65 protein-coding genes, 1 tRNA gene and 1 pseudogene (2 of these 67 only partly in view) are annotated in these 57,553 nt (G+C 43.1%); 51 read left to right on the forward strand and 16 right to left on the reverse strand.

The genetic code is table 11. The annotated features are described in order from the left end of the window. The 5 genes from argB to M3193_RS00410 form a co-directional block, all read left to right on the forward strand. On the forward strand, positions 1-301 hold the end of the coding sequence (argB, locus tag M3193_RS00390) for an acetylglutamate kinase (RefSeq protein WP_251623631.1). 479 nt of this gene lie to the left of the window's left edge; the window shows 301 of its 780 coding nt (coding positions 480-780); the start codon falls outside the window, past its left edge; the stop codon is at positions 299-301. A gap of 2 nt (positions 302-303) precedes the next feature. After that, positions 304-1,443 carry an acetylornithine transaminase gene (locus tag M3193_RS00395; RefSeq protein ID WP_251627101.1) on the forward strand — a complete coding sequence of 380 codons (1,140 nt, stop codon included), beginning with the start codon at positions 304-306 and terminating at the stop codon, positions 1,441-1,443. A gap of 197 nt (positions 1,444-1,640) precedes the next feature. Then, a complete protein-coding gene (locus tag M3193_RS00400) occupies positions 1,641-2,864 on the forward strand; it encodes a CynX/NimT family MFS transporter (RefSeq protein ID WP_251623633.1) in 1,224 nt (407 codons plus the stop codon). 62 nt (positions 2,865-2,926) lie between these two features. After that, on the forward strand, positions 2,927-3,850 hold the full coding sequence (locus tag M3193_RS00405; protein ID WP_251623635.1) for a copper amine oxidase N-terminal domain-containing protein: 924 nt from the start codon (positions 2,927-2,929) through the stop codon (positions 3,848-3,850). Positions 3,851-4,007: 157 nt separating this feature from the next. Next, the gene (locus tag M3193_RS00410; RefSeq protein WP_251623636.1) at positions 4,008-4,307 is read left to right on the forward strand and encodes a hypothetical protein; all 300 of its coding nucleotides are present in this window, start codon (positions 4,008-4,010) and stop codon (positions 4,305-4,307) included. Positions 4,308-4,512: 205 nt separating this feature from the next. On the opposite strand, the gene nspC is transcribed toward M3193_RS00410, so the two are convergent. Genes nspC through speD form a run of 6 tightly spaced genes read right to left on the reverse strand, consistent with a single transcriptional unit; the run spans position 4,513 to position 10,865 of the window. After that, entirely contained in the window at positions 4,513-5,655 is a 1,143-nt protein-coding gene (nspC, locus tag M3193_RS00415; RefSeq protein WP_251623637.1) for a carboxynorspermidine decarboxylase, read from the reverse strand. 17 nt (positions 5,656-5,672) lie between these two features. Further along, on the reverse strand, positions 5,673-6,872 hold the full coding sequence (locus tag M3193_RS00420) for a saccharopine dehydrogenase family protein (RefSeq protein ID WP_251623638.1): 1,200 nt from the start codon (positions 6,870-6,872) through the stop codon (positions 5,673-5,675). Positions 6,873-6,886: 14 nt separating this feature from the next. After that, entirely contained in the window at positions 6,887-7,744 is an 858-nt protein-coding gene (gene speB / locus M3193_RS00425) for an agmatinase (protein ID WP_251623639.1), read from the reverse strand. Beyond that, a complete protein-coding gene (speE, locus tag M3193_RS00430; protein WP_251623640.1) occupies positions 7,734-8,585 on the reverse strand; it encodes a polyamine aminopropyltransferase in 852 nt (283 codons plus the stop codon). The genes speB and speE overlap by 11 nt, the downstream gene beginning before the upstream one ends. After that, positions 8,582-10,063, reverse strand: coding sequence for an aminotransferase class I/II-fold pyridoxal phosphate-dependent enzyme (locus M3193_RS00435; protein ID WP_251623641.1), 1,482 nt, complete (start codon positions 10,061-10,063; stop codon positions 8,582-8,584). The genes speE and M3193_RS00435 overlap by 4 nt, the downstream gene beginning before the upstream one ends. Then, positions 10,053-10,865, reverse strand: a complete 813-nt coding sequence (gene speD, locus M3193_RS00440) for an adenosylmethionine decarboxylase (protein WP_251623642.1) — start codon at positions 10,863-10,865, stop codon at positions 10,053-10,055. The genes M3193_RS00435 and speD overlap by 11 nt, the downstream gene beginning before the upstream one ends. Positions 10,866-11,085: 220 nt before the next feature. Between speD and M3193_RS00445 the strand changes: the two genes are divergently transcribed. The 12 genes from M3193_RS00445 (at position 11,086) to nadX (ending at position 21,755) form a co-directional block, all read left to right on the forward strand. Then, positions 11,086-11,508 carry a DUF1801 domain-containing protein gene (locus M3193_RS00445; RefSeq protein ID WP_251623643.1) on the forward strand — a complete coding sequence of 141 codons (423 nt, stop codon included), beginning with the start codon at positions 11,086-11,088 and terminating at the stop codon, positions 11,506-11,508. Positions 11,509-11,619: 111 nt separating this feature from the next. Next, positions 11,620-13,515 (forward strand): PrkA family serine protein kinase, encoded by a 1,896-nt coding sequence (locus M3193_RS00450; protein ID WP_251623645.1) that lies wholly within the window; start codon positions 11,620-11,622, stop codon positions 13,513-13,515. Positions 13,516-13,592: 77 nt separating this feature from the next. Beyond that, a complete protein-coding gene (gene yhbH / locus M3193_RS00455) occupies positions 13,593-14,750 on the forward strand; it encodes a sporulation protein YhbH (RefSeq protein WP_251623647.1) in 1,158 nt (385 codons plus the stop codon). Beyond that, complete coding sequence (locus M3193_RS00460; protein ID WP_285851777.1) at positions 14,747-16,150, forward strand: SpoVR family protein; 1,404 nt, start codon at positions 14,747-14,749, stop codon at positions 16,148-16,150. Before yhbH ends, M3193_RS00460 begins: the two co-directional genes overlap by 4 nt. A 302-nt stretch (positions 16,151-16,452) precedes the next feature. After that, positions 16,453-16,962, forward strand: a complete 510-nt coding sequence (locus M3193_RS00465; protein ID WP_251623649.1) for a GNAT family N-acetyltransferase — start codon at positions 16,453-16,455, stop codon at positions 16,960-16,962. 129 nt (positions 16,963-17,091) lie between these two features. Continuing rightward, positions 17,092-17,586 carry a GNAT family N-acetyltransferase gene (locus tag M3193_RS00470; RefSeq protein ID WP_251623651.1) on the forward strand — a complete coding sequence of 165 codons (495 nt, stop codon included), beginning with the start codon at positions 17,092-17,094 and terminating at the stop codon, positions 17,584-17,586. Positions 17,587-17,598: 12 nt separating this feature from the next. Then, a complete protein-coding gene (locus M3193_RS00475) occupies positions 17,599-18,513 on the forward strand; it encodes an aminoglycoside phosphotransferase family protein (RefSeq protein ID WP_251623652.1) in 915 nt (304 codons plus the stop codon). A 55-nt stretch (positions 18,514-18,568) separates the two neighbouring features. Beyond that, positions 18,569-18,787 (forward strand): spore coat associated protein CotJA, encoded by a 219-nt coding sequence (locus M3193_RS00480; protein WP_251623653.1) that lies wholly within the window; start codon positions 18,569-18,571, stop codon positions 18,785-18,787. After that, a complete protein-coding gene (locus tag M3193_RS00485) occupies positions 18,784-19,050 on the forward strand; it encodes a spore coat protein CotJB (RefSeq protein ID WP_251623654.1) in 267 nt (88 codons plus the stop codon). The genes M3193_RS00480 and M3193_RS00485 overlap by 4 nt, the downstream gene beginning before the upstream one ends. Before the next feature lie 14 nt (positions 19,051-19,064). Next, positions 19,065-19,634: a manganese catalase family protein gene (locus tag M3193_RS00490; protein WP_251623655.1), complete on the forward strand. Its 570-nt coding sequence runs from the start codon at positions 19,065-19,067 to the stop codon at positions 19,632-19,634. 237 nt (positions 19,635-19,871) lie between these two features. Continuing rightward, a complete protein-coding gene (locus tag M3193_RS00495) occupies positions 19,872-20,870 on the forward strand; it encodes a YcjF family protein (protein ID WP_251623656.1) in 999 nt (332 codons plus the stop codon). Between the two features lie 99 nt (positions 20,871-20,969). Next, a complete protein-coding gene (gene nadX / locus M3193_RS00500) occupies positions 20,970-21,755 on the forward strand; it encodes an aspartate dehydrogenase (RefSeq protein ID WP_353056389.1) in 786 nt (261 codons plus the stop codon). A gap of 8 nt (positions 21,756-21,763) precedes the next feature. On the opposite strand, the gene M3193_RS00505 is transcribed toward nadX, so the two are convergent. Then, positions 21,764-22,573, reverse strand: a complete 810-nt coding sequence (locus tag M3193_RS00505) for a DUF2935 domain-containing protein (RefSeq protein WP_251623657.1) — start codon at positions 22,571-22,573, stop codon at positions 21,764-21,766. Positions 22,574-22,738: 165 nt separating this feature from the next. Here M3193_RS00505 and M3193_RS00510 point away from each other — a divergent pair, with 165 nt between their 5' ends. Then, positions 22,739-23,650 carry a methyl-accepting chemotaxis protein gene (locus M3193_RS00510; RefSeq protein ID WP_251623659.1) on the forward strand — a complete coding sequence of 304 codons (912 nt, stop codon included), beginning with the start codon at positions 22,739-22,741 and terminating at the stop codon, positions 23,648-23,650. A gap of 88 nt (positions 23,651-23,738) precedes the next feature. Here M3193_RS00510 and ypfJ read toward each other — a convergent pair whose 3' ends face one another. Then, positions 23,739-24,575 carry a KPN_02809 family neutral zinc metallopeptidase gene (ypfJ, locus tag M3193_RS00515; protein ID WP_251623661.1) on the reverse strand — a complete coding sequence of 279 codons (837 nt, stop codon included), beginning with the start codon at positions 24,573-24,575 and terminating at the stop codon, positions 23,739-23,741. 127 nt (positions 24,576-24,702) lie between these two features. Beyond that, on the reverse strand, positions 24,703-25,125 hold the full coding sequence (locus tag M3193_RS00520; RefSeq protein WP_251623663.1) for a YusW family protein: 423 nt from the start codon (positions 25,123-25,125) through the stop codon (positions 24,703-24,705). 252 nt (positions 25,126-25,377) lie between these two features. Between M3193_RS00520 and cyoE the strand changes: the two genes are divergently transcribed. The 17 genes and pseudogenes from cyoE (at position 25,378) to M3193_RS00605 (ending at position 37,871) form a co-directional block, all read left to right on the forward strand. Next, positions 25,378-26,310 (forward strand): heme o synthase, encoded by a 933-nt coding sequence (cyoE, locus tag M3193_RS00525; RefSeq protein ID WP_251623665.1) that lies wholly within the window; start codon positions 25,378-25,380, stop codon positions 26,308-26,310. A 181-nt stretch (positions 26,311-26,491) separates the two neighbouring features. Beyond that, on the forward strand, positions 26,492-27,289 hold the full coding sequence (locus tag M3193_RS00530; RefSeq protein WP_251623666.1) for a basic amino acid ABC transporter substrate-binding protein: 798 nt from the start codon (positions 26,492-26,494) through the stop codon (positions 27,287-27,289). Between the two features lie 44 nt (positions 27,290-27,333). After that, entirely contained in the window at positions 27,334-28,068 is a 735-nt protein-coding gene (locus M3193_RS00535; RefSeq protein ID WP_251623667.1) for an amino acid ABC transporter permease, read from the forward strand. Then, on the forward strand, positions 28,065-28,787 hold the full coding sequence (locus M3193_RS00540) for an amino acid ABC transporter ATP-binding protein (protein WP_251623668.1): 723 nt from the start codon (positions 28,065-28,067) through the stop codon (positions 28,785-28,787). The genes M3193_RS00535 and M3193_RS00540 overlap by 4 nt, the downstream gene beginning before the upstream one ends. Positions 28,788-28,866: 79 nt before the next feature. Then, positions 28,867-29,517, forward strand: a complete 651-nt coding sequence (locus tag M3193_RS00545; RefSeq protein WP_251623669.1) for an SIMPL domain-containing protein — start codon at positions 28,867-28,869, stop codon at positions 29,515-29,517. A gap of 111 nt (positions 29,518-29,628) precedes the next feature. Beyond that, the gene (locus M3193_RS00550) at positions 29,629-30,078 is read left to right on the forward strand and encodes a GNAT family N-acetyltransferase (protein WP_251623670.1); all 450 of its coding nucleotides are present in this window, start codon (positions 29,629-29,631) and stop codon (positions 30,076-30,078) included. Between the two features lie 11 nt (positions 30,079-30,089). After that, a complete protein-coding gene (locus tag M3193_RS00555) occupies positions 30,090-30,284 on the forward strand; it encodes a hypothetical protein (RefSeq protein ID WP_251623671.1) in 195 nt (64 codons plus the stop codon). Beyond that, the gene (locus tag M3193_RS00560) at positions 30,256-30,813 is read left to right on the forward strand and encodes an NUDIX hydrolase (RefSeq protein WP_251623672.1); all 558 of its coding nucleotides are present in this window, start codon (positions 30,256-30,258) and stop codon (positions 30,811-30,813) included. Before M3193_RS00555 ends, M3193_RS00560 begins: the two co-directional genes overlap by 29 nt. A gap of 69 nt (positions 30,814-30,882) precedes the next feature. Further along, a complete protein-coding gene (locus tag M3193_RS00565) occupies positions 30,883-31,440 on the forward strand; it encodes a DUF402 domain-containing protein (protein ID WP_251623674.1) in 558 nt (185 codons plus the stop codon). After that, entirely contained in the window at positions 31,437-31,916 is a 480-nt protein-coding gene (locus M3193_RS00570; RefSeq protein WP_285851778.1) for a tetratricopeptide repeat protein, read from the forward strand. Before M3193_RS00565 ends, M3193_RS00570 begins: the two co-directional genes overlap by 4 nt. Before the next feature lie 33 nt (positions 31,917-31,949). Next, the gene (locus M3193_RS00575) at positions 31,950-32,258 is read left to right on the forward strand and encodes a DUF2087 domain-containing protein (RefSeq protein ID WP_251623675.1); all 309 of its coding nucleotides are present in this window, start codon (positions 31,950-31,952) and stop codon (positions 32,256-32,258) included. 22 nt (positions 32,259-32,280) lie between these two features. Then, the gene (locus M3193_RS00580) at positions 32,281-32,736 is read left to right on the forward strand and encodes an SRPBCC family protein (RefSeq protein ID WP_251623677.1); all 456 of its coding nucleotides are present in this window, start codon (positions 32,281-32,283) and stop codon (positions 32,734-32,736) included. After that, positions 32,736-33,182: pseudogene (locus M3193_RS00585) on the forward strand (ASCH domain-containing protein); the annotation flags it as partial. The gene M3193_RS00580 and the pseudogene M3193_RS00585, both read left to right, overlap by 1 nt. A 6-nt stretch (positions 33,183-33,188) precedes the next feature. Further along, complete coding sequence (locus M3193_RS00590) at positions 33,189-33,587, forward strand: VOC family protein (RefSeq protein ID WP_435372025.1); 399 nt, start codon at positions 33,189-33,191, stop codon at positions 33,585-33,587. 250 nt (positions 33,588-33,837) lie between these two features. Beyond that, positions 33,838-34,167, forward strand: coding sequence for an ArsR/SmtB family transcription factor (locus M3193_RS00595; protein WP_251623679.1), 330 nt, complete (start codon positions 33,838-33,840; stop codon positions 34,165-34,167). After that, the gene (locus M3193_RS00600; RefSeq protein ID WP_251623681.1) at positions 34,164-34,565 is read left to right on the forward strand and encodes an SRPBCC family protein; all 402 of its coding nucleotides are present in this window, start codon (positions 34,164-34,166) and stop codon (positions 34,563-34,565) included. Before M3193_RS00595 ends, M3193_RS00600 begins: the two co-directional genes overlap by 4 nt. Positions 34,566-34,700: 135 nt before the next feature. Continuing rightward, complete coding sequence (locus tag M3193_RS00605) at positions 34,701-37,871, forward strand: ATP-binding cassette domain-containing protein (protein ID WP_251623683.1); 3,171 nt, start codon at positions 34,701-34,703, stop codon at positions 37,869-37,871. A gap of 65 nt (positions 37,872-37,936) precedes the next feature. Here the strand turns inward: M3193_RS00605 and M3193_RS00610 are convergent, their stop codons facing one another. Beyond that, positions 37,937-38,095 (reverse strand): YfhD family protein, encoded by a 159-nt coding sequence (locus tag M3193_RS00610; RefSeq protein WP_251623685.1) that lies wholly within the window; start codon positions 38,093-38,095, stop codon positions 37,937-37,939. A gap of 172 nt (positions 38,096-38,267) precedes the next feature. Between M3193_RS00610 and M3193_RS00615 the strand changes: the two genes are divergently transcribed. The 3 genes from M3193_RS00615 to M3193_RS00625 all read left to right on the forward strand — a co-directional run bounded on the left by M3193_RS00615 (position 38,268) and on the right by M3193_RS00625 (position 40,377). After that, positions 38,268-39,062 (forward strand): VLRF1 family aeRF1-type release factor, encoded by a 795-nt coding sequence (locus tag M3193_RS00615; RefSeq protein WP_251623687.1) that lies wholly within the window; start codon positions 38,268-38,270, stop codon positions 39,060-39,062. A 99-nt stretch (positions 39,063-39,161) separates the two neighbouring features. Then, complete coding sequence (locus tag M3193_RS00620) at positions 39,162-39,872, forward strand: hypothetical protein (protein WP_251623689.1); 711 nt, start codon at positions 39,162-39,164, stop codon at positions 39,870-39,872. Positions 39,873-39,972: 100 nt separating this feature from the next. Beyond that, entirely contained in the window at positions 39,973-40,377 is a 405-nt protein-coding gene (locus M3193_RS00625; RefSeq protein ID WP_251623691.1) for a DUF4870 domain-containing protein, read from the forward strand. Between the two features lie 49 nt (positions 40,378-40,426). Here M3193_RS00625 and M3193_RS00630 read toward each other — a convergent pair whose 3' ends face one another. After that, positions 40,427-40,684: a DUF4190 domain-containing protein gene (locus M3193_RS00630; RefSeq protein WP_251623693.1), complete on the reverse strand. Its 258-nt coding sequence runs from the start codon at positions 40,682-40,684 to the stop codon at positions 40,427-40,429. 170 nt (positions 40,685-40,854) lie between these two features. Here M3193_RS00630 and M3193_RS00635 point away from each other — a divergent pair, with 170 nt between their 5' ends. Continuing rightward, the gene (locus tag M3193_RS00635; protein WP_251623695.1) at positions 40,855-42,645 is read left to right on the forward strand and encodes a S9 family peptidase; all 1,791 of its coding nucleotides are present in this window, start codon (positions 40,855-40,857) and stop codon (positions 42,643-42,645) included. Positions 42,646-42,703: 58 nt separating this feature from the next. On the opposite strand, the gene M3193_RS00640 is transcribed toward M3193_RS00635, so the two are convergent. Beyond that, on the reverse strand, positions 42,704-43,261 hold the full coding sequence (locus tag M3193_RS00640; RefSeq protein WP_251623697.1) for an SLOG family protein: 558 nt from the start codon (positions 43,259-43,261) through the stop codon (positions 42,704-42,706). A 224-nt stretch (positions 43,262-43,485) separates the two neighbouring features. Between M3193_RS00640 and M3193_RS00645 the strand changes: the two genes are divergently transcribed. The 10 genes from M3193_RS00645 (at position 43,486) to qoxD (ending at position 52,678) form a co-directional block, all read left to right on the forward strand. Continuing rightward, complete coding sequence (locus M3193_RS00645) at positions 43,486-43,899, forward strand: pyridoxamine 5'-phosphate oxidase family protein (protein ID WP_251623699.1); 414 nt, start codon at positions 43,486-43,488, stop codon at positions 43,897-43,899. Between the two features lie 210 nt (positions 43,900-44,109). Then, on the forward strand, positions 44,110-45,429 hold the full coding sequence (locus M3193_RS00650; protein WP_251623701.1) for a sodium-dependent transporter: 1,320 nt from the start codon (positions 44,110-44,112) through the stop codon (positions 45,427-45,429). Positions 45,430-45,641: 212 nt separating this feature from the next. Continuing rightward, positions 45,642-46,115 (forward strand): GyrI-like domain-containing protein, encoded by a 474-nt coding sequence (locus M3193_RS00655; RefSeq protein ID WP_251623703.1) that lies wholly within the window; start codon positions 45,642-45,644, stop codon positions 46,113-46,115. An 87-nt stretch (positions 46,116-46,202) separates the two neighbouring features. After that, positions 46,203-46,550, forward strand: coding sequence for an ArsR/SmtB family transcription factor (locus tag M3193_RS00660; RefSeq protein WP_251623705.1), 348 nt, complete (start codon positions 46,203-46,205; stop codon positions 46,548-46,550). Between the two features lie 17 nt (positions 46,551-46,567). Beyond that, entirely contained in the window at positions 46,568-47,863 is a 1,296-nt protein-coding gene (locus M3193_RS00665) for an arsenic transporter (RefSeq protein WP_251623706.1), read from the forward strand. Between the two features lie 24 nt (positions 47,864-47,887). Then, positions 47,888-48,307, forward strand: a complete 420-nt coding sequence (gene arsC / locus M3193_RS00670) for an arsenate reductase (thioredoxin) (RefSeq protein ID WP_251623707.1) — start codon at positions 47,888-47,890, stop codon at positions 48,305-48,307. Between the two features lie 562 nt (positions 48,308-48,869). Next, positions 48,870-49,781 (forward strand): cytochrome aa3 quinol oxidase subunit II, encoded by a 912-nt coding sequence (gene qoxA, locus M3193_RS00675; RefSeq protein ID WP_251623708.1) that lies wholly within the window; start codon positions 48,870-48,872, stop codon positions 49,779-49,781. A 72-nt stretch (positions 49,782-49,853) separates the two neighbouring features. Further along, complete coding sequence (gene qoxB, locus M3193_RS00680) at positions 49,854-51,812, forward strand: cytochrome aa3 quinol oxidase subunit I (RefSeq protein ID WP_251623709.1); 1,959 nt, start codon at positions 49,854-49,856, stop codon at positions 51,810-51,812. Then, positions 51,799-52,395: a cytochrome aa3 quinol oxidase subunit III gene (qoxC, locus tag M3193_RS00685; protein WP_251623710.1), complete on the forward strand. Its 597-nt coding sequence runs from the start codon at positions 51,799-51,801 to the stop codon at positions 52,393-52,395. Before qoxB ends, qoxC begins: the two co-directional genes overlap by 14 nt. Position 52,396: 1 nt before the next feature. Next, entirely contained in the window at positions 52,397-52,678 is a 282-nt protein-coding gene (gene qoxD, locus M3193_RS00690; protein ID WP_251623711.1) for a cytochrome aa3 quinol oxidase subunit IV, read from the forward strand. Between the two features lie 44 nt (positions 52,679-52,722). Here the strand turns inward: qoxD and M3193_RS00695 are convergent, their stop codons facing one another. Then, positions 52,723-52,956: a hypothetical protein gene (locus M3193_RS00695; RefSeq protein WP_251623713.1), complete on the reverse strand. Its 234-nt coding sequence runs from the start codon at positions 52,954-52,956 to the stop codon at positions 52,723-52,725. Between the two features lie 620 nt (positions 52,957-53,576). Then, positions 53,577-53,649: transfer RNA gene (locus M3193_RS00700), tRNA-Val, on the reverse strand. Positions 53,650-53,773: 124 nt separating this feature from the next. Here M3193_RS00700 and M3193_RS00705 point away from each other — a divergent pair. After that, complete coding sequence (locus M3193_RS00705) at positions 53,774-54,625, forward strand: DNA-3-methyladenine glycosylase family protein (RefSeq protein ID WP_251627107.1); 852 nt, start codon at positions 53,774-53,776, stop codon at positions 54,623-54,625. A 61-nt stretch (positions 54,626-54,686) separates the two neighbouring features. Here the strand turns inward: M3193_RS00705 and M3193_RS00710 are convergent, their stop codons facing one another. Further along, entirely contained in the window at positions 54,687-54,845 is a 159-nt protein-coding gene (locus tag M3193_RS00710; RefSeq protein WP_251623715.1) for a hypothetical protein, read from the reverse strand. 317 nt (positions 54,846-55,162) lie between these two features. Here M3193_RS00710 and M3193_RS00715 point away from each other — a divergent pair, with 317 nt between their 5' ends. Beyond that, on the forward strand, positions 55,163-56,548 hold the full coding sequence (locus tag M3193_RS00715) for an aldehyde dehydrogenase (protein WP_251623717.1): 1,386 nt from the start codon (positions 55,163-55,165) through the stop codon (positions 56,546-56,548). Positions 56,549-56,623: 75 nt separating this feature from the next. On the opposite strand, the gene M3193_RS00720 is transcribed toward M3193_RS00715, so the two are convergent. Next, positions 56,624-57,553: the 3' portion of a two-component system sensor histidine kinase NtrB gene (locus M3193_RS00720; protein ID WP_251623719.1), read on the reverse strand. 684 nt of this gene lie beyond the right edge of the window; 930 of the gene's 1,614 nt are visible here — the last part of the coding sequence; the start codon falls outside the window, past its right edge; it ends in the stop codon at positions 56,624-56,626.

Consider the following 57,553-nt stretch of genomic DNA (forward strand, 5'->3'; position numbering starts at 1 on the left):
ATGCGGTGAACCACTCAATATCAATGCGGATACAGTTGCTAGCAAAATTGCACTGGCGATTGGCGCTTCAAGCCTCCTGTTTGTGACGGACACACCAGGAATAAAGATTGGAAATGAAATTCAAACGGTAGTCTCGCCAGGTGAAATCGCGAACTGGATTGAGGCAGGGGATATATACGGTGGAATGATTCCGAAAGTGATTGCTGCAATCGCCTGCTTGGATGCCGGCGTGCCATCCGTGCAAATTGCAGATCAGCATTTGGCAGGCACAACAATCGGAGTTGAGGAGGTCATCATTTGAGTATGTTATTTAATAATTATGCACGGCGACCGGTGCATCTAGTTAAAGGCGAGGGGACTGTCGTAGAAGATGCAGATGGCAAGAATTACCTTGATTTTACTAGCGGCATAGCTGTCGTCAGTCTAGGTCACGCCCACCCTGCAATCGTCAATGCGATTCAAGTTCAAAGCGAAAAACTGTGGCATGTATCGAATTTATTCGAAAGCCCCGAGCAGGAAAAGCTTGCTGCTTCATTAATGAAAGATACACACTTCTCCCATGCTTTCTTCTGCAACAGCGGAGCGGAGGCGAATGAAGCAGCCATCAAACTTGCAAGAAAGCATACGGGCAAATCGACGATCATCACTTTCGGCCAATCGTTCCATGGACGTACATTCGGAGCGATGGCGGCGACTGGCCAGGAGAAGATCAAGCAAGGATTCGGACCGATGCTTGAAACGTTCAAGACGGTGCCGTTCAATGACCCGGCAGCTCTGGAAGCGGTTATGGATGATGATGTGGCGGCGATCATGCTTGAAGTGATCCAAGGGGAAGGTGGAATCCACGCAGTGACTCCCGAGTTCGCTGCTGTTATTTCCGACAATTGCAATTCGAAGGGGATTTTATGCATTGTGGATGAAGTACAGACCGGCATCGGAAGAACCGGCACGCGCTATGCCTACGAGCAGAATGGTTTAAAACCTGACATTATGACACTCGCCAAAGGATTGGGCGGGGGCTTCCCGATTGGGGCGATGCTCGGAACCGGTGAACTATTCGATACATTCGGACCGGGGACGCATGGCACCACATTCGGAGGGAACCCGCTCGCAGTCGCAGTTGCGCAGACAGTAGTGGATTTTGTTTTCGAGGAAGGGTTTTTGAAAGAAGTCAATGAAAAGTCAGCTGCTTTGATTCGGAAATTGAAAGAGAGCCTGCCGCCTGATCGATTTGACATCAGGGGACAAGGGTTGCTTATCGGCATTGATTGCAAGAGAGACGTTGCCTCTTTCATCCGCCAAGCGGAAGAAGCGGGACTGCTCGTCGTGCAAGCAGGTACCGATGTAATTCGCTTGTTGCCGCCTTTGACTGTCACTGAAGAGGAAATCGATCAGGCAGTCGACGTATTGACGTCAATCTTGCTCGTGCCGACAACTATATAAGATAAACAAAACGGATCTCATGATTGGTGAGGTCCGTTTTGCGTTGTTCTATTCGTGTTACGGAGGGGTCCAATAGTACCAAAATGAGCAAAACTGCCTCGAACTCGCGCAAAACCTATCCCTCACACCACCTCTTTAGAAAGATCTCCCATTATGATATGCTCGAATGGCATTTATAACGAAAGGAAGACCGCCACATGAAGCCCGAAGAAAATTACAGTTATCCTAAGAAGATAGGCTTTGAAAAGAATACATTTTTATTAATTATCGGCATCATTTTCATCGCTTCAACGTTGCGTTCACCGTTGACATCCGTAGGCCCGATTATCGGCCCGATACGGGACGGGCTTGGAATGTCGAATGTACTGGCAGGCTTCTTGACGACAATCCCACTATTGGCATTCGCCTTCATATCGCCAATTGCCCCTAAACTATCAAAGAGATTGGGTATGGAATTGACTCTATTCCTTTCTCTATGTTTATTGACGGTCGGCATTATAATTCGTTCGGCCGGATCCATATTGTTTTTAGTCGCTGGGACTTTCCTGATCGGCGTTGCTATCGCGTTCGGAAATGTGTTACTGCCAGCGTTGTTAAAATTGAGCTTTCCATTACATATTGGGGTAATGACCGGAATCTACTCGGTTGCCATGAATATTTCAGCGACAACCGCTTCTGGCATCAGCGCACCGATTGTTATTCATACAGGATATGGTTGGCAAGGTGCATTAGCAATCTGGGCTGCCTTGTCCTTTCTTGCATTGCTATTATGGTTGCCCCAAATGAAAAACAAAATCTCCTTGCAACCGCAAATTAAAAAATCTTCGGTGGAGAAGCCAGTTGTCTTATGGCGTTCACCGATTGCTTGGGCAGTCACATTTTTCATGGGACTGCAGTCGCTGCTATTCTATTGTACAGCTGCATGGCTGCCTGAAATACTCATATCTGAAGGAATGACAGCTGAGAAAGCGGGCTGGATGTTTTCCTTTTTACAATTATCACAGTTGCCGATGACCTTCATCATTCCAGTTCTGGCAGGCAGATTGAAGGATCAGAGGATAATCGTAGTTGGCATAGCGGCTTTATATTTAATCGGTTATGGGGGTGTCCTCGCAGGGGGATTATCTTGGACGCCATTATGGATGGCTGCAATCGGAATTGCCGGCGGTGCTTCCTTTGGACTTGCGATGATGTTTTTCACACTGCGGACGGAGACCCATACTGAGGCCGCAGAGTTATCGGGAATGGCCCAATCATCTGGTTATCTGCTTGCAGCTATCGGCCCTGTGCTTTTTGGGTTTCTTCATGATGCGACAGATTCTTGGAAAAGTCCGTTGTTGATTTTTATGATAGCTTCACTGCTCTTCCTTATTTTCGGATTGAAAGCCGGACGAGATGAAAAGGTGACTGTATTTAATTAATGTAACTTTTACCAATACACTCCGTCTGATTCATTGAATACCGAATTAAGGAGAGAGAGATTATGAAAAAACTTGGAGCAGTTGCATTAACCGCATTATTGGCAGGCAGTGCTTTGTATCCTTATGCAGTTCAGGCGAACGAGGATATGATTCAGTTGAAAAATGAAGAAGTGAAGGATGCTTCGGATTATGTGAGAGCGCCAGGGGTTATTACGAAAATCGAGGACAGTGAAAATGAACGGATGGTAACTGTTGAAAACGATCAAGGGCTCATTACAATTTTCCGCATTCAAGACAAGACACTTCTATTCAATAGCGGTACGGCAAATGACATGAAGCCGGCCGACTTGAAAAAAGACATGAAAGTGGAAGCATATTACGATAAAAACAAGCCAATGATCTTGATCTATCCAGCACAAATAACGCCGGAAATCTTCTTCGTCATCGATGAAGAAAAACCGGGCAACGTAAAAGTCGGCAAATTCGATGAAGACTTCCTCAGCGTGGATAAAGAATTGAAGCTGAACATAGGGGAAGAAACGAAAATCGTAAACCAAGAGGGCGATAAAATTAAAAAGGCTGACTTGAAAGGCAAAGAATTGGTCGTTTTTTATTCCATCACGACGAGAAGCTTGCCGCCACAAACGCCACCCACGAAAATCATCGCATTACATCCGTTGAGCGATGAAGGAACTCCAGGTGTTCCGATCACTGTTTTAACGATAATTGATACCGACCATTACATGAAAGATGGCGTAAAGATGATTCCATTGCGAAAAGTTGCGGAAGAGCTAAGTTACGTTGTGCGCTCCCAGTCGAATGGGGCACTTCTGACAAAAGGGAATGTCTCTATCACAATCACTCGCGGTGAGAAAATGTACGGTTACAATAAAAGCCTTCAACAATTCGCGATTGCGCCTGAGTTGATTGGCGGCAATAAAACATACGTATCTGAAGATATCCTTGAATTGCTTGGTAATCAATAAAACCACGAGGTCCGGAAACTGCTTACAGAAGCGGAGCTCCGGGCTTTTTTATGGTGGTAAACAGGGTAATCAATATTGTACACACTTCTTTGAGAACTAGCTCATACACTAAAATATGATGGGGTTACGCACTCACCCGAAAAAGGAAGTGTCTAATTTGCATAAGAGGAATAATAATGGAAATGTCAATCCGTCGTATACCCTAAACGACCTATTAAAGGGAAAAGATTTGGAAATCATCGCAGCATCACTTCTGTTATTGGGCAAGTTGAAAGTGGATTCTGTACTCCTTTATCGAAATAGCCCAACTGTTTCGGTGACATTAATCGGCGCTTTCCAGAATGACTCGAAGAATAGTAATAAAATGGCGGATTTCTTAAACGAAAATGGAGACATAACAATCGATGAAATTTTTGATGGGATTCAAAAACGCATGAATAGAGAACAGGGGAGATAATAATGAGTGATACGAAGAGTTTCTCAGGGAATTCATTCATAAACATAGTTATATTAATTGTCTTATTGCTATTAATCATCTTTGGTTCGACTGATATTCAAGGATTCACTTATGCACCTCAGAAAGCATAAACAACTAGTATCATCGGAATATTTGATATCCGATGATACTAGTTGTGATAGTTAAAGATGACAAACCAATCGGATTAAGACAAACGTTCTTTAAAATCCTCATAACCAAATTCCTTGATGATTTTCGGACCATCTGCAACCGTGTTTAATACAATCGCAGGTAACTCCATGCCGTTGAATGTGTTGTTCTTCACCATTGAATAATGGGCCATGTCACAGAAGACAAGCCTATCGCCGGCCGTTAACGGCTGATCAAACGAGTAATCTCCGATGACATCCCCCGCTAGGCAGGTAGGTCCGCCAAACCGATATGTGAAGGCTTTCTCGTTCGGCAGTCCAGCACCGATGATTTCTGGGCGGTACGGCATTTCCAGAACGTCCGGCATATGGCAGGAAGCCGAAGTGTCCAAAATGGCAAGCGGCATTCCGTTATGCAACGTATCCAACACAGTCGTTACGAGGAAACCGGTGTTCAATGCGATCGCTTCGCCTGGTTCCAAATACACATCAAGTCCATATTTCTCTTTCATGAAAAGAATCGATTCGACGAGTGTCTCAACATCATAGTCGGGACGGGTAATATGGTGGCCGCCGCCGAAATTGATCCATTTCATATCTTTCAAGTACTTGCCGAACTTTTCATCAACGACTTGAATCGTCCGGGCGAGTGTGTCGGAATTCTGCTCGCACATCGTATGGAAATGCAAGCCGCTGATTCCTTCGAGCTCTTCAGGTTCAAAATGCTCAAGCGTCACGCCGAATCGTGAAAAAGTGAAGCAGGGATTATACATATCAACTTCAATTTCCGAGTACTCGGGATTGATCCGAATGCCGCATTCAATATGCTTTGGATAGTTTTTTACTTTATCCCTGAAACGTCTCCATTGGTCAAACGAGTTGAACACAAGATGATCGGAGTACGACAGGATTTCTTCAAAATCAGCTTCTGAAAAGGCAGGGGAGTACGTATGAACCTCTTTCCCCATCTCTTCATATCCTAATTTCGCTTCCAATAAGCCACTTGAGGTCACTCCGTTCAAATATTGTCCGATGAGCGGATAGACGGAGAACATCGAAAACCCTTTTTGGGCCAATAAAATTTTGCAGCCTGTCCGGTCAATGATCGACTTGAGCAGTTCCAAGTTTTTAATTAGTAGCCCTTCATCGACTACATACGAAGGGGAGGGGACTGCGTGTGGATCGAAATTCAACTTCATTTGTTGCTTGCCTCCTATCAATCGATCAGCTCTGGGTTGAAATCTTCCTGCCAAGGCAGACCGTATTCGTTCAATGCTTCCATGAATGGATCCGGATTGAACTCTTCGACGTTATAAACGCCAGGTTTTTTCCATTCGCCTTTCAAGAAGAGCATTGCGCCGATCATTGCCGGCACGCCTGTCGTGTAGGAAATTGCTTGGGAACCGACTTCGCGGTAGCATTCCTGGTGGTCAGAAACGTTATAGACGTAATACGTTTTTTCTTCTCCATCTTTCGTTCCTTGGAAGATACAACCGATATTTGTTTTTCCTTTTGTGCGCGGTCCGAGGGAAGCTGGGTCAGGAAGAACAGCTTTTAGGAACTGCAACGGAACAATTTGTTGGCCTTCAAATTCGATTGGTTCAATCGACGTCATGCCGACATTCTCAAGCACTTTCAAATGCGTCAAGTATTTTTCAGAGAACGTCATCCAGAAACGGATTTTCTGGATTCCTTTAATGTTTTGTGCGAGTGACTCCAACTCTTCGTGATAGAGAAGGTATACATCTTTAGGGCCGATTTCCGGCAGGTCGTATACGCGTTTTTCGGATAGTGGCGGTGTTTCGACGAACTCGCCGTTCTCCCAATAGCGGCCGTTCGCCGTTATCTCACGGATGTTGATCTCCGGGTTGAAGTTCGTTGCGAATGGATAGCCGTGGTCTCCAGCGTTCGCGTCGACAATATCAATCTGATGGATTTCGTCAAAATAGTGCTTCTGCGCATAAGCAGAGAAAACGCCCGTTACACCTGGGTCGAAGCCGCAGCCTAGGATTGCAGTTAGACCTGCTTCCTCGAATTTTTCGCGGTATGCCCATTGCCATTTATATTCGAATTTCGCCGTATCAAGTGGCTCATAGTTTGCTGTATCCAAATAGTTGACGCCCGTTGCAAGGCACGCATCCATAATCGTCAAGTCCTGGTAAGGCAATGCGACGTTGATGACGATGTCCGGCTTGAAGCTGTTGATCAGTTCAACCAATTCTTCGACATTGTCCGCGTCGACTTGCGCTGTCTGGATTTTTGTGCGGCCGCCGTCAAGCTTTTCCTTTAACGCATCACATTTCGATTTTGTACGGCTCGCGATGCATATTTCTTCAAACACGTCAGGTACTTGTACACATTTATGCACAACAACACTAGCTACTCCACCTGCTCCAATGATTAACGCTTTACCCAATCAAAACACCCCTCTTAATTTTGTTTAGTTACTGCCAATAAAAGTTCGCGCAGCACTTTACAAGCGACTGCAGTGGATACACCACTTTGATCATAAATTGGTGACAGCTCATTGACATCACAGCCGACAATATTGAGGTCGCTTACTGTCAAAATCGCCTGTAATAATTCCATGAAACTGACTCCGCCAGCTTCGGGAGTTCCAGTACCAGGAAAGACGGAAGGATCTAACACATCTAAATCGATTGTTAAATAAACCGGTTTACCTTGTAATCTATCAACGATATCTTCCAGTCCATTAAAATTGAATTTATTCGTAAATACATGATCTTTGCCCCATTGGAACTCGCTGCGGTCTCCGGAGCGGATGCCGAATTGGAAGATTCGATCATCACCGACGATATCCCAAACGCGGTGGATAACCGTTGCGTGTGATAATTTCTCATCGAGGTAATCGTCCCGCAAATCTGCATGAGCATCGAATTGGATGATATGCAAATCAGGGTATTGCTCCGCGACGGCACGGACTGATCCAAGCGTCACTAAATGCTCCCCGCCGATCATGCAAGGGATTTTGCCGTCCTGCACGACTTTCCGGGTATATTCCTCGATTTGGCCTAAAGCCCTTTCCGTGTTGCCAAAACTCAACTCAAGATCTCCGCCGTCATAAACAGGGATATCTTCCAGATCTTTATCCTGATAAGGACTATAGGTCTCGATTCCGAAGGATTCACCGCGCATCACCTTGCTTGCAAAGCGGGTGCCGGGACGGAATGACGTCGTCGAATCGAAAGGGGCGCCGAAAACGACGATGCCTGATTCGTCATATTCATTGTCACATCCAATGAATGTTTCAATATTTTTATTCAACATCTTTCAATTGCTCCTTTACGTAGTTCGGCAAGGCAAATGAGCCGACGTGGATATCGGTGTTGTAATACTTTGTTTGCAAGCCGAGCTGATTCCAAGCATCTGCATCCAAATCTTTTATTGGATCAAACTTTTTTGAGGCGAAACCGAATAGCCAATGACCCGACGGATACGTTGGAATGTGAAGTTGGTACACTTCGCATACCGGGAAGAACCCGATGATCCGTTTATGCGCTCGCTGCATGCCTAGGGCATCTTCTTCATAAAAAGGGCTTTCGTGTTGATTGACAAGAATGCCTTCTTCATTCAGCGCTTTATAGCAGTTTCCGTAAAATTCCCTAGTGAACAAGCCTTCCCCCGGTCCGAATGGATCCGTCGAGTCGACTATGATCAAATCGTATTCATCATCTCGGGAACGGACAAATTTCAAGCCATCCTCGAAATGAAGATGAACGCGGGGATCGTCGAGTTTGCCAGCGGTTTGGGGGATGAACTCCCGGCATACGTCAACGACCATTTCATCGATTTCCACCATATCAATATGCTCGATTGAATCATATTTCGTCAGTTCCCGAATCGTGCCGCCATCTCCAGCCCCTATGACGAGCACTTTCTTAATGCCGGGATTCGTTGCCATCGGAACGTGGGTGATCATGTCATGATATATGAATTCATCCTTCTCAGTTACCATGACGTAGCCGTCCAATGTGAGAACTCGGCCGAATTCAGCTGTTTCAAAAACATCGATTTTCTGGAATTCGCTTTTCCCGGTATATAGGTGCTCAATGACTCTCATCGAAAATTGGACGTCCGGCGAATGGTTTTCCTTATACCATAAATTCATTGCTCAGCCTCCTTCAAAACGTTGATATGCTCGATTTTGCTATCTTCCGTACCTGTCATGAAGCTGCCCTTGTCCTTGCAATATTGGATGTATTGCAAAATCTCGGGAGTGATCCGTTCACCAGGCGCCAATATTGGTATGCCGGGCGGGTAGGCCATGACGAATTCGCTGGCAATACGGCCGGCGCTGTCATTGATAGGAAGCGTCTCCTTCGGTGCATAAAACGCTTTTTGGGGCGTATAGACGACTTGAGGAGTTATATATTCATGATCGAACAAGCCGCCTTTGTCCTTGCTATAGCGTCTTTTGATTTCAGCAAGTGCCGAGACGAGCCGTTCGAGATCCAACCGGCGGTCTCCGACTGATATATACGCCAAGATATTGCCGATGTCCCCGAACTCGATTTGGATGTCATATTCATCCCGCAGAATGTCATACACTTCGACACCTGCCAATCCTAGCTCAAGCGTATGGACAGATAGCTTTGTTGTATCGAAATCGAAAATCGTATCACCGTTTTTCAACTCCTCGGAGAAAGCATAGTAACCGCCGATCTTGTTAATTTCTTCACGGGTATACTGTGCCATTTCCCCGACTTTCCGGAAGATCATCTGTCCATTCAAAGCGAGGTTTTTCCGTGAAATGTCAAGGGAGGAGAGGAGCAGATACGAGCCGCTCGTCGTTTGCGTCAAATTGATGATCTGTCTCGTGTACCCTTCGCTCACATCGTTATTGATCAACAGCAATGAGCTCTGAGTCAATGAACCGCCCGATTTATGCATACTGACAGAGGCCATATCGGCACCGACTGACATTGCTGAAGCAGGCAAGTCGTCACTGAAATAAAAATGTGTCCCATGTGCCTCGTCGACGAGGACAAGCATGCCATGCCGGTGTGCCAGGTCTGTGATCGCCTGCATATTCGAGCAGATTCCGTAATAGGTCGGATTGTTGATGAGGATCGCTTTTGCATCTGGATGCTCCAGGATCGCCCTCTCGACATCCTTTACCGCCATTCCAAGAGGGATTCCGAGTTCATTGTTCACGCCAGGATTGACATAGACAGGAATTGCTCCGCTTAAGATGAGAGCATTGATGGCGCTGCGGTGCACATTTCGGGGCATGATGATCTTTTCACCCGCCTTGCATGCCGTCATAACCATCGCTTGTACAGCGGAAGTAGTCCCGTTCACCATGAAAAAGGCGTGCTTCGCTCCGAAAGCTTCTGCTGCCAGCTCCTCGGCTTCCCGGATAACAGACACAGGATGAATCAGATTATCCAACGGTTTCATCGAATTGACATCGACCGTCATGCAGTTTTCACCTAAAAAAGCGGTCAGTTCCTCATTTCCTCTGCCACGTTTATGGCCGGGGACATCGAAAGGAACCACCCGCATCTTTTTGTAATTGTTTAGAGCCTCCATAATTGGGGCTTTCGATTGTGAAAGAATGTCCAACACCGTCCTCTCACTCTTCATATATATTGGATCCGCTGAAAATTTCAATCATCTCTTTACGTAAATTGTTCGTAATATTCAGCCTTTCTTTCGGAGGTATTTCATATACATCCGTATTGAAAAGGTAATTTTGTAAATTGATGTCTTTAATCAGCAGCTTTGTATGGAAGATATTTGATTGATATACATTGACATCGATGGCATCATATTTCTGCAATGTCTCACTGTCGATATAATCCTGGATCGACGTCATTTTATGGTCCATGAATAACTTCTTCCCTCTATCGTCACGAGTAAAACCGCGGACGCGATAATCGGTCGTGATAATATCAGAGTCGAAGCTGCCTATCAGATAATCCAGTGCGTTCAAAGGGGAAATTTCACCACAAGTCGACACTTCGATGTCGACACGGAAAGTGGCGATCGAATTATCCGGGTGATATTCAGGATACGTATGAACAGTGACATGGCTTTTATCCAAATGACCAACAACCGAATCCCGGGTCTTCAGTATATCGATTTCCCCCCGGTTGCACGACTCATCGATCACGGCGACAGGGAGTGTCTCCTCTGTAATCAGGATGGTGACACTTGCACCTTGCGGATCATAATCCTGTTTGCTCACATTCAATACATGGGCTCCAACGATCTCCGTCACATCATATAGAATGTTCGTCAACCGTTCCGAATTGTATTGCTCATCGATGTAGGCAATATAATCTTTTTGTTCCCGCTCACTTTTTGCATAGCTCACATCATAGATGTTGAAGCTAAGTGTTTTGGTGAGGTTGTTAAAGCCGTATAACTTCAGCTTATTTTCCAACCTGAATATCCCTCCTTTATTCGACAAAATCGACAAAATCATTTTAATTATAGAGTAAAAAACTTCCGAGTCAAGATAATTTATTTCCGCTTTGCAATAGGTTCCGATAAGCTTTAAAGTAGTAGGAAAATATAGGAGCTACGTTGCTTCAACGTTAGTATAAGATCGGTGTAATATCAAGTATTTGGATCATTCAGACCCAGGGGAGGGAAATAAAATAATGTACGAGCAAAAAACGAAGGAAACGGACGCCAGTGTCATTGAATTCATTGAAGCGGTAGAGAGTCAGAAAAAGCGGGAGGACGCTTATCGATTATTGGACATCTTTACGGAGACGGCGGGCTATGAAGCAAAAATGTGGGGACCGAGCATCATTGGCTTCGGATCGTATCATTATGTCTATAAAACGGGGCATGAAGGGGACGCGCCATTAGTTGGCTTTTCCCCCCGCAAAGCGAAGACAAGCCTCTATTTCGCTCCTGGTGATTCTGAACGTGACGCGCTATTAACCAAATTCGGGAAGCATACATCAGGTAAAGCGTGTGTGTACATTAATAAAGTGGATGATATCGACATCGCAGTTTTGCAGCAGCTCATCAAACAATCCATTATATTTCTGAGAAAAACATATCCGGAAAACTAACAGAAGCGGCTAAACGAGCATATTCGTTTAGCCGCTTGTTTTATATGTCTCATTTTACTGAGCCTCCTCGCATACAATGATTGAAACCAGGCCCTGAATGGAGGGAATTGAATGGATATTTTACGTAAGTTGGAACATTTCCGTGAAGAAGAAAGCAAGTTGAAGTGGGAAGGCACCTTTGCTGAGTATTTAAACATCCTACAGGAACGTAAAGAAGTTGCACAAACGGCACATTCGAGAGTGTATGAAATGATTAAAAGCCATGGACAAACGAAAGAACACGGGTATACAAAATTCCGCTTTTTCGAAAATGAGATTTACGGCCTCGAAGATACGGTCGAGCGGCTAGTCAACGAATATTTCCACCCTGCAGCAAAACGGCTCGATGTGCGAAAAAGGATCTTATTGCTAATGGGTCCCGTCAGCGGAGGGAAGTCCACTCTCGTCACTCTGTTGAAACGTGGACTAGAACAATATTCGAGGACGGATGAAGGTGCGGTTTATGCCATTAAAGGATGTCCGATGCATGAAGACCCGCTGCACTTGATCCCGGAATATCTGCGAGATGATTTCTTCGCGGAATTTGGAATTCGGATTGAAGGAAGTCTTTCCCCGTTGAATACGATGCGCCTTGAAACAGAATACGGCGGCCGGATTGAAGATGTACTCGTTGAACGAATCTTCTTTTCAGAAGACAAACGTGTGGGAATCGGGACGTTCACCCCATCCGATCCAAAATCCCAAGATATCGCGGATTTGACCGGCAGCATCGACTTTTCGACAATTGCCCAATACGGCTCCGAATCCGACCCTCGCGCTTACCGTTTTGACGGGGAGTTGAACAAAGCGAACCGTGGAATGATGGAATTCCAGGAGATGCTCAAGCTTGATGAAAAATTCCTCTGGCATCTATTATCGCTGACGCAAGAAGGGAACTTCAAGGCGGGCAGATTTGCATTGATTAGTGCGGACGAATTGATCGTCGCGCATACGAATGAAACCGAATATCGGGCCTTCATTTCCAATAAGAAGAATGAAGCGCTGCATTCCCGGATCATTGTCATGCCGATCCCTTATAACTTGAAAGTGAGTCAGGAAGAAAAGATCTACGAAAAAATGATACGCGAAAGTGATATGTCTCATGTGCATATCGCTCCGCATGCCCTCAGGGTCGCTGCCATCTTCTCCGTCCTCACGCGCTTGAAAATATCAAAAAAGCAAGGAATCGATATTGTAAAGAAGATGCGGTTGTATGACGGTGAAAATGTGGAAGGTTTTAACTCCGTGGATCTGGAAGAGTTGAAAAAAGAGTTTCCGAATGAAGGCATGGACGGCATCGACCCTAGATATGTCATCAACCGGATCTCGTCGGCAATCATTCGTAAAGAAGTGGATGCGATTAATGCGCTCGATGTGTTGCGTTCCTTAAAAGAAGGATTGGATCAGCATGCATCTATTTCAAAGGACGACAAAGAGGAATATTTGAATTATATATCAATTGCACGCAAGGAATTTGATGAAATTGCGAAGAAAGAAGTTCAGAAGGCATTCGTCTATTCGTACGAAGAATCTGCACGGACGATGATGGATAACTATTTGGATAACGTTGAAGCCTTCTGCAATAAGCACAAAATGAAAGATCCTCTCACCGGCGAAGAGATGAATCCGGATGAAAAGCTTATGCGTTCCATTGAAGAGCAGATCGGAATCTCAGAGAATGCGAAAAGGGCTTTCCGTGAAGAAATCCTCATCCGGATTTCCGCATACGCAAGGAAAGGCAAGCGGTTTGATTACAAATCCCACGAACGGCTGCGGGAGGCGATTCAGAAGAAGCTGTTCGCGGACTTGAAAGATGTTGTCAAAATCACGACTTCATCAACGACGCCTGACGAGAATCATTTGAAGAAAATCAATGAAGTCGTGGCAAGGCTCATAGATGAATATGGTTATAATTCAATCTCAGCCAATGAATTGCTGAGGTACGTCGGCAGCCTGTTGAACCGATAAGAGAATCCTCCCATATCAAAAACCGCCATTCGTTGCATATACTAAAAAAATGAGTGGACTGGAGTAGGTGAATAGAAATGCATGAAGAGCAGAGCGAATCATTTGTCGTCTCCCAGGAAAACTGGTCGCTTCACCGAAAAGGATATCAGGATCAGAAACGACATTCGGATAAAGTGAAGAAAGCGATCCATAACAATCTTCCCGAATTGATCAGTGAAGAAAGCATCGTCATGTCGGATGGCAGGGACGTCATAAAAATACCGATACGATCTTTGGACGAATATAAAATCCGTTATAACCACAGCAAATCGAAGCATGTCGGCCAAGGCGGCGGGGATAGCCAAGTGGGAGACGTAGTTGCAAGCGATGGAAGTCAAAGTGCAGGGAAAGGCAAACAGGCGGGCGATCAGCCTGGCCAGGATTTTTATGAAGCGGAAGTATCGCTCGCCGAAATCGAAGAGACGCTATTCAGAGAGCTAGAATTGCCGAATCTTGAAAAAAGGGAACAAGCGGAAATCATAGAAGAAGACATCACGTTCAATGACATCAGGAAAAAAGGGCTCATTGGGAACATTGATAAAAAACGGACGATCATTGCAGCGTTCAAAAGGAATGCCATGGAAGGCCATGCTGAAATCATGCCGATCTACAATGATGATCTCCGTTTTAAAACGTGGGATGAAGTCGTCAAACCTCAATCGAAGGCAGTCGTACTCATGATGATGGATACGAGCGCTTCGATGGGCAGTTTTGAAAAATACATGGCGAGAAGCTTTTATTTCTGGATGACGAAGTTTTTGCGCACGAAATATGAAAAAGTGGATATAGAATTCATCGCCCATCATACGATTGCGAAAGTCGTTTCGGAAATGGATTTTTTCTCAAAAGGGGAGAGCGGAGGCACGATTTGCTCGACCGCCTATGAAAAAGCGCTCGATCTCATCGCCAAGAAATATCATCCTTCCCGCTATAATATTTATCCCTTCCATTTTTCGGATGGGGAAAACATGTCGTCGGATAATGGAAAATGCTTGTCATTAGTGGAAGAGCTCATGGGAGTATCGAATATGTTCGGCTACGGGGAAGTGAATGCACATAGCCGATATTCAACATTGATGAATACGTATCAAAAAATCGAAGACCCGAAATTCCGGCATTATGTACTGAAGGAAAACAAGGATGTGTACTATGCTTTGAAAAAGTTTTTCCATAAACGCCTGGAGGGATCCGTATGACGGAGCACAAGGCGCTGCAATATGCAGTTGAGGAGATCACAGAGATTGCGAAAGGGTTCGGGTTGGATTTCTATCCGATGCGCTATGAAATCTGTCCTGCGGATATCATTTATACATTTGGTGCGTATGGGATGCCGACACGATTCTCACATTGGAGCTTCGGCAAACAGTTCCATAAGATGAAGCTTCAATATGATTTAGGTCTCAGTCAAATATACGAACTCGTCATCAACTCCAATCCTTGTTATGCTTTTCTGCTGGAAACCAATACGTTGATACAAAACAAACTGATCATTGCCCATGTTTTAGCGCACTGCGATTTCTTCAAAAACAATGTCCGTTTTTCGAATACGAGGAGGGACATGGTCGAAAGCATGACCGCAACCGCAGAGCGGATTGCCGAATATGAAAAGATTTATGGGAATGAAGAGGTAGAACGTTTCTTAGATGCAGTGCTTGCCATCCAAGAGCATATCGACCCGTCCCTCGTCCGCTGGCGTCATGGAAACGAAGAAGTGGAGCAGGAGGATGACGCGCCGATCATCCGGAAGACGATGTACGATGATTTATGGGAAATGGATCATAAGAGGCTGAAGCCGCCGGCGGAATCGAAACGGAAAAAGACGCCTGCTTCCCCAGAGAAGGATCTATTGTTATTCCTCTTGGAAAATAGCCGGGAATTAGAAGAATGGCAACGAGATATATTGACAATGATCCGTGAAGAAATGCTGTATTTCTGGCCGCAAATGGAAACGAAGATTATGAATGAAGGATGGGCAACGTTCTGGCATCAGCGGATTCTACGGGAAATGGACTTGACGGCCGACGAAACGATTGAGTTTGCAAAGTTGAATGCCAATGTCATCCAGCCGTCCAGAACGTCCATCAATCCATATTATTTAGGGTTGAAAATCTTTGAAGACATCGAACGGCGATATAATCACCCAACAGAAGAGATGATTGAATTAGGGGTGAAGCCCGGATCAGGGCGGGAGAGAATGTTTGAAGTGAGAGAGATGGACTCCGACATTTCCTTCATCCGCAACTATTTAACGAAAGAACTTGTACAAAAAGAAGATTTATATATCTTCGAGAAAAAAGGAAGCCATTATAAAATCTCAGATAAGGAATATCGAAGCGTGCAAGACCGTCTAATTGCACAGCGGGTGAACGGGGGCTTTCCTTATCTAGTGGTGTATGACGGGGATTACGTTCGCAACGGAGAGCTCTACTTAGTGCATAAATACGAAGAAACCGAGCTGGATGTACCCTATTTAGAACACGTCCTGCCGTACATCCACCAACTATGGGGCCGCATCGTCCATTTGGAGACGTATGTGGACAATAAACAAGTCGTGTTTTCATATGATGGAAAGAAGGTTCACCGTAGGTTTGCATAGAAAGTGAAGTGCCGCCGCATTGCAATGGAAATGTGGCGGTTTTTTTGGTGTGGATTTGGCGAAATGGAGTGAGTCCTAAGTCACGAAATGACGATAACTACCGGGAAGTGACCGATAACTTTGTGAAAGTGACCTATAACTTCTTGCAATTGATCGATAACTCTCGGTAAATGACCGATAAAAATGTGAAAATGATCGATAACCTTAAATAGAAGAAAAAAACCTGTACATGACCTTTTTTGTAAGATTAATTCTATTATTTCATTAATTGCTGTAAACTAAAGCCAATGGGAGGGACGAATATGAGAATCAGAGAAGCCGTAATGGGCGATGAAAGGGGTATCGCCCGTGTGCATGTTGACAGTTGGAGGACGACTTACAAGGGGATCGTTTCCGATTCCGTCTTGCAAAATCTATCGTACGAGCAGCGTGCTGAAAATTGGCGCAGGGGAATCGGGAAAAGCGCTATTTATGTTGCTGAAGACGAGAGCGGTAGGATTGTCGGCTTTGCAACAGGGGGCAGAGAACGGACGGGCAACTATGACGCGGATGGGGAGTTATATGCAATTTATTTATTAAATGAAGTGCAAGGTCAGGGGATTGGTAAGAAACTGACGCAAGTAATCACGCAAAAGCTGAAAGAACAAGGATTCAAATCCATGCTTGTATGGGTGCTTGAACGCAATTCATCAAAAACTTTCTATGAATCACTGGGCGGACTAGCGATAGATGAATCAATGATCGACATAGGCGGAGAGGAATTCAAGGAGATTGCATATTACTGGGAAGACATCGAAACGATTGGGGGATAATACAATGTTTCTTCGGAGAAGGGGAGCCAGTAATTCATTTGCGCATTGGATTACAAACTAGCGAAGCCGATTTACTATACTAATAAAGTTTCGGGTCTACTTTGAATACAGGAAAGGGGCGTGGTTCTAATGAACACTAGACAAGTTCATAGCACAGATGCAAGGCAGCTAGTTCAGCTCATTGAAGAAGTTGAAAGGACTACGGATACGATGCTCTACGGAGCGGGGGAAAGAAGCTTGTCCGTAGAACAATTAAAAGAGCGTATTGAGTCGTTTGGAACTGATGCATCAACTATTCTCGTGGCAGAGATAGAAGGTTCTCTGGTTGGTTATTTAATGGTGATAGCTGGAACGGCGTATCGAAATAAGCATTCAGCTTACATAGTCATCGGCGTATCCGAGAAGTATCGCGGAAAAGGAGTGGGCAAGGCCCTTTTTACTTCAATGGACAAATGGGCCATTGAAAATAGGCTTCACCGTCTTGAATTAACTGTAATGACCACTAATACAGCTGCAATCGTCCTCTATGAAAAATCAGGTTTTAGTAAAGAAGGCTTGAAAAGAGAATCGTTGTTCGTCGGCGGTCAATATGTTGATGAATATTATATGGCTAAATTAATTTAAGGGGAACTATGTATGGACATGCCAACTTCATTTCAAGAGAAAATTAGAAACTGTTTCGGGAAACCGGGGGAAGAATGGCTTCAGTCATTAGAGAGTAATGTAGATCACATGGCGGAAGTATGGGGGTTGACACTGGAGAACCCAGTCACAAATCTATCCTATAATTATGTCATGAATGTAATGGATGAGAACAACCACCCGTACATCTTAAAAATGGGCTTGCCGGGATTCGATCTTGAAAACGAGATCCGCACATTGCAGCTCTATAATGGGCAAGGATGTGCGAAACTGTTGAAAGCGGACGTCCACCGGGGAGCCATGTTGCTCGAAAAACTCGATCCCGGAACGATGCTCTGCACGGTAACAGATGAAACAGTCGTCGTTCAACAGTTCTGCCGCGTCTGGAAACAGATCCGTCGACCATTGCCGAATGATGCCGACTTTCCAACTGTCCTTCACTGGGCAAGCGCCTTCTCGAAATACCAAAGCAATTACCCTAAGAACGATGGGCCGATTCCAAGTGAATGGGTTACGACGGCGGCAGAGTTTCTAAATGAAATTCAGCAGACCACAACGGAAAACGGACTGCTGCACGGCGATTTGCACCATGAAAACATCTTGTATTCAAACGAAAGAGGTTGGCTTGCGATTGATCCGAAAGGCGTTGCCGGTGTCCCTTACCTCGACGTAGTTTCCTTCATGATCAATCATCTCTTCAAAAAGCCTGATCCGGAAAATCTACTGAAGCTAAGAGTCGATCTGATTAGTGATCTTTTGCAAATGAATCGCGATAAGCTATTGAAAGCTGCAATTTCAATGTCCACCTTATATGCTTGCTGGGCGGTGGAAGATAATGATCCCTATTGGAAAGAAATCTATCAATGTGCGAAATGGTTCAATAAATTTTTATTTGAAAAAGACATGTAGGCAATAGAATCACTTCTCATCCTCTCGCATAACATAGCTTGAGGAGTGATGAGATTTGGAACGACCGTCATATCGGGGAAGCTTCGAACCATACATTTCCCCACTTGACCCGTGTCCGCCCATTAGGGTGAAGAAGTTTGTATTGCCACCTCAACTGTTCATTGGTTTTCAACCGCCAGGACTTCCGCAGTTCACACCAGAGCAGGCGCTCCGCCATGGTACACTTTGGCCGATCCTTGCCGACGGATTCTCTCGCGAGGAGGGTATTTCGTGAATGAATTCGAAGAAGAACGTTTAATGATGCAGCGCGTGCAGGAAGCCGATTTTGTCGTCGTCGAATTGACATTATACACGAATACACATCCAAACGATGAAGAAGCTCTGGACCAATGGAGGGAAGCTATTAAAGAGGCTGCCCGACTTAGACGCCAATATGAAAATCGATACGGACCCCTTTCGCTCTATTCCATACCTTCCGAACAGGCTATTGAAGTAGGCTGGCGCTGGAATCAACCACCGTGGCCGTGGCAACGGTGAAAGGGGGAGACTGAATGTGGGTCTATGAGAAAAAGCTTCTGTATCCAGTGGAAGTAACCACATGCAATCCGAAATTGGCTAGGTATATCATGGAACAATACGGCGGAGCGGACGGCGAGCTCGCAGCAGCCCTGCGCTATATGAATCAAAGGTACACCGTTCCCGACAAAGTGATCGGCGTTTTGAATGATATTGCCACCGAAGAATTCTCTCACCTGGAAATGTTGGCAACGATGATTTATAAACTTACGAAGGATGCAACACCTCAACAAATGGAAGAAGCCGGACTTGCGGGGCATTTTGCTAACCACGGCCATGCACTTTTCTATGAAAATGCGAACGGCGTCCCATTCACAACGACATACATTCAAGCAAAAGGCGACCCAATCGCTGATTTGTATGAGGATATCGCTGCAGAAGAGAAAGCACGGGCGACATATCAATGGCTCATTGACCTTTCAGATGACCCGGGGCTAACTGATGCACTTAGATTCCTCCGGGAAAGAGAAAATGTCCATTCCTTGCGTTTCCGGGAATCCGTTGAAATTTTGAAAGATGAAAGAGATCGCAAAAAGATATTTTAACTTAATCCAGTAGGGCTGGATTAAGTTAGGGGAGTTTATCGAGCTCGCTCGATAAAAATCCGGACGCAATTACGCCGAGGCGTAATTGATTAATAAAACCTGTATCTCTACGGAGATGCAGGTTTTTTGCATGTTATTCGAACGGGTAGGGTATTGAATAAGAAACTGAATCCTATTGCCATACTATCCGTATAAATAGGAAGCGGCCATTACAACTTGTAAGAGGAAGTGATCCGAATGAATCGACAATGGATGTCAGATGAGGAGTTCGATAAACTATTCGAAGAAAAGTCTTCAGAAATTAATGAGCAATTGGAAAGTGAAATCCTAATTGCCATGATAGGTGATGTGAATGCCGGCAAATCATCAACGATCAATCGCCTAATGGGAGATGACGTGGCACAGGTCGGTGCGAAACCAGGTGAAACTCAGGAAATCAAGAAGTTTTCTTATAAGGATAAAATCATCTTCGTCGACACACCTGGCTTGGATGACATTTACAGTGAACATTCCGATGAAACAATGAAGTTTTATAAACAGGCAGATCTGATTTTGTTTTTCCTCAATGCGGCGGGGACAGTTTTATCCGAAACGGAACTCAAGTCATTAAAAAGAATTGCCAAGGTGAATAAAGACCTAATCCTCGTATTGAACAAAATCGATGCAGCCGAAGACATACCGAGCCTTGTAAAATATGTCCAAGACCATACAGGCTACGAATATCCGGTCACGCCGATTTCCTCACGGACAGGTGAAAATATCGGGATGCTGCAGAAAGAAGTTCTTTCCTTATTAGAAGTCAAAAAAAAAGACATTCTAATGGCGGCAAACATGGCCGATAAATCTGCCGTCGCAAATCGGTGGATATTAGCTGCAGGTGCATCCGCAGCCACTATCGGAGCCGTACCGATTCCGGGATCGGACTTCGTGCCTCTGACCGCCTTACAGATCAGTCTCATGCTGAAACTCTCAACATTGTATGGAAAACCGATAACGAAAGATAATGCAAAAGAATTGATCATCGCGACGATTGTCGGAAATATTGGAAAGACGGTTTTCAGGCAAATTGTGAAACTCGTTCCCGGCGCTGGCATGGTGGCGGGTGCAAGTGTAGCCGGTGGAATGACCATCGCATTAGGACATGCTGTCAAATATGCGCATGAAAATGATATAGAACTGACACCAAAATCATTGAAACCGATCTATCAAATGTTTTTGAAAAAAGCCGCTAAGTAAATAAACTGAAAGTGACTGAAACCTGGGACGCTTACCGTGGTCCAGGTTTTTATATATACTAATACATAGAGCTCACGTAAAGGACTGATTCATATCAAAATAGGTCTAATCGGAAGAGGAAATCTAGGTACATACCTCCTCAATAAAATAAACAAAGAACGGCTCCTGCCCAACACTAAAATTACTGCTATTTTAGACGAGCGGGAGAAAGCTGGAATTGAGTTGCCTCCATTCGCTGCAGAATACGGATGCACAGCATATCATGACATCGATTTATTCTTACATTCGGATATCGACATCGTAGTCGAATGCTCCAATATCGAATCAGCCAAAACCTATGCGGTCGAGACGGTTAAACAAAAAGATTTACTGTTAATCAGCATCGGAGCTTTTGCCGATCCTTCCTTCGGGAATCTAGTTGAGCAGGCAGCTGAGGCTAGTGGACGGAGAATCTACTTGCCTTCCGGTGCGATAGGTGGGTTGGATGTCCTGAAGGCGGCTACGTTTGCGGGCAGTGTTGAATCTGTCACGTTAACTACACGAAAACCTGCTCATTCATTAACCGCAGAAAGAATGACTGCGGAGCAAACGCTGTTTGAGGGTTCGGCCCGTGACGCGATTGAACAATTCCCTAAAAATGCGAATGTCGCAATCGTGTTATCGTTGGCGGGCATTGGCGTTGAAAAAACGACTGTACGGATTATCGCCGATCCAGCCGTCTCGCAAAACATTCATCATATCAAGGCTAAAGGCGATTTCGGCGAGTTCGATATGACATTAAAAAACAACCCGTCTCCGGACAATCCGAAGACGAGCCATATTACGGGAGCAAGCATTTTAGCTGCTCTTGCGGACCTTGATAGTGCAGTGGTAGTAGGTTCATAGTGGGCCTATTACCCCTGCACTCTTTCTTTAGCGGGATTGCAAGTAGGGTCGGGAGTTCCTGCCGACTCTGCCAGTTTCATTAAATAATAGCATTCCTCACGCGCCATATGATCGGCCATGAGAGGAGTAAGAACGCCTAGCGTCTCTTTTTTTAGACCCATCTCTTCAAGTTCACCTAAGAACGTTTTAAAAATCGTCATTTCCAGGTACACGTCGTTATGGAACTTATCCAGGGCAGGAAATTTCGCAACATTTGTCCGTAAAAATCCTGTCATTTCAATGGCCTTCAAATAAAATGCTTCCCAATCCTTCATGAACTTCCTGCTTTTCTTCTTCAATTGCTTTTCCACGCGGTCCAAATTTGCGTCAATCGCTCCCGCATGACCGGCTGCATCAAGCAACCATAGCAAATCATGGTGAAGCGGGTGAACCGTAGGAGGGGACTCGCCTTTTTCCAAATAAGAAAAAATACGGATCGCTTCTTCGACTTCGTTAACCATATGATTGACGAATGGAGGGGGCAATGTAATTTTAATGTTGCCGACCAATTGTTCTTTAAGGATGGAAAGTTTCAATTCCCGGATCGCTTCACTTTCCGTTTTAGAAAGACTGGCTAACGAAACCATCTCAGGTTGATCCAATGTCTGCTTTGCACGGTCCAATAATTTATCGAACCGAGCAATGAAAGCTGAAGCGGTGTCAATCCAGGCAGTCTGGCCCGGTGCCAGGGAATCGTGAATGAAGCGGCTATGATCCCCCAAGATTTGTAGCCAAAATTGTAATTCATTCGAAGCCTGTTGTTGAAATGAATTAACCAAAACTACACCTCCTGATATTCTACTTATTATTCTATGGGCAACTAAATAATTTAGAACATCATGTTTCCAAGGTATTCCACTTCCCTTTAGAGTATGGTTAAATAGTAATAGGTCTGATATTCCGAACAATGGAGAAAAATCAGTATAGGAAGCAGAGGAGATAAGATGGTGAAACAGGCGGTTGAACTCGTAACGGACGATCACGTCGTTAAGGCCCTTGAAAAGAATTTAGCGATCATCCGGTTCGATTTAGATCATAAAATTGTGTATGTGAATGACATCTTCGCGAACGCAATGGGGTACACGAAAGATGAATTGATTGGTGTTCATCATGCAAGTCTTTGTTTCGATGACTATGCCAAGAGTGTTGAGTATGAGAAGTTTTGGCGGGAGCTGCATAAGGGGAATAGCCAGCAGGAGAAAATTGAGCGGAAAAATAAAAGCGGTGAGAAAGTATGGCTCGAGGCGACATATATGCCCGTATTCAGTCAGGATGGCAGGAAAGTCATCAGCATTTCAAAAGTCGCCTCTAATATTACGAAGCGTCAAACATCCATCACCTCTGTTGTTGAAGAGTTGAGACAGATGGCGGAAGGCCTGACAGAACGAGCGGATATTGGAATGGAACGCAGCAAAGGTTTATTGGTAATCATCGAAGAGATCGCAGCCATCTCTCATAATAATACAGAAACTTTGGGTAATTTACAGCTGCATGCAGAGAGCATCCAGCATATCGTGAAGACAATTCGGGAAATTGCAGCACAGACCAATTTGCTTGCTTTGAATGCGGCAATCGAAGCGGCCCGGGCGGGAGAGCATGGAAGAGGCTTCGATGTCGTTGCGAAAGAGGTTCGTAAATTGTCCGCTAATGTGGAGAAGTCGATTGTGGAAGTACGTGAAGGCGTGGAAGCGATCACGACGGAAATCAAGAACATTTCCAAAGGGACGACGTTGGCACAGGACAACGTTGGCCGTTGCCAACAGCGAATTGAAGTAGCGATGGACGACTTCCTGGCGATTGCTTCGTCGGCGGCTGAGCTGGACAATCAGTCGAGGAAAGTATCGAGTATCGTGTGAGGCAAAAAGAAACAGGTGAGGGAGCATCGCTCCTTCACCTGTTATTTCATTTATTCATAAAGGGCTCCATTTCTTCAAACCTATATAATCAAAGGCCGCCCGCGCCAAATGTATCTCCCTCTTTTAAATTGCCTGCCTCGAATCCACGATAGAACCATTTCTTCCGCTGTTCCGAAGTTCCGTGTGTGAAGCTTTCGGGCACTACATAGCCGCGAGCCCGCTTCTGAATCGTATCATCACCGACGGCACTTGCCGCATTCAGCGCTTCCTCCAGATCGCCTTTCTCAAGAACACCCATTCCTTGTGCATGATGCGCCCAGACACCTGCGAGATAATCTGCTTGTAGTTCCAGTCGCACGGAGTACTTATTGTATTCTTCCTCACTGACTTGACTGCGGATTCTCGCCATTTGGTCGCTGATACCGAGCAGTTTTTGGACGTGATGCCCGACTTCGTGTGCGACAACATACGCCATCGCGAAATCACCGGGAGCTTTGAACTGCGTCTGCAGTTCATCATAAAAACTTAGATCGATATACAATTTCTCGTCTGCCGGACAATAGAACGGACCGACAGCTGAACCGGCCATCCCGCATGCCGACTGGACACTCCCTGAATAGAGCACGAGAATCGGTTCCCGATAAACAAGTCCTTCCTTCTCAAAGACTTCTGTCCATACATCTTCCGTATCCGCCAAAACGACTGAAACGAATTCAGCCAGTTCCTTATCTTGTTCTGTTTCAACATATTCCGTATTCGAAGGGGAACCCGTCATGTTGTTAAGGATATCTCCAGGATCGCCGCCAAGGAACATGACGATGAGCAACATGACGATGCCGCCCAGACCGCCTCCGACGAGCGTTTTTCCTCCCATCCCTCTCCGGTCTTCAACGTTACTGCTGCCTCTTCTACCTTTCCATTCCATGTAAAATGCCTCCTTGAAAACGTCGATGAAAAATGCAAGTGGTTACTATGCTTTACCCCATTTCATTGACTTATAGGCCGATATGAAAAAAGATATCGAAAGCCTTTCGGAATCCGATATCCTTCCGTTATTTAGAGAACATGATTTCTTTGCTGTCATATCCTTTGAACGTAATTTCCAGACGGATCATCTGATAATCTTTGAATCCGAATGCTTCAGCCGCGCTTTTAATCAATTCTGTTTCTTCGGCTTCCGGGTCAGGCTCCATTTTATCAAATGCTTTCATTATTTTTTCAAGTGCCTTTTTGCCGTGTAAGGCGACTTCCTGTTTTTTATTCGAATACTCTGCTTCTGACCTTTCCTTTTTTTCCGTGAAGCTAGCTTTCAGCGCCTCTTTCATGTCCTTCGTATCGATTGTAATGGAAAATATGGTGATGCCATATGTATCGACGACATTGCTCGCTTCACTCTTTGGAACGAGATTTTGGTTGCTGCATCCACTGATTATGATGAAACAACCCGCAAATATAATAGAAATCAAAGTCTTCATATTCAATCATTCATCCTTTCGCTTCCACTATTCCTAACATAACCGGCAATCCGGCCAGATATACTGTGGCTAGCTGGAATGGGATCAATATTGCTTTATCCACCGTCGGTTTTGAATAAATTGTGTCAAATCGTAAAGGAATTCATTGAAATTCCAAAGAAAAATCCGTAAACCTTTAATTTATTGCAAATGAAATGATATGATAGAAGGGATGAAACTTTGCAGAAATACCTCTAAGGAGCGTATATAGATATGACGAAAGATATTGAAATTACTTATACTGAAAACGGCACAATCATAGATGAACAAAGATCGAGCACGATAATTGCGGATTTGAAGTCACTCTTCAAAGCGCCTGTCCTGCTTGCCAATGCATTGCCCGTTTTTGTCGGGTTTTGGCTTGCTCTTCATTTCACTGGAGATTCCCTGCTCGCGAACAGCAAATTGTTCTGGCTGACAATTCTCGGGAGCACGATACTAATGGGTGGGGCGCTTGTCCTGAACAACTGGTATGACGTCGATATCGACACGGTGATGAAAAGGACTCAAAAGCGTCCGACCGTAACCGGGAACATTTCCTTGAAGACCGTGTTGGGAATCGGTATAACCTTGTCGGCAATCGGCATGGTCATGCTTCTATTCACGACGATGGAGGCGGCGATCTACGCATTCATCGGCTGGTTCACATATGTCATCATGTACACGATGTGGACAAAGCGTAAATACACATTGAATACAGTCATTGGAAGTGTTTCAGGAGCGGTGACACCGATGATCGGATGGGCTGCAATTGCACCATCTTGGCATATTGTTCCGGTCATGCTTTTCATCATTTTATTCATCTGGCAAATGCCTCATACATTTGCAATCGCGATGAGGAAGTACAATGAATATAAAGCGGCCAACGTAGCAATGCTGCCGGTCGTTCGAGGATTCAAAATGACGAAGCGTCAAATGTTCGTCTACATTGCCTGCCTGCTTCCGTTGCCATTTTACTTGGGATCGCTCGGAATGGTATTCATTGTGCTTGCAACGATATTGAATGTTGGTTTTTTGATTATCTCCATCCGCGGATTTTTCACGAAAGATGATGATAGATGGGCGTATGTGATGTTCATGTACTCCGTAAATTATATCGCGATTTTATTCTTACTGATGGTGGCTGTCACGCTGCCGATTTTCTAAAATAACCTGCTATGTTGTTGAACTTGACGACATGGCAGGTTTTTTTGTCCCTTTATGATTGAAACTTCACCCTCGACGGGCAATTGAAAATATTCAGTTGTGAATGAAAGCGTTATCTTGTATAATCAATTAAAGTATCAATTAATTCTGTTAATTGATAGAAATACAAGGGGGAGTCAAGATGGAGAAATCAGTAAAACGTTTTCTGATAGGCATCGCATTGGTGTGCACATCTATTTTTCTGATTGGATGCGGCACAAGTTCTACAAAGACGAGTGGTTCAGACGGGGAAGATACAGGCGGAAAACGGAAATTGGTCGTCGGAACAGACGCAACCTATGCACCGATGGAGTATATGGATGCAAAAGGGAATATTGTCGGAATTGATATTGAAATTGTAAATGCAATAGCGGAAGCTGCCGGCTTTGAAGTGGAATACAAAAACTATGGGTGGGAGCCGTTATTTCCCGCACTGGATAATGAAGAAATTGACTTTGCTGTCTCTTCTATAACTATAGACGAAGAACGTAAGCAATCGTTTGATTTCTCTGATCCTTACTTTGTAGCTAATCAATTAATATTAGTTCAGGAGAGTTCGGATGTAGCCTCTTTCAATGATTTGAAAGATAAAAAGGTTTCAGTGCAAATTAATACGACAGGACATAAAGCAGTAAAGGACCTACTTGGGAAAACGAACAAAAATATCGTTGCAGCTGAAACGATGCCACTTGCAATTAGTGAAATGATTAATGGAAATGCCGATGCAGCTGTTGGAGATAATGCAGTCATTCTTGAATACAAAGTGAATAATCCGAAAGTTAAATTGAAAACTGTGGAAGATGACAGCTTTGAAAAAGAATATTATGGATTAATGGTTAAAAAAGGGAATAAGGAAATAGTCGATTTATTAAATGAAGGAATTCAAAAGATCAAGGAAAATGGGAAACTGAAAGAAATCACAGACCAAGATGTGGAGTAATGATTAGCTTGTAAACTACCATACACATCTTGGAGGTGAAGATCATGGATTTTTTAGGTTTACGGATTGAAATGTTCGAAAATATATGGAGTTACCGGGAACTTTTTATCAGAGGAATTTGGGTAACGCTAGGATTGACAGCAGTAGGATATGTTGGAGGATTCATTTTAGGCTTAATCGTCGGGATGGGTAAACTGTCTAAACGGAAGTGGATCTACTATCCTGCAAAATATTATGTAGACTTTTTCCGGGGAACTCCATTATTAGTACAAATCCTATTGATTCATACCGCATTAATCCCAAGTATGTTTGGGCATTCCTTAGGATTCTTTGTGTCAGGATCGCTTGCGCTTATGCTGAATAGTGCCGCCTATAATGCTGAAATTATCCGTGCCGGGATCCAATCGCTCGACAAAGGGCAAATGGAAGCAGCGCGTTCACTTGGAATGCCGCATAACACCGCCATGAAATTGATCATTCTACCGCAAGCGTTTAGACGAATGATACCGCCACTAGGCAATGAATTAATCGCCTTGCTAAAGGATTCATCCCTTGTTACAGTCATTGCGGCGGGCGATCTGCTCTATGCAGGGAAAGTGGTCGCGGGTGCTTACTCCAGGTTTTGGGAGCCTTATTTAACGGTTGCCATCCTGTATCTACTTTTGACCTTCATCTGTGGGAAGCTCATTAATTATATCGAAAATAGATTCAGCAATAGTTACGTCCCATCTCCTAGAAAGTCATTGAAACGATTCGCAGTGGGAGGGAGGACGCGATGATAAAAGTACGAAATCTGCATAAATCATTTGGGCAATTGGATGTGCTGAGGGGAATTGACTACGATATCAAAGAGAAGGAAGTCATCTGTGTCATCGGCCCGAGTGGATCCGGGAAGAGTACTTTCTTACGATGCATTAATCTCCTCGAAGAAATTACTGCAGGCGAAGTGTTCATAGATGGCGTGAAAATCAATGATCCGAAAACGGATATTAATGATATCCGACGGGAAGTCGGGATGGTCTTCCAGCAATTCAACTTGTTTCCCCATATGCGTGTCATTGATAATATCACGATTTCACCAATTAAAATCCGGAAAATGAGTCAACAGGATGCGGAATCCTTAGCTCGGCAACTTCTTGAAAAGGTTGGGCTTTCCGATAAAGCAAACGCCTACCCTGAACAATTATCCGGTGGACAAATGCAACGTGTTGCCATTGCCAGGGCTCTCGCGATGAAGCCGAAAGTTATGCTGTTCGATGAGCCGACATCCGCGCTAGATCCGGAAATGGTGAAGGAAGTGTTGGATGTCATGAAACAACTTGCCATGGAAGGAATGACAATGGTCGTCGTCACTCATGAAATGGGCTTTGCGAAAGAAATGGGAGATCGGGTGCTGTTTCTGGATCAAGGTTTGCTAGTCGAAGAAGGTACGCCCGATGACATCTTTTCGAATCCGAAACATGAAAGGACGAAAGCGTTCTTCAGTAAAATTTTATAAACTGCAGGCGTCTATGGCTCGGCATGTCATAGATGCCTTTTTGCATACAATTTACAGAAGTGAAGGAAGGAGTGAAACTTTGATCTATCCTTATATGCCTCACCAAGTGAATCGGGCTTCGAGGAAAATTATTGTGATCGGAAATGGAGAAGTTGCTGTTGAACCAGACATCGCAACAGTCCAATTGGAAGTCGTCACGGAAAATAAACAATTAAGTGCAGCGCAACAGGAAAATGCCACTGCAATGAACAATGTCATTCAATCTCTATTACGTATAGGTGTTCCGCGAGAAAATATCCAAACAGTTTCGTACACCATTTTTCCGAAATATGATTATGTGAATGGCGAACAGATTTTCAGAGGATATGAAGTTATCAATGCAATCTCTGTAAAGATTACAGATATTCGACAAGTGGGAAGCATTATTGATACAGCAGTGGAAAACGGGGCAAATCGGGTTTCGAATATACAATTCAGTGTGGAGGATGCCGAACGCTATAAGCAGGAAGCGATCGTCCGAGCTCTTCGGAATGCACAAATGAAAGCTCGAACAATTGCCGCTGCTTTGCAATTGCCAATTGAGCCGCAGCCGGTAAAAATAGTTGAGGAACAACTGGCCGGACAGCCGGTTCCGTTTCAAACGTTTGCGAAATCCGAACTAATGACAACACCGATTGAAAGTGGACAGATCATTAGTAGAGCAACGTTAAGAGTTGAGTTTCAATATTGACGGAATAGCCGAATCCGATGAAGGGATTTCGGCTTTTCTTGTAAGTTTGCAGGTTTTTCAAACACTTTGTTGAATTTACTATATATAACGAAAATTGAGGGGGAGAGGCAAATGGAATACTTTATTGAACGGGTAGAAGACTTGAATTCCTTGGATATTACAGAACTTGTACAAGAAAGTGAAAAGGAAGGTTATCGTTTCGTGACCCGACTTGTAAATGAATTTGAGGATGGTACTAACAGATTCGATAAACAAGGTGAAGTGTTGTATTGTATCAAAAATAATGAAGGGTCCGTAGTAGCCATTGGCGGCATCAATCAATCACCGTTTTCACAAAAAAACGATGAGGGTCGTCTACGTAGATTTTATGTACTTGATGAAGTGAGGCGGAAAGGGGTCGGTACGTTATTGCTCCAAGCAATTATTGATCATGCAAAACAGCATTTCGATGAAATAACAGTTCGTACAGATTCAGCGAAAGCGGATGCATTCTATCGCGCAGGCGGTTTTTCATTCGACGATTCCGCTTCTGAAACGACGCACATTTTGCAGTTTAGTTGAGGGGAATCAACTTGCATAAGGATTTTATAGAATGCGGCAATAATGTAGGCCCGCTCCTCGTGTTCATTCACGGGAGCGGTATGGGAGGATGGATGTGGGATAAGAACTCGAGGCAGGTAATAGAAGATTGGATTGTGCATTCAAAAAAGTACATAAGCAATAATGGAGGAATAGTAGTTGGGGAAATGGAAAGTGTTGAACAGTGAATACAAGTACAAATCACCGTTCGGAAATTTGAGGAAAGATACTTGTCAAATGTCTGATGGAACGGTTATTGAAAATTATTATGTGAATGAATATGCGGATTGGGTGAATGCAATCGTATTGACGGAGAAAGAGGAAATTGTTCTTGTAGAGCAATATCGTCATCCCGGAAACGATTTTTATGTTGAAGTGCCTGCGGGGAAAGTGGAAGATGGCGAATCGTATGAGGAGGCGATTCGACGTGAAATCCGTGAAGAGACTGGCTATGTTTCGGAAGAACGGCTGATTCCCCTAGGGGAGTTCATGGTCAACCCGGCCACGCAGACGAATAAAGTAATCACTTTTTTAATGACCGATGCAAAACGTAGCCGTGAACAAGAGTTGGATGACACAGAAGTTCTAGAAGTAAAACATTTCCCTTTTCAAAGGGTGGAAGAAATGATTCAGAGCAAGGAAATCACTCAGTTGTTTACAGTCACAGCATACTATTTGGCTAAAAAATTCATCAGAAATGGAAGAAATAGAGATTGAAAAATAATTATAGTCACGCACTCATCATTAGCGGCTCAGGCAAGCTCGAACGGAGAGGGGGGAGTACGAATGCTGAAACGGAAATATGGCAGTCGATTTGATTGGAAGCGAATTGTGAAGAGGCGATACGCGGAAAAACATATTACCTCATCACAGTTCACGGGATATGTAACACTTCTTGAAATGAATAATGTAGTTGAGCCACTCTACAAGACATACATGGGAAGGGTAGTTTGCATTGCAGATAAGGGTTACAGCTGGCTGCAGCATTTTCCCGATGGAGAGCATTTTTCGGTGACAACGGTATTTGATGCATCCAACCAAATTGTTCAATGGTATATCGATATTTGTAGGGAAAATGGCTATTGCCAAACGAATGGGCCCTGGATGGATGATCTGTTTTTAGATCTGATCATGCTACCGACTGGGGAAATTATTGAGAAGGATATAGATGAATTAGAAGCTGCGCACAACAATCAAGTCATTACCGATGAAGAGTTTGCGCTTGCTTGGGCCGAGTTTGAAAGGTTAAAAACGATGTTGGCACATAACAGTTTAAAGTTGCTTAGACTGACCAAAGAGCATCTGTCGATTGCAAGAGAAAAATTAGAGGGTGGAAAATCATGAGTAAACTAGTAAAAGCTCTAGAGCTGCGAGATGAGGGGAAGTACACCGAATCGAATGAAATTCTCACGGCAATGGCAAAAGATGATCCGAAAAGTGCCGAAATCAACTACCAATGTGCATGGAGTTTTGACATTCTAGGAAAGGAAGCGAAAGCCGTCCCTTATTACGAAAAAGCGCTTCATTTGGGGTTGAATGACGAAGATACGTTAGGTGCAATTATTGGACTCGGAAGTACATACCGAACATTGGGGAAATTTAAAAAGTCAAAGATTGTCTTCGAAAGCGGACTTTCGCGTTTTCCTCAAAACAATGCTTTGAAAACGTTCTATGCCATGACGTTATATAACGTTGAAGAACATGTAAAAGCGATGGAGATTCTTCTCACTTGCCTTGTGCAAACTTCAAACGACCCTGAAATCATTTCCTATAAGCAGGCAATTGGATTTTATGCGGACAAGTTGGACAAGACATGGTGAGCTGGTTCATTAGACTAAGAGAGAAGTAAAGGAATGAGTGAGATGGAAGAAAGATTTCAAGTTACTGAAATTGAACGAGAGAAAGTGCTGAAAAATTATTTCGGAAAAGGATTAGATGGACCGTTAGCAACATTTCCAAGCAAAGACAAAAGGAAGTACATCATTGCCCAAGAAATAATTAAGCGTTTTGAAGTTGGAAAGGTGTATTTGGAAAAAGAAATAAACGAGATTCTTAAAGAAATCCATCCTGATTTTGCGACCATTCGACGTTTTTTAATCGACTACAGCTTTATGAATCGCAGTGATGATGGAAAGGAGTATTGGATTGGAAAGTGCAGTTAACGAATATAAAGGAGATGTATGAATGAAGCAGTGGACGAAGGCAATTGAGATTGATGCGCCGATTGAGCATGTATGGAAGTACCTTGACGGCTCGTTGGAAAACATGCAAAAGATCATGCCCCAAGTTGTTTCGAATGAACCCCTAACCATTACAGAAGAAAAGATTGGAAGTATCTATTTGCAAAAGTATAAAGAAGGCAAGCGAGTCATGGAGTATGAAGTCGAAACACTCGATTATTTAAATTCTCCAAATGAAAAAAAGATGAAAGTCGGCTTTACGCTTGGGGGAATGTTTGAGATCACGGCAGGATATGAACTTTACAAGATAAATGATGAGAAAACACGATACATTTATACTACTACAAACCAACCTCTGAAATGGTTCGTAAAGTTATTCTTACTATTTGCAAACGATAAAGTGGTGGTCGAATTTGTTAAACGAGTGAAAAGGGTTGCGGAAAATAAGGAGGACAAGTAATGAATCAAGCTGCAAAAGATTATTGGAATCAATTTTGGGGAGAGAAAGAACGTCCTGCGTTAGTCAGTGCATGGATGTTCGGCGAAGCGGCTGATGAGCTAGCTCAATCGGTGATTGAAGGGAGAAAGACGGCGACTTGTTCAGCATATGTCTTGTATGAATTGGAAAATGAATCTGTTCCTGTAATTGATGAATACAGCATCATTTTGAATAGCACTGAAGAACCGGTTGCAATTATCAAGACAGTAGATGTAGCCGTCATACCGATGAATGAAGTGACGGAAGAGTTTGCTTTGGCGGAAGGGGACGGATCGTACCGGAATTGGAAGGAGATCCATGAACGCTACTTTAAAAGGGAACTCGGCAAAGTGGGCTTGGAATTCACCGAGGATATGCTGCTTGTCTGTGAACGATTTGAGTTGGTTGATGTGAAAAATAAAGTCGAGCAGCCTATATTACTAAGGGTCGGCACTACAAATATTCCTGTTTCCAATGTTGACAGGGCTTCTCAGTGGTATGTTGAAAAGCTGGATGCGCAGCTGAATTATCAGGATGAAGACAAGGCGATAATAAATTTAGCCGATCAAAGTTTCTTTCTCGTAAAAGCGAAAGAAAATGAGACTGCCAACTTTTTTGATGCATTTGGGAGTGAACGGTTTTCATTAACATTTGAAGTTAATGGCGAAAAGTCTTTAAAATTATTGCATGATGAATTATCCGAGCGCGATGTGAAGGTAGGAGAAATTGAAAAGCGGGGACATGCAGGTATCAATTTTGTGCTTTCGGATATAGACGGGAATCTATTTGATGTGTGGAGCGAATTGAGTCCAACTTATAAAAGGGATAGATAGTAGATAGTGGCTGAAAACTTATCGGTCATTTGAAGCCAGTTATCGTTCATTTCCCGGAATATATCGATCATTTCCCAAGATATATGGTCATTTTGTGACATTGGAACCATATGTATCAAGGTCAGCCAGAAGCCTCGACTAAAAAACTTCAGCAAGGGCATACTTGACATGACACTTAACGGTGTCGTAATATTAATTTTGAATAGGACACCGTTTAGTGTCGTTTTGAAAGATCAGGAGGAGAGTGTTTTTGAACGGGACGAAACCTACCAGGGATGTTTATGAAGCAATAGCCGATCCAACTCGGCGGGAATTGCTTCGTTTGTTGGCCGACGTAGAAGAATCGCCTCTCAATGAGCTAACGGTTCATTTCGAAATGGGTCGTACTGCGGTTTCAAAACATTTGGCAATCCTAAAAGAGGCGGGGCTTGTGACAAGCAGAAAAGTTGGCAGAGAAACGCGGTTTAGGCTAAACGCGACTCCGCTCAAAGAAATTCAAGATTGGGTGGCTTTCTACAACAAATTCTGGAGTGCACGACTGTCGCGCCTGAACCAACTATTAGAGGAGGAAGAAGAATGAGTTTATCATTAGCCTTGGATTTTCAGTACAACAAATCAATCGATAAAGTGTGGCATGCACTAACAGATTCGGATATGCTTGAGAAGTGGATCTGGAAAAATGACTTTAAACCTGTCGTAGGACATAAATTTACATTCCGCGCCGAGCCAAGCGAATGGTGGGATGGGATCGTAAAAGGTGAAGTTTTGGAAGTGGACGAGCCGAATATGATTTCCTACACATGGGCGAGTGGTGCTGAAGAGCATGTCGTCACTTGGACGTTAACAGAGACGCCTGATGGCAACACGAATCTCCACCTAGATCAAACTGGAATCCACACTGAAGATGGATTGAAAGGTGCACAATATGGTTGGACAAATATGTCCGAGCAACTTACAGCGGTGTTAGAGGAACAGTAAAAGATCTTTTCTCCGCAACAACTCAATTATAGGGCGCTTTCCCAAAACACGGAAAGCGTCATTTTTATTGGAATGAAGGATGGAAGTCTTACATACATGGCAATACTAAAATGAGAGAGTGGAAAGGATATCCCAATGAAAATAAATCAATTAATCGCAAACAATATTAAACGATTAGATGCAGATCTTCCCGAAGATAAATCATTAGGTATTGCAGGCTTGTCTGGATCTGGGAAAACAACTTTCAGCCAAACAATCGGTGAAGAATCGAAGAAGCGTCTTGTTTCCTTATTGCCTAAGGCAGAGTACCAGTATTTATTCCCCAATATTATGGAAACCAATTTCAGCGCCATCAAAATGGAAGAGATGCCATTAGTGCTTTTTCTTGGCAGATCATCGATTTCCTCCAATCCGCGCTCAACAATAGGTACACATACCGGCGTTTTTACGGATGTCCGTGAAGGACTAGCCAACAAATTCAATCTTTCCCCTGAAGTGTTTTCATTCAATAATGAATTAGGCTGGTGTCCAAAATGTAAAGGGCGGGGCAGTACGAGCAATGTTGAATGTAAAACATGTGGTGGTAAACGTTACAGTTCAGAAGTTGAGCAATATACAATTGATTTACTTGGTAAAGCGCATTCGATTTCCGATATCAATAACTTGAGCGTCGAAGCAATTCTATCTTTAGCGGCAGAATTACATATAAGTGAAGCGAAGCAACATATCCTCCAAAATATCATCAATATGAATGTCGGCTATTTAACGCTGAATCGAATTATGGGGACATTGTCAGGCGGGGAATTGACACGCCTTTACTTGGCGGAATTCATGGCAGCGAGTGAAAATACTGTTATTATCATTGATGAAATTTCAGTAGGGCTTGATCGACGAACACTTTTGAAAATCCTGGAACAGATCAAACAATTGGGTTATAAAAATCAAATTTGGCTCATCGATCATTCCGATACAGTGCTTGATACTACAAATGAGCAACTATTCTTCGGTCCGGGAAGTGGTAAATACGGTGGAAAAATTGTGGAGGAATCACCGCGTCCAGAACCTGTTTATCAGGAACTGAATGAGGCGAAGCCGACAGAGTTTTATCAATTTAAAGATCTTCACTGCCGCACTATTCAAATGGATGAATTTCATATTCCGAAGAATAGGCTAGTAACGGTTACAGGTGAGTCCGGATGTGGTAAGTCCACACTTGTCAATGAGTGTGTGACGAAAGATTTTCTCAAGCGATACCCGAAAGATAAACTGGTTATGGTAGGGCAAGATCGAAATCAATCAATAACAAGCCGGTCCACCGTGGCAACATTTCTTGATATTAAACAGAAGCTCAACAAATACAGTGACGAAATTGATGATATTTTTGAGCGCTCGATTGAAGATATTATCGATGAATTGCCGGAGGGAGACATCGCGCACAAGCGGTTGAGCCTATTGATCAAGCTTGGGCTCGGTTATTTGACGTTGGAAAGAAAGACACAGACATTGTCGACGGGTGAATTCCAGTGCGTTCATTTAGTTTCGGAGCTTTTTGCGAACTCAAGAAAACCACATACACTTTTTATTTTTGATGAGCCATCGAAAGGTTTATCCCAAAATATTTTAAATCAATTCATTGATAGCTTAAGACTGATTTTACAGGATGAAACCGTGTCAATCGTCATGATTGAACATAATGAATATATGATGAAGAGCTCTGATTTCATCGTCGATTTTGGGAAACGGAAGAATGAGCCTGTTACCCATCTGGATCTAGTCAACCACCAGGATTATTATGCAGGCAAGGATGCAGAAGAAATTGAGCTGCCGGCACATATTTCCTCCGCGCTCAAGTGGCAAAACGGCATTACCTATGTAAATGAAAACCACATTGACTACTTTAAAAACGCCGAGAACATCTTCAAAGGCGGCATCTTGAAAAGCTTATCTTCAATGGCCCGTCTGATCTACGGTGAATACGAATCGGACACAATCGCTCCTGTCATTGCGATCGATCTTGAAAGACATTTGTATAGCCAATATAGTTTTCTTTATGAACTCGGGGGACTTATCAACCATATCGTGGCGGAGCATCCAACGAATAAAGATACGAAAAGCTTCGATTTCTATAATAAAGACAATCATTGCCCTTCATGCTCGGGGCGTCTCCAGATTGAAGTATTCGAAAAGGATCTTGTCCTTCAAGATAAAGACGTTCCATTCTGGGATGGTATGTTTCATCCGGATGTAATGGAAGTGCTGAAGTTTTATAAATACGAAAAGTTGGAGTTTCTGTTTGAGGAAATTAAGAGCGAGTTAGGCCATGACCTGACAAAAAGTTATAACGAGATGTCCGATGAAGAAAAGAATACGTTTTGGTACGGGTATTTTAAGGAATCATTTTATGACAGAGAAGGCAAGACGCGTAGAACATGGGTAGGCTTCAATACGATTCTCGGCATGTATATGGTTGTATCTAAATCAGTCATTAAAGAGCAGATGAAAGCTTCCAAAGAAATGGTTGTTTGCCCAATTTGTATGGGAACGGCTCTAAATCATCAAAAACCGCTTCGATACGGAGACACTGATATTCGTGAAATTATCAATCAGCCAATTGACAATGTGATGAAAATCATTGGTGACTTGCCTACGCTCGCCAAACTGAAATCGATCGTAGGTGGCGAAATGGTGTTGACCGAGGATGTCTCCCTGCTGCCACGTGAAACTCAAGTCGCACTGAAAATGTTTGAATTGGAACAAGCGAGTTTTACGGGTTATGAAATGGTATTGCAAAATGTCTTGCCATTTTGGGACACAATCAAAAGCAATATCGAATCTATAAGCACCAATAATCAAGTGACAATCTGTGACTTCCCCAATGTGAAGGAAACAAGAGAAGCGATCATTAATAAGTATTTCACGAATGGCAACTATAAAAAACTGACCTATGTATATGAAGCTTTTGGATACAAAAAGTTAATTACCCAAATTAATAAAATCAGGAAGGCTAATTCTTGTCCGTTCTGTAAAGGCAAAAAAGTGATCTCAGAAGATAATTTACATGATGGCGTCTTTAAATTAACGATTCCGTGTGTAAGTTGTCATGCTACTGGCATCAATGAGGAAGGCTTGAAGGAAATCATCGAAGGAATTGACGTGCAAACATGGCTTTCCGGTAAAGTAAGTGATGTCGTCGATGAAAGCCTTTACACAGAAGCTGTTGCAGACATTCCTATTTTCAATCGTATTCGTGAATTGAATAAACGGGATATGATGGCGGTTTATGAATGCTTGGAACAAAGTAAGTAATACGGTCAATAAATATGATGCCCCTACACCAGACTAGCAAGTGTAGGGGCATTCCGTTATGGGCATCATAAATTTTTCTTCTTTTTCGCCTTTCGTAGCTCGGCGAATTCCTTCGCAATTTCCTCTTGCATATCACCAGGTTTGATCTTCTGGTTTTTCGGCGTTTGTGGTAAAGATTGAGTGTTGTTGCCGCCTGTTTTGTTATTATGGTTATCTCTTCCCAAAAGTGATCTCTCCTTTCAGATTGCTATCGCTCTTACTATGGCTCTCCGATTTTGTTTTATGCTGAATCGGTATATTTTACAACCAATTACATGTAATTGCCGAGCCTCCCGTTTTGGATTTGACTAGAGAGGGTATGTTATGAAAAGCATACTATGAGGAGGTTCGGGATATATGTCACTTAGTGAAGAACTGCAAAAACTGAAGGAATACAAATGTGATTCCCGTTGTGTGTTAAGTGTGTACTTGAATACGAACCCTGCAGATCCGGAACAGCAAAATGGAGCATGGAAGATCCATCTGAAAAACGGTTTGAAGCGAATTCTCGAGTATTTAGAAGCTTCCCAAGATGAAAAAGAAATTAAAGCGTTTAAAAAACTGAGAGAGAAAGTGACGAAGGAAATCGAAGACAATCAAAACGACTTGAATAAAGGGGTCGTTATTTTTGCGTCATTGGATCCGGAATTGTGGTCCGTCCATTATGTGCAAGTTCAAGTGAAGACAAGCTTCCACTGGGAAGACCATCCTGTCGTTGAAGAAATGGAGTATATGTTAAAGGCCTATCCTGAAGCAGGTGTCATCTTGACGAGCTTTGGAGATGTGCGAATTTTGGATACTGCGATGGGCTTTGTCAATGACGAGAAAACTTATGAATTCGATTCGGGTCTCGAAGTTTGGAAAGAACAACAAAGCGTGCGCTCGTCCTTGCAACGCGGGTCTGGAGGAGGCCAAAGCGATGGCTTGGATGATCGTTTAAGAGAAAACCTTGAACGCTTTTACAAAGAACTTGGCGTAACTGTTGAAAAGATGAGGAAAGAGCGTAACTGGAAGGAATTATACGTAGTCGGCGAAGCGGAACTGGCAAATTCATTTGCGAAAACGCTTCGAACCAAGCCAAACAACTGTATTTATAAAAACTTGAACAACGTCGAATCGAAAAAAGTGCTCCATCAAGTATTTGAAAAATAATGTCATTCTCAAACCGTTCCTTTCATAGGAACGGTTTTTTCGTACAGATACATATGATTGAACATATCATAGAGAAAACGATTGATGGGAGGGTGAACTATGGGTTTATTTTTTAATAAAAAGAGCCATTCAGATCTCTATAAGGGCGATAATATTGCCGAACGGAACCAGTCCATTTATCGAACCGACTCCTTATCGGAGGCGATGATTGAACAGAAGAGATCATTTGACATGATGAATGAAAAATATAACGAAATGGAAAAGCAACTACGGAAACAACGAAGGATCCAATCTGATCGATGGAGAACAACAGGAATCCGGTTCGAGGAAATTCTTGATCATCAATCGCAGCAACGCCAGTTTGAACAGGAAGCGATTGGGACATTGGAACGTTTGGATCGAAAACATAAAGAGCTTCAAAAACTACTCGAAAGCAAGAGGAAGATGAATGAAGATCTTGTTGAACAAATTAATATGCTGAACCATTCGAACGCGGAAATTGCAGAACGGTTAGAGAAATTCGATATCGATCAAGAGAAGCTTCTAACAAAAATGGATGCGCAACTTGAAAAACAAGATCAATTCTCCCTCACGTTGGAAGAGCAAAAGGCGGCACAGACGCAAATTGCAAAACGGATTGAACACCATGAAGGGTTAATTGAAAAATTGATTAGGCAAATGGATTTTTTAAGGTCGGTCATTTTTGAAAGGTCACACTTCATTGCTGAAAAAATCGACAAGAGCTACCAGCTCACGACAACCTATATAAGTAATTTGAAAGGAAAATCCAATCATACTGAATCGAACTGAATTCCTCTTTTCCCCTCTTTAGGTGTGGCTATAGTGTCGGCCTATGAAAGGCATCATTCTACCACACGGTCAATATAATAAGGGGAAAGGGGGACGGAAAATGAATGAAAAAGACAAGGAAGCACCGGTCACTATTGAGCAATCAGCAGAAGAGGTCATGCCGCATGCTAAAGCGGAAGGAGAAAAGACCTCAATCGGATTAACAGAGAATGTTGGAGGATTGCTCTGTTATATCTTTATCATCGGTCTGATTTTTCTGTTCATAGAAAAAGAAAACCGATTTATCCGATTCCACGCTCTGCAATCTATATTTACGGCGATTGCTATCTTCCTGATCAACATCATATTGGGGTTCATTCCTGTATTCGGAGTAATTGCAAGCCTACTGTTAAGCCCGCTCGCATTCGCCCTGATGATCTTTATGATGTACCAAGCGTATCAAGGCAACTATTTTAAGCTGCCATTCATTGGTGATTTAGTGGAAAGTCAATTGGAAAAACCATGATTAAAAGCCGCTTGTGGATGGTAAACATCTAAAGCGGCTTGGCTTCTTCCTAATAGTTCATGCCTCCTAAAAGAATGATGAATAGCCAAAAGAATATCTTCATTGCCAATGTGATACTGCCTAAAATGATTCCTGCAACGGCCATCCCTTTGCCACTCGCCACCTTATTTCCTGAGACCCCAAAGATTACAGCAAGGATACCCAAAAGATAAGGAATGACAGGAATTAAATTTAGCACAACTCCCAAAATCCCTAACACAAGTGAACTAATCGCCATTCCATTCGTTTGCTGGTTTTCATTATCCACCATTTTCACCCCCACTCTCACAGCGTATGCATGAGGTGGGGATGAATTGAAGGAACTTGTTATGAGTTTCAATATTCTAAGAAAATTGCAATAAGTAATTCTATCATCAATTTAGAAATGATATACTATACATTGGATAGAAAAGCACATATTACCTGAGGAGTGACGTAATGATAGCATTTGGAAAACCTACTGTGGAGCAATTTTTCCGGACATACTCAATCACTAATTTTTCAGTGAACAAAGATGAAACGAAGCTCATTTTCAATTCAAATTTAAATGGCAAGATGAATCTATGGGCAATGGACTTACCGGGCTCGTACCCTTACTTATTCGCCCATCAGGATGAATCGTGCAATTTCATTAAATTCGATCCGGACAACCGCTATGTTTTGGCGGGGTATGATAATGATGGGGATGAAAACTATCAAATCTATTCGGTACCATTTGAAGGGGGCTTGCCGCAGCCGTTAATTACTGGAGAATCGAATGAGAAGTTCTATTTCAGTCATTTAAGCGATGACGGTAAACGGCTTTATTATGTGACGTCCATGGATAATCCGATGTACTTGAATACACATATGCGGAACTTGGAAACTGGGATAGACACGTTATTGCATCTTGGAGAGACTTCGACCACGGAGCTTGCCGCGGTTTCGGATGATGAAACGGCCTTCGTTTACTCACAAGCTTTCGCAAATACGTATGTCGTCAGCTTCGTGAAAATCGGAGAAGAAATCTTTCATTTGACGCCTGACCCGAATAAAGTGCATGTCGCCTATGATCCGGTATTCACGAATGATAACATGATTCATTTCGTCACAGACTTTGAGAGTGATCATGCTTATATTGCAAAATACGATTTGGCAACAAAGTCATTCTCCAAAGTGTTGGAAGTGGAAGGGGAGAGTGTGCAGACAATCAAATGGAATAAGGAAACAGGAGACATCCACTTCCTTACGATAAAAGGCGTAGCGGATAAATATTATCGCACGAATGTAAATGGGGAAAGGCTGGAAGAGTGCTCCTTGCCGGTTGATGTCGTGGATCAATTCCGGATTGCCAAGTCCGGCAACGTGTACATCTTAGGTCGAAGCGCCACGGTTCCTCATAATATCTATAAATCGGTAGATGGGAATGAGTGGACAAGACTTACTGAAAATAGAGTGCTAGGCGTCAGTGAAGAAGATATGGTGGAACCGGACGTCGTTTCTTATACTTCATTCGACGGTATGGAAATCGAAGCCCTTTTGTTTAAAGCAAAAGAGGAAACTGCGAATGGCTATACAATCTTCTGGCCACATGGAGGGCCGCAGTCTTCCGAACGCAAAATGTTCCGTTCCATGTTCCAATGCTTCTTGAATAGGGGCTACAACATTTTTGCGCCGAACTTCCGGGGAAGCACAGGATATGGTTCGGAGTTCACGAAAATGGTGGAACAGGACTGGGGAGAGGGACCACGCCTCGACTGTCTTGCGGGAATCGAGTGGCTCTTCGATAATGGCATCACAGATCGTGACCGTCTATTCCTTGTCGGGGGCAGCTATGGTGGCTATATGGCATTGCTGCTGCACGGAAGACATGCCGAGTACTTCAAAGCAGTTGTGGATATCTTTGGCGTATCCGACCTATTCACATTCGTTAATTCCGTTCCGCCTCACTGGAAGCCGATCATGGAGCGCTGGTTAGGAGATCCAGAGCGTGATAAGGAGCGGTTCATCAAAGATTCACCTGTCACGTATCTCGACGGAATGGTAAAGCCGATGTTGGTCATTCAAGGCGCGAAGGACCCACGAGTCGTGAAAGAGGAATCCGACCAGATCGTTGCGAAGTTGAAGGAGCTTAGCCGCGATGTCGAATATCTCGTGTTGGATGATGAAGGACATGGCTTCTCGAAGAAGGAAAATGAAATTAACGTGTACACCCGAATGCTGGAGTTTTTGGAGAAGCATCAAAAGTGATTTACAGAAAAGCTGTCCGCTGTCGATTGACTGACGGACAGCTTTTTTGTGATTTCATTTAATCCCAATCCTGCCTCTGCAAATCCTCAGCAACAAGCTGTAAATCATCAGCGGAAATCGTCAGCACTTCATAATCGTTCGTTTCCGCGAATTTCAACGCCATTTTCTTCATGAATTTTGGTGAGCCATCATTCTCCTCGTCGTATACGATTAAGATCCCATCCGAATTCCGAAGTAAGAACTTATCTCGCTCGATGAATTGCCAAGGAGCTTCATAAGGGCGTTTCGTTAAACTGACGGAGTAATCCGAATGAGCAAGGATGAATTGATACGCTTCCTTTTTCGCCTCGTTCCAATTCTTCTCCTGTTCTTCAAAGGGAGTGATAATGGCAAATTTCAAATCCGGATACGTGTCTTGTAAGTCGATCACCGTTTCAGCAGCCCACGTCTCAACTCCCGGCTGTCCGCTGACGATTACCCATTCTAGGCCACTATCAAGAAGGGGAGTCAATCGATTTTCCAACGCCTTTTTTATAATGCCGATGCCCGGATGTTTATCATTGAAGATGCCTAATTCATGCGCTTTATAACCTGTAATGACAAGTCTTTTGATCATGTATTCATACCTTCTATATCCATCCATTCCTTTTGCAAATCAGAATCAGTTGTAAGTTGCTTTGCCATATAGACACATCCTTTATTCGCATCGTCATTTTTATCTATTATACGTGAAGCATCATCGTTTGTTGGAAAATTGATTTGATCGGTTTATTGCCGAATGTTTAGTTTCAACTCAATTTAGGAACAGTTAAGAGAGATAATAAATGAGGAGTGATTGTGATGGATGCGAAAAAAACAGCTCGTAAAATCCTGGATGAAAGCTATGTTGGAACGATGGCGACTGTCCAAGAAGGAAAGCCTTTCAACAGGTATATGACATTTTTTACCGAAGATTTCACACTTTACACCGCCACTTCGAAAAAGACCGATAAAGTGGATGAACTTGAGCAGAATCCGAATACGCATATTTTGATTGGCTATGAAGGGGAAGGTTTTGGGGATGCGTACCTTGAAATTATGGGAACCGTAACGATTTCCGATGAGGAAAGCATGAAAAAGAAAGTATGGAATGAGCATATGAAGCCATATTTTACTGGACCTGAAGATCCGGACCTCGTCATCTTGAAAGTAACCCCTGATTCCATGCGTCTGATGAATAAAGAAGGAGAAGAACCCCAAGATATTCAATTTTAATAATAGGAAACCCTTGCCATCTTCCGGCAAGGGTTTATCTTTAACCATTAATTGTACCGCTTCCTGGTTACATACATATTTCCCTTGAAAGATACAGTAAATCAAATAAAAGATAAATATGCGCAATAATTAAAAAGTATGGATTTTATCTATTCTACGCTATACTAATACAATATTCATCGGAGAAATTTTGAAAAAGTGAGTGATTGAATGAAACAACGTGAGCAATGGACATCGAAAATAGGGTTTGTCTTGGCGGCTGCCGGAAGTGCAATCGGACTTGGCGCCATTTGGAAATTTCCTTATATGGCAGGAACGAACGGCGGAAGTGTTTTTGTTTTGCTATTCATTATTTGCACATTGGCAATTGGATTGCCGATCCTCCTGGCTGAATTCATCATCGGAAGGCGGGGGCAGCATGATGCTGTAACTTCATTAAAGAAACTGGCACCAGGAAAGCCATGGTTTTTAATTGGATGGATGGGGTTACTCAGTTCTTTCATCCTTTTATCATTTTACAGCGTAGTAGGTGGTTGGATTCTATCCTATTTGGCAAGGGCATTATTGTTTAATCTTGACGTTGCCGATTATGGAGGACTTTTCAATGCGATCATAGCGAATCCAGGTGAAGTGCTCATTGCACAGGCAGTGTTTATGATTTTGACAATATGGATTGTCCAAAGCGGCATAAAGGGCGGAATAGAGCGCGCGAGTCGCTGGATGATGCCTTTGCTCTTCATTTTCTTCATCATCTTGGCAATTCGTTCATTGACATTAGAAGGGGCAATGGAAGGGGTCCGCTTCCTATTCGTGCCGGATTGGTCGTATTTGACCGGAAAAACATTGCTGTTAGCACTTGGACAAGCGTTCTTTTCGTTAAGCGTGGGAGTTACAGCGATGATGACGTACGCGTCGTATTTGCCGAAAGAGGAGCGCCTTGGCCAATCTGCTTTCAATGTATCGATTTTGAATATATTCATCTCGCTACTCGCGGGCATCGTCATTTTCCCCGCCGTATTTGCACTCGGACAATCTCCTGCTGAAGGGCCGGGATTGATCTTTGTCGTATTGCCGGCAATCTTCAATGAAATTCCGTTCGGTGGCTTCTTTTTGATTCTGTTCTTTATTTTATTATTATTCGCAACCTTGACATCATCCATCTCCATGCTGGAAATTGTTGTTTCAACCGGGATTAGAGAGAAGTTGGAACGTAGGCGGACGGCAGCTTGGGTATTTGGATTATTAATTTTCATCGTCGGAATTCCAAGCGCTTTATCTTTCGGTGTGTTATCCGATGTGAAGCTGCCTGGAGGAACTTTCTTCGATTTTGCAGATATCCTGACAAGTCGGATCGGGTTGCCGATAGGAGCTTTTCTCATTTCCATTTTTGCAGGCCATGTGTTGACAACTGCGGAAACTGACGATGAGCTGCGAATGAACCCTTTCATGAATCAAGCATGGAAGTTTATTGTACGCTTCATCGCACCGATTGCCATCATCATTATTTTTATCGCATCATTTATAGGATAAAACCCTTGAAAGCATTTCTTCGTATTGAAGAATGCTTTTTTCTTTTGGGCAGGATTAGTTTTTTAGTCTAAAAAGTATAAAAGCAAACAGAAGATGGGGGAAGTATCGATCTTACACTTATAAAGAAGAAGACCAAGGATGGACGTTCTAAGGAAGGGAAATCAAAACGAATGGAGAAGTAAATAGGAAATAGACCTTGGAGGAGAGATTGCATGGAAGTAAAAACGATTGCTACTTTTGAATGTGAAATTGTTCAAACAGGGTATGAATTGATTGGCCAAAGCATAACTGCGAATTTTCCAGAGTCGTTCCCGGATGCTGCCATGAAGGTTCAAATGGAGTTTGAAAAGCGGTTAGATGAACTCGTAAATTGCAAGAATAAGCATGTGTTAATCAGTCCGTATATGAGCAATGACATCGTTGCAACCTATTTTGCATGTGTGGAAGTTGAGTCGCTTACAGAAATTCCTGAAGGCATGATCGGATTAATGCTTCCGATGATGAAGTATGCAAAAATCAGCTGTTCCAATAAGACGATCGATCAAGGGTACTCAAAATTATTTGCATGGATGGGAGAGAATGGCTATAAGCAAAAATTGTATGACCGATCATTTCCTATCGAGGTATTCTACCTTGAAGATAATGCTGAGGAAGAAGTCGTAGAGATTTTAATACCACTGCAATGAATATAAAACCGGCTATCTTTTAGATCGCCGGTTTTTACATTTGCATATATAAGCATATAGTTATATGATACTGACGGGGTGATTTAAATGAAAACAACAGAGTCGATTGATCTGCAAAAAGCATCACAGATCTTAAAGCTTCTCGGAGATAAGACGAGACTGACGATGATGAAATTGCTAGAATCACATGATTGCTGCGTGTGTGAATTTGTCGCGATTTTTAAGATGAGCCAGCCGGCGATAAGCCAACATCTACGTAAATTAAGGGATATCGAATTGGTGAAAGAAGAGCGTAGAGGGCAATGGATCTTTTATTCAATCAATCAGGAACATGGAGATTATCCATTGATTTCAAGCATTCTTCATCATTTACCGGATCAAGGCGGTTCAATTTCAGACTTAGAAGAGCAAGGTTTGCGCGTATGTTGTGAATAGGTAGGAGGAATTAGATTTTGTATTTAGTTATAACAGCGTCACTGATTTTTATCATTACACTTATTTTAGTTATTTGGCAGCCTCGAAATCTGTCGATCGGATGGTCTGCATGTGCCGGGGCTATTATTGCATTGCTCCTTGGTGTTGTTGACTTCGGGGATGTGCTCGATGTCACGGGAATTGTTTGGAATGCAACACTCGCATTTATTGCAATCATTATCATCTCCTTAATACTCGATGAAATCGGCTTTTTTGAATGGTCTGCCCTACATATGGCCCGGTTGGCCAAGGGGAGCGGGCTGCGTATGTTCGTTTATGTCAGCCTCCTAGGGGCAATCGTAGCGGCGTTGTTCGCGAATGATGGTGCCGCACTCATCTTGACACCGATAGTTTTAGCGATGGTTCGGAATTTGAAGTTCAGCGATAAAATGATATTTCCATTTATCATTGCAAGCGGATTTATCGCAGATACGACATCATTACCTTTAGTTGTGAGCAACTTGGTCAATATTGTTTCAGCCGACTTTTTCGGCATCGGTTTTGCCCAATATGCTTCAAGGATGATTGTTCCGAACTTATTTTCATTAGTCGCGAGCATTCTTGTCTTGTATTTGTTTTTCAGAAAGAGTATTCCTGGAATGTATGATGTCGCCGAATTGAAAGAGCCGAAACAAGCAATCAAAGACCACAGGATGTTCCGGCTTTCTTGGGGAGTCCTCGGCATATTGCTCGTCGGGTACTTCTCAAGTGAATTCATTGGGCTTCCGGTGTCTTTTATCGCAGGAATAGTAGCCATCTTCTTTTTAATCATGGCGAGGAGAAGCCCAGCTGTTCACACGAATCAAGTGTTGAAAGGGGCACCTTGGGCGATCGTCTTCTTCTCAATCGGCATGTATGTTGTTGTCTATGGATTAAAAAATGCCGGTTTGACAAGTGTCTTGGCGAATGTCATTCAACTGGCCGCTGACCAAGGTCTCTTTGCCGCTACGATAACAATGGGCTTCATAGCAGCATTTTTATCATCCATCATGAATAATATGCCGACAGTCATGATTGATGCACTCGCAATAGCGGAAACGAATACGACAGGAACGATTCGGGAAGCGCTTATCTACGCGAACGTCATCGGGTCGGATTTGGGCCCTAAAATTACTCCGATCGGTTCACTCGCAACGTTGCTATGGTTGCATGTCCTTTCAAAAAAAGGGGTGAAAATCGGGTGGGGGACTTATTTTAAAGTCGGAATCATTCTGACGATCCCTACACTTTTCATCACCCTTTTCGGATTGTACGTCTGGTTATTGATTATCTAATATTGGAAAAGGAAGTGTGTAAACATGGAGAAAAAAACTATTTACTTCCTTTGTACCGGCAACTCTTGCCGTAGCCAGATGGCTGAAGGATGGGGAAAAAAGATCCTCGGTGAAGAATGGGAAGTTATGAGTGCCGGGATTGAAGCGCACGGTGTTAATCCTAACGCCATAAAAGCAATGAATGAAGTCGGAATCGACATTTCGTATCAAACGTCAGATCTCATTGATAGGAGTATACTGAATCATGCTGATTTAATTGTTACTCTATGCGGAGATGCTGCTGACAATTGTCCCGTGACGCCTGCCCAAAGTAAACGTGTACACTGGGGATTCGAAGATCCAGCAAAAGCTACGGGGACAGAAGAGGAGAAGTGGGTATTCTTTCAACGAGTACGGGATGAAATTGGACAGAGAATTGAACAATTCAAGGAAACAGGTGAATGAATACGTATGGTTTATTTTTCAAATGAAATTAATTTTTATCAGCATTTGATAACCTTTCCAATAGATGATCATCGACTATTTGTAACATCTTAAAATGTCGTAAAAACTGTATAAACATAGGAAGAACACTTGCCTTGATTGGGCAAGGTTCTTCCTATTTTTGTTACAAAATACTCGGTGTCGAAGAGGAGTGAAAAACTTTTCAACCCTGTGATCGCTTGGGTTACGAAAAGTTGTAATGGTCTAATCAAATTATTATTAAAACAATAACATATTGAGGTGGGAAAAAATACAAAAACATTAGGTTTATAATGTATTTCTTTACTTATTAATAAAAGGTATTAATGCAATATACAGAGTGTGACAGTTATATAGATGTTTAATGAAAGGTTTGTGACAGTATTCTTCTTTTTTTAGTGAAGTTTTTGTGAAGTGTACCCCTACTAATTGTTTTTGGGGATTTATTATATTAAGATAAGCCTCTAGCACAAAGAACTGCTAAATTACTATAATTTTAAATGCTGTTTCTATACCTTATAGAACACAAGAAAGGGGTACTTCCATGAAAAGGAAATTGACGCTTTTAAGTCTGGTTATCGGTATTCTTGCAGTAATGGCCGGTTGTGAACCTGTAATGGTCCTCGATCCGAAAGGCCCTCAAGCAGAAACAATATCCAATGTTATTTGGATTTCAATTGCGACGATGGCAATTGTCGTCATTGCTGTTTTCGCTTTGCTTGTATATGTCGTTGTAAAATATCGGGCTTCGAAACAAGATGCGGATTATGAACCCCCGCACATCGAAGGGAATCCGATTGTCGAATCGATTATTGTCGGGATACCTATAATCATCATCATCTTCCTATCTATTATTACGGTGAAATCGACTTATGAAGTGGAGGCCACACCGAAAGGATATGAAGATCAGAAACCATTGGTCGTTTACGCTTCTTCCTCTGACTGGAAATGGCATTTCAGTTATCCGGAAGAAAATATTGAGACGGTGAACTATCTATATATCCCGACCGATCGAGCGTTGGAATTTAGACTTTACTCATACGGTCCAATCACAAGCTTCTGGATTCCGCAGCTAGGCGGACAGAAATATGCAATGTCGGATATGATCACCACATTACATTTAGCAGCTGATGTCCCTGGCGAATATATGGGTAGAAATGCGAACTTCAGCGGGAAAGGCTTCGCTGAAAACATCTTCCATGTTGAGGCAATGCCGGCAGACGAGTTCGATAAATGGGTCGAAGAAGTGAAAGCGACCGCCGAGCCTCTGACAGAAGAGAAGTTCACTGAGTTGCTGAAACCGGGTCATCTCGGGCAAATGACATTTAGTGGAACTCACTTGGAGTTTTTGCCGCCGCCAGAAGGGCACAATCATGGATCAGATCAATCTCATGAGCATGCACATCATTCCGATGACTCTCATGGCGATGTTGAGACAGACCATTCGGGCCATTAATGAAATTTACGAGAATCTACATTTTTAACTTTATCTGTCACGAAATAAATTTCCGAAAGGAGTACAACAAGTATGGATTACTTTGATCGATTTGCCATACCTCATCCGAGTCCTGCGATTTACGCGTCTATGGTAGCTATTGGCCTCACCGTGATTGCGATTCTTATAGGCTTGACCTATTTTAAAAAATGGGGTTATTTATGGCGGGAATGGTTGACAACTGTTGACCATAAACGTATTGGTATCATGTATATCATCGCCGCATTGCTCATGTTATTCCGAGGCGGAGTAGATGCGTTGATGATGCGGGCACAAACTGCTGTGCCTGACAACAAATTGTTGGATGCCCAACATTACAATGAAGTATTCACGACCCATGGGGTTGTTATGATTATCTTCATGGCTATGCCATTCATTTATGCGCTAATGAACTTCGTTGTACCATTACAAATCGGGGCACGCGATGTAGCGTTTCCACGTTTGAATGCACTTAGTTTTTGGTTGTTCTTTATGGGTGCAATGTTATTTAATATCTCCTTCGTTATCGGCGGTTCTCCTGATGCTGGTTGGACTTCGTACTTCCCGCTTGCAGGGAATGACTTCAGTCAATCTGTCGGAACGAACTATTACTTGATGTCGATTCAAATTGCCGGAATTGGTACGTTAATTTCGGGCATTAACTTCATTACAACAATCTTCAAGATGAGAGCACCTGGCATGAAGTTGATGAAAATGCCAATGTTCACTTGGACTGCGCTTATCACGAATGCGATTGTAGTGTTCGCATTCCCAGTTCTCACAGTTACACTCTTGTTAGGGACGATGGACCGCCTATTCGGCACCCATATCTTCTCGATGACTAATGGCGGAATGGATATGCTTTGGGCAAACCTGTTCTGGGTTTGGGGACATCCGGAAGTATATATCCTCATTTTGCCGGCATTCGGTATATATAGTGAAATCATTTCCACGTTTTCACGCCGTAATCTTTACGGGTATACATCGATGGTCGCTTCAATTGTGATCATATCCTTCTTCTCATTCTTAGTATGGACTCACCACTTCTTTACGATGGGTCAAGGTCCATTAACCAATAGTATCTTCTCCATTACGACAATGGCGATTGCAATTCCAACGGGAATTAAGATATTCAACTGGCTGCTGACAATGCGGAAAGGGAAAATTGAATTTACAGTTCCGATGTTGTATTCAGTAGGGTTCATCCCGATCTTTACAATCGGCGGGGTGACAGGAGTCATGCTCGGTATGGCGAGTGCCGATTACCAATACCATAATACGATGTTCTTGGTTGCGCATTTCCATTACACAATCATTCCGGGAGTCGTATTCGCGATGCTGGCCGGTCTTACGTACTGGTGGCCGAAAATGTTCGGCTTCATGCTCAATGAACGAATTGGAAAATGGGCATTCTGGTTTATCGCAATAGGCTTCAACGTTACATTCTTCCCGATGTTCTTCACTGGGTTGGATGGGCAAGCGCGCCGTATGTACACGTACTCTGAAGCATCTGGATATGGACCGTTGAACATGCTTTCCTTTGTGGGAGCAGTTGGTCTGGCGATCGGCTTTGCATTGATCGTCTATAACGTCTATTACAGCACACGGCATTCTTCACGAAATATCGGTTCAGATCCGTGGGATGCACGTACACTTGAATGGGCGACACAGACACCTGTTCAATCGTATAACTTTGCTCGGACGCCTCATGTCGATTCCATTGAAGCGTTCTGGGATTATAAGAAAAAAGGTACGCCGTTATTCAAAGGGGATATTGAAAAAATTCATATGCCGAATAACAGTGGAGTGCCGTTTATCATGAGTTGCATCTTCTTTGTTTGGGGCTTTTCATTCGTATTCAGCATGTGGATTCCAGCAATCATTACAACCATTGCAATCTTCGCATGCATGGCCCACCGTTCATTTGAAAAAGACGACGGTCATTACATTTCCGTTGAAGAAATTGAAGACACAGAAAAAGATGGCGAGGTGTTAGCATATGAAAATAGATAACTCGCTTCCGCTCGAATACGGTACAGAACAGAATAAATTGAACATACTTGGTTTCTGGATCTTCCTAGGAGCCGAAGTGATGCTGTTTGCAACGCTATTTGCGACTTATTTCACATTGGAGAATCGGATCGGAAACGGACCGGCTGGTGCGGAGATTTTCGAACTTACGCCGGTGCTTATTGAAACGATCTTGCTGTTAACAAGTAGCTTTACAATCGGTCTAGGCGTACATGCGATGCGTCTCGGTAGAAAAAATGCGATGATGACATTTTTTGCAATTACATTGCTTCTCGGTTTGGCGTTCTTAGGTGTCGAAATTTATGAGTTTACACATTATGTCCATGTTGGCGCAGGCCTTCAAGTGAGTGCATTCACGGGTATTCTTCTAACGACGTTAGGGACGCACGGGGCGCACGTGACAGTAGGTCTCTTCTGGGGGCTATTCATTATTATGCAAGTGAAAAAACGTGGGTTGACGCCTGCAACGGCCAATAAATCATTCATCTTCTCACTTTACTGGCATTTCTTAGATGTTGTCTGGATCTTCATCTTCAGCTTCATCTACTTGAAAGGAATGATGTAACATGAGCGAATTATTCCCGCGTAAACAAGTTATGGGATTTGTCTTTTCGTTAGTTCTGACTGCTGCAGCTTTGACGGTCTACTTCTTGGATGTGTCATTTGCGGTAGGGATGACGATTCTTTTGGCTACGGCATTCATACAAGCGGCAGTGCAGCTTGTCGGCTTTATGCATGCTGGTGAGTCGGAAGACAAAGTGGCGATCTACGCAAATATTTATTACGGAATCGCTATCGCGCTCGTCACCATCTTTGGAACGTTGTTAATATTGGTTTGGGATATGTGATACAAATAGGAAAGGAGCGCCACTATGGGCGCTCCTTTCTTTTTTTAATGAATGCTGCGCATCCCTTTATCCGTCTTTTCTAGCATTTCTTCCGTTGCAACAAAGAATACCCCCATTAGGAAGATGAAAATAGCTCCCATCACAGTTCCAATTCCAATGCCGGTGATTGCGCTGTAATCGCTTACAAAGAAACCATACGAGAAAACGAAGATTCCGATTGCTAGTACTGTCAGACCGACAACCTTAACGGCATTCAACATCTTTAATTTGGATTCCATTACCAACACCCCTTTTCTATATTATTTACCTTGTTCACAAAGTTGTCAAACTTTTTTTGAGAGGGAGTAACTCATAACACAAGATACTGCTTCCTTATAACAAAGAAAAATATGCGAATTGCTATAATGAGGGATGGTAGAGTCCTTATGTCGCAAGTTGTCCTATTTAGGGATGCGCTGTTGTTGGTCTCCATCAATTTATGTCCACTAGTGCCCACAAAAAAAATAATTGGTCAAAGCGGTAAGTGATTATGGGTAAGGCTTATTAAATGAAATAGGGGGTGTTTGGATGATTAAGGAGCGATTCAAAGAGTTCGTAAAAGAAATGTTCAATAATGGAGATGGTGAAATATGTATTAAAAAATCGAGGAGACAGATACGAAAAAACCGTAACAACAACAGTCGAGGTTTTCGTTAATGGTGAATTTGGTGCGAGTGATAGTGAGATAGCATACTTGAATGAGTGATGCGGTAATAAATACGGTTCGAAAACTTTGTCGGAAATTGGTTCTGAGCTGGTTCCGAACGACAAAAAAACAGCCCCTAGGCATCCGGCCTAATAGGACTGTTTCTGGAGAAGGTTGTTGTTCCGACAACCTTCCTACGGGTTTGGCACCCAATGATTCCGACTGGGCTCGAACCAGCGACCTCTACCCTGTCAAGGTAGCGCTCTCCCAGCTGAGCTACGGAATCGGGAGAAAGTGTTGCTTGCTTACTGCACATTTATTATTATAGCTTGTTTGCGATAGAAGTCAACACTTTTTCTAAAAGTTTTTTAAAGCGACGAAAAAAAGGTAGAATATGAAGAAAAGAGGTGATGACAATCGAGGCACATATTTCGATACCATTCGTATATAACTTTGACCGTGCGCTTGAAAGATTGGCAACAGACCCTGTAAATGCAGTGGATTTATCAAAACGTGAAATCCGCATTCCAATGGAAGAAGGGAATATCGTCAGTCTTGTGGCCACCGGTTCAACGGCCATTCCATCCTTTAAACTAGAGAACGTAATTGACGAGAATCAGCTCGACCATATTAAAACACTATTTCATTTTGACCGCCCGTTGGATATGATTGCACATCATTTTAGAGGGACAGATCTTGAGCAGCTTTTTATAGATCATGCCGGCACGCCGCTCATCCGAAGTTTTTCACTCTATGGTACGCTTATGAAAAACATCATTCATCAACAGTTGAATTTGGCATTCTCTCATATATTGACGATGCGCTTCGTCGAATCTTTCGGCAGCCTGCAGGACGGTGTTTGGAAATATCCGAGTCCGGAAACGATTGCATCTCTGGATGTGGAGGATTTACGGAAGCTTCAATTTAGTGGCAGGAAAGCAGAATATGTAATTGGATTGTCACGATCGATAGTGGATGGCAAGTTGGATTTATCAAAGTTAACTCAAATGGATGATGAAGAAGTGATAGAAGAGATGGTCAAGCATCGGGGAGTTGGCCCGTGGACTGCCCAAAACTTCCTTATGTTCGGACTAGGACGGCCAAATTTATTTCCGTTAGCGGATATCGGTCTTCAAAATGCTTTAAAACAATTATGGAAACTCGACCGGAAACCGACAGCTGATGAAATGATTGTCCATTTTGCGTCGTGGTCACCATATTTAAGTTATGCTGCGTTATATTTGTGGAGAAGCATAGAATAACAAGGAGCATAAACTGAAGCTGGGCATAAAAAAGCTTCCCGTCAATCGGGAAGCATGTCAATTAGTGTGTATGGTTTTGGTTAGTATCAAGATCCATTTCATGTTTTGGGTCAAAGTAGAGGAAAGTTTCATTATCCAGGTCTGTAACGCGCTCCTTGTTGAGACCTAATGAAAGATTACCCTCAAAAATTGTTTCCCACCAAGTTTCTGTTGTTGTCATGTTCATTTCCTCCATTTCATTGATTATTAGTTTGTGGCTATGTGATACGTCTTTACCCGAGAAGGAGAGGGACCGAAACGCGAACCACTGAAAAGGAATCATTAGACCTATTGTTTGCCGGCGGGTTAAATATGCCTTTTTTCATTGGCGATAAAGGTTGTACTGCACGAATTACGGGACCAAATTAATGAATTATGTAATCATAGTATATGTTGACGTTCAATTCCCCAAACTGCGTAATTGGTCGGAATTTGACGAACTGAAATCGGTTCTTTTGCTATATTGACAATATTATTTGTTGAAGGGGCGGGGTATTTGTGGGAATTTCTCAAGAAATCGAATCGAAAATCGCATTTCAGCGAAACTTTTATGATTCCGGAGTTACAAAAACTGTGGAATTTAGGTTGGACATGTTAGAGCGTTTACGAAAAGCGATTGTACAAAAGGAAGAAGAGATTTTTGAAGCGTTGCAGAAAGACTTAGGGAAAAGCCAGTTTGAGTCGTATGTGACGGAAGTCGGGTTCGTATTGTCTAGCATTTCATTCATGATGAAGCATTTAAAGGAATGGATGGAGCCTGAATCTGTGAAGACGCCAGTACATCTGCAACCGGCGAAAAGTTTTATCATACGGGAACCATATGGGACAGTATTGATCATCGGACCTTTCAACTACCCATTTCAGTTAATCATGGATCCGTTAGTGGGTGCAATTGCTGCAGGAAACTGCGCGGTCGTCAAACCGTCAGAAGCAACTGTCCATACAGCTGATATTATAAAAGATATCTTGACGGAAGTTTTTCCTCCAGATTATGTACAGGTCGTCGAAGGCGGTATCGAGGAAACTTCCGCATTGATCCATGCACCTTTCGATTATATATTTTTCACCGGTAGTGCTGCTGTCGGGAAAATTGTCATGAAGGCGGCAGCTGAACGTTTGACACCGGTCACGTTGGAGCTGGGAGGGAAAAGTCCTGTCATCGTCGATCAAACTGCTAACTTGAAGAGGGCTGCGGAACGGATTGTTTGGGGGAAATTTGTGAATAACGGGCAAACTTGTGTCGCGCCGGACTATGTCGTTGTCCATGAATCAGTGAAGAAGCAATTTCTGAATGAGCTCAAAAACTGTATACACGACTTCTATGGAGAAGACAGCGCGAAAAGTCCGGATTATGGGAGAATCGTCAACGAGAAACATTTTGATCGACTAGCAGAATTGATCGATAAGGAAAGGAGCCATATCGTCCTCGGGGGAAAAGCAGACCGTCATGATCTATACGTGAGCCCGACCTTATTGGATGGCGTTTCATGGAACGGTCCTGCAATGGAGGATGAAATATTCGGTCCGGTTCTTCCAATCTTGCCCTATCAAAATTTAGGGGAGGCCATTCGTCGTATCCGCCAACTGCCCAAACCTTTAGCAGCCTACCTATTCTCTGAAAATGAACAGGCGCAGGATTATTTCTTGGAACAACTTCCGTTTGGAGGCGGCTGCATTAACGATACTATTTCACATGTAGGCAATATCCATCTACCTTTTGGCGGAGTCGGTGCATCCGGCATGAATGCCTACCATGGAAAGGCGAGCTTTGACCTGTTCACTCATTCGAAATCCATCTTGAAGAAAAGTACAAAAGTTTCTGTCCGTATTGGGTATCCGCCATATGGAAATAAACTGGCAATTGTAAAGTCTCTACTTCGCTAATTGTGGTGAGCACCGTGCGAAGGAATGCATAGGCTTTTCCTTCGCACATTTTCAGTATGTTGAAAATATAGATGATCAGTCCGCAAGCGTAGCAAACCCTATACTTTTATTGAGTGAATAAATCGGGAAAGACACGGTCAATTCAGTGCCGTTTTTTCGAAGTGTATTGAAATCGATTTTTCCTCCATGATCCAACACTATTTTTTTCGTAATGACGAGTCCGAGTCCTGTAGCTCCGTCCTTCGTCGTGAAGAACGGTATAAACAATTGTTTGAACGTCTCGGGATCCATCCCATGGCCGTTATCGGTCAGCGTAATAGAAATAGTATGATTGACGATCGAATTATAAAACGAGATGTTACCGCCGTTCTGTACTGCCTCCAGCGAGTTTTTCATGAGGTTGATAAATACTTGTTTTAAACTTTCTTCATTACCGAATACAGTCGACGGATATTCTGCCAAAAATAAAGAGCAATTAATTTGCCGCATTTTCAGCTCTTCTGCAAAAAGGTCAATGACTCCAATTATCGTATTTTCTACGTCAATTTCCTTTCGTTGCTTAATATTAGGTTTGGATAAAATCAAGAATTCATTCGCGATTAAATTGATCCTCTCAATTTCATTCTCCATTATCTCCGTATAGGCACGATATGGATTATCGGGATCTTCATTCATCAATTGGACAAATCCATTGACCGAGGTCATAGGGTTTCGCACTTCGTGGGCGACAGTCGCGGCGATTTCCCCAATTGCATTTAGTTTAATCGCTTCAACCTTCAGGCGTTCTGCCTGAAGTTTTTCCGTTATATCTCGAGTGATCATGGACAATGCTATGATTTCCTTGTTTTTATCATAGATGGGTGCCAAGGTTGTTTCTGCCTCAAATACAGTTCCGTTTTTCCGAAGCTCTTTCGACCGGATATTTGTAAAGCTCCTTCCTTGCAGCAGATATTGTTGCTGCTCTGCCTTTCCTTCGAGTTCTGACAGGGGTGTCAATTGTATCGC

This window comes from Sporosarcina luteola, from assembly GCF_023715585.1.
Lineage (GTDB): Bacteria > Bacillota > Bacilli > Bacillales_A > Planococcaceae > Sporosarcina > Sporosarcina luteola_D.

Coding starts and splice junctions, on each gene's coding strand:
- M3193_RS00395 (WP_251627101.1), top strand. CDS start 304: ATGTTATTTAATAATTATGCACGGCGACCGGTGCATCTAGTTAAAGGC.
- M3193_RS00400 (WP_251623633.1), top strand. CDS start 1,641: ATGAAGCCCGAAGAAAATTACAGTTATCCTAAGAAGATAGGCTTTGAA.
- M3193_RS00405 (WP_251623635.1), top strand. CDS start 2,927: ATGAAAAAACTTGGAGCAGTTGCATTAACCGCATTATTGGCAGGCAGT.
- nspC (WP_251623637.1), bottom strand. CDS start 5,655: ATGAAGTTGAATTTCGATCCACACGCAGTCCCCTCCCCTTCGTATGTA.
- speB (WP_251623639.1), bottom strand. CDS start 7,744: ATGTTGAATAAAAATATTGAAACATTCATTGGATGTGACAATGAATAT.
- speE (WP_251623640.1), bottom strand. CDS start 8,585: ATGAATTTATGGTATAAGGAAAACCATTCGCCGGACGTCCAATTTTCG.
- M3193_RS00435 (WP_251623641.1), bottom strand. CDS start 10,063: ATGAAGAGTGAGAGGACGGTGTTGGACATTCTTTCACAATCGAAAGCC.
- M3193_RS00445 (WP_251623643.1), top strand. CDS start 11,086: ATGTACGAGCAAAAAACGAAGGAAACGGACGCCAGTGTCATTGAATTC.
- M3193_RS00450 (WP_251623645.1), top strand. CDS start 11,620: ATGGATATTTTACGTAAGTTGGAACATTTCCGTGAAGAAGAAAGCAAG.
- yhbH (WP_251623647.1), top strand. CDS start 13,593: ATGCATGAAGAGCAGAGCGAATCATTTGTCGTCTCCCAGGAAAACTGG.
- M3193_RS00460 (WP_285851777.1), top strand. CDS start 14,747: ATGACGGAGCACAAGGCGCTGCAATATGCAGTTGAGGAGATCACAGAG.
- M3193_RS00465 (WP_251623649.1), top strand. CDS start 16,453: ATGAGAATCAGAGAAGCCGTAATGGGCGATGAAAGGGGTATCGCCCGT.
- M3193_RS00470 (WP_251623651.1), top strand. CDS start 17,092: ATGAACACTAGACAAGTTCATAGCACAGATGCAAGGCAGCTAGTTCAG.
- M3193_RS00475 (WP_251623652.1), top strand. CDS start 17,599: ATGGACATGCCAACTTCATTTCAAGAGAAAATTAGAAACTGTTTCGGG.
- M3193_RS00490 (WP_251623655.1), top strand. CDS start 19,065: ATGTGGGTCTATGAGAAAAAGCTTCTGTATCCAGTGGAAGTAACCACA.
- M3193_RS00495 (WP_251623656.1), top strand. CDS start 19,872: ATGAATCGACAATGGATGTCAGATGAGGAGTTCGATAAACTATTCGAA.
- M3193_RS00510 (WP_251623659.1), top strand. CDS start 22,739: ATGGTGAAACAGGCGGTTGAACTCGTAACGGACGATCACGTCGTTAAG.
- ypfJ (WP_251623661.1), bottom strand. CDS start 24,575: ATGGAATGGAAAGGTAGAAGAGGCAGCAGTAACGTTGAAGACCGGAGA.
- M3193_RS00520 (WP_251623663.1), bottom strand. CDS start 25,125: ATGAAGACTTTGATTTCTATTATATTTGCGGGTTGTTTCATCATAATC.
- cyoE (WP_251623665.1), top strand. CDS start 25,378: ATGACGAAAGATATTGAAATTACTTATACTGAAAACGGCACAATCATA.
- M3193_RS00530 (WP_251623666.1), top strand. CDS start 26,492: ATGGAGAAATCAGTAAAACGTTTTCTGATAGGCATCGCATTGGTGTGC.
- M3193_RS00535 (WP_251623667.1), top strand. CDS start 27,334: ATGGATTTTTTAGGTTTACGGATTGAAATGTTCGAAAATATATGGAGT.
- M3193_RS00540 (WP_251623668.1), top strand. CDS start 28,065: ATGATAAAAGTACGAAATCTGCATAAATCATTTGGGCAATTGGATGTG.
- M3193_RS00550 (WP_251623670.1), top strand. CDS start 29,629: ATGGAATACTTTATTGAACGGGTAGAAGACTTGAATTCCTTGGATATT.
- M3193_RS00565 (WP_251623674.1), top strand. CDS start 30,883: ATGCTGAAACGGAAATATGGCAGTCGATTTGATTGGAAGCGAATTGTG.
- M3193_RS00570 (WP_285851778.1), top strand. CDS start 31,437: ATGAGTAAACTAGTAAAAGCTCTAGAGCTGCGAGATGAGGGGAAGTAC.
- M3193_RS00575 (WP_251623675.1), top strand. CDS start 31,950: ATGAGTGAGATGGAAGAAAGATTTCAAGTTACTGAAATTGAACGAGAG.
- M3193_RS00580 (WP_251623677.1), top strand. CDS start 32,281: ATGAAGCAGTGGACGAAGGCAATTGAGATTGATGCGCCGATTGAGCAT.
- M3193_RS00600 (WP_251623681.1), top strand. CDS start 34,164: ATGAGTTTATCATTAGCCTTGGATTTTCAGTACAACAAATCAATCGAT.
- M3193_RS00605 (WP_251623683.1), top strand. CDS start 34,701: ATGAAAATAAATCAATTAATCGCAAACAATATTAAACGATTAGATGCA.
- M3193_RS00615 (WP_251623687.1), top strand. CDS start 38,268: ATGTCACTTAGTGAAGAACTGCAAAAACTGAAGGAATACAAATGTGAT.
- M3193_RS00620 (WP_251623689.1), top strand. CDS start 39,162: ATGGGTTTATTTTTTAATAAAAAGAGCCATTCAGATCTCTATAAGGGC.
- M3193_RS00625 (WP_251623691.1), top strand. CDS start 39,973: ATGAATGAAAAAGACAAGGAAGCACCGGTCACTATTGAGCAATCAGCA.
- M3193_RS00635 (WP_251623695.1), top strand. CDS start 40,855: ATGATAGCATTTGGAAAACCTACTGTGGAGCAATTTTTCCGGACATAC.
- M3193_RS00640 (WP_251623697.1), bottom strand. CDS start 43,261: ATGATCAAAAGACTTGTCATTACAGGTTATAAAGCGCATGAATTAGGC.
- M3193_RS00645 (WP_251623699.1), top strand. CDS start 43,486: ATGGATGCGAAAAAAACAGCTCGTAAAATCCTGGATGAAAGCTATGTT.
- M3193_RS00650 (WP_251623701.1), top strand. CDS start 44,110: ATGAAACAACGTGAGCAATGGACATCGAAAATAGGGTTTGTCTTGGCG.
- M3193_RS00655 (WP_251623703.1), top strand. CDS start 45,642: ATGGAAGTAAAAACGATTGCTACTTTTGAATGTGAAATTGTTCAAACA.
- M3193_RS00660 (WP_251623705.1), top strand. CDS start 46,203: ATGAAAACAACAGAGTCGATTGATCTGCAAAAAGCATCACAGATCTTA.
- arsC (WP_251623707.1), top strand. CDS start 47,888: ATGGAGAAAAAAACTATTTACTTCCTTTGTACCGGCAACTCTTGCCGT.
- qoxA (WP_251623708.1), top strand. CDS start 48,870: ATGAAAAGGAAATTGACGCTTTTAAGTCTGGTTATCGGTATTCTTGCA.
- qoxB (WP_251623709.1), top strand. CDS start 49,854: ATGGATTACTTTGATCGATTTGCCATACCTCATCCGAGTCCTGCGATT.
- qoxC (WP_251623710.1), top strand. CDS start 51,799: ATGAAAATAGATAACTCGCTTCCGCTCGAATACGGTACAGAACAGAAT.
- qoxD (WP_251623711.1), top strand. CDS start 52,397: ATGAGCGAATTATTCCCGCGTAAACAAGTTATGGGATTTGTCTTTTCG.
- M3193_RS00695 (WP_251623713.1), bottom strand. CDS start 52,956: ATGGAATCCAAATTAAAGATGTTGAATGCCGTTAAGGTTGTCGGTCTG.
- M3193_RS00705 (WP_251627107.1), top strand. CDS start 53,774: ATGACAATCGAGGCACATATTTCGATACCATTCGTATATAACTTTGAC.
- M3193_RS00710 (WP_251623715.1), bottom strand. CDS start 54,845: ATGACAACAACAGAAACTTGGTGGGAAACAATTTTTGAGGGTAATCTT.